The organism is Micromonospora sp. WMMA1998 (assembly GCF_027497375.1).
GTDB lineage: Bacteria > Actinomycetota > Actinomycetes > Mycobacteriales > Micromonosporaceae > Micromonospora > Micromonospora sediminicola.
This window is the reverse complement of sequence record NZ_CP114911.1, coordinates 5,534,370-5,591,315: the sequence shown is the minus strand read 5'-3', so window position 1 is coordinate 5,591,315 and position 56,946 is coordinate 5,534,370. Positions and strand designations below refer to the sequence as shown.

General features: G+C 73.7%; 56 protein-coding genes (1 of these 56 cut by a window edge). 13 read left to right on the top strand and 43 right to left on the bottom strand.

The features are described 5' to 3' along the window. The 10 genes from O7600_RS26030 to proS all read right to left on the bottom strand — a co-directional run. A protein-coding gene (locus O7600_RS26030) for an NUDIX hydrolase (protein ID WP_281591067.1) crosses the window boundary here: on the bottom strand, positions 1-418 show its 5' portion. It extends 50 nt beyond the left edge of the window; only the first 418 of its 468 coding nucleotides appear in the window; it begins with the start codon at positions 416-418; the stop codon falls past the left edge of the window. A 53-nt stretch (positions 419-471) separates the two neighbouring features. Beyond that, positions 472-1,104, bottom strand: a complete 633-nt coding sequence (gene lepB / locus O7600_RS26025) for a signal peptidase I (RefSeq protein WP_281591066.1) — start codon at positions 1,102-1,104, stop codon at positions 472-474. After that, the gene (gene lepB, locus O7600_RS26020; protein ID WP_281591065.1) at positions 1,101-1,982 is read right to left on the bottom strand and encodes a signal peptidase I; all 882 of its coding nucleotides are present in this window, start codon (positions 1,980-1,982) and stop codon (positions 1,101-1,103) included. The genes lepB (O7600_RS26025) and lepB (O7600_RS26020) overlap by 4 nt, the downstream gene beginning before the upstream one ends. 169 nt (positions 1,983-2,151) lie before the next feature. Further along, positions 2,152-2,511, bottom strand: a complete 360-nt coding sequence (gene rplS, locus O7600_RS26015; protein WP_018786333.1) for a 50S ribosomal protein L19 — start codon at positions 2,509-2,511, stop codon at positions 2,152-2,154. 144 nt (positions 2,512-2,655) lie between these two features. After that, positions 2,656-3,444, bottom strand: a complete 789-nt coding sequence (gene trmD / locus O7600_RS26010) for a tRNA (guanosine(37)-N1)-methyltransferase TrmD (protein WP_099162137.1) — start codon at positions 3,442-3,444, stop codon at positions 2,656-2,658. Positions 3,445-3,457: 13 nt separating this feature from the next. Beyond that, positions 3,458-3,997: a ribosome maturation factor RimM gene (gene rimM / locus O7600_RS26005; protein ID WP_281591064.1), complete on the bottom strand. Its 540-nt coding sequence runs from the start codon at positions 3,995-3,997 to the stop codon at positions 3,458-3,460. Continuing rightward, complete coding sequence (locus tag O7600_RS26000; RefSeq protein ID WP_172967834.1) at positions 3,997-4,257, bottom strand: RNA-binding protein; 261 nt, start codon at positions 4,255-4,257, stop codon at positions 3,997-3,999. The genes rimM and O7600_RS26000 overlap by 1 nt, the downstream gene beginning before the upstream one ends. Further along, positions 4,232-4,687 carry a 30S ribosomal protein S16 gene (gene rpsP / locus O7600_RS25995; RefSeq protein WP_091580292.1) on the bottom strand — a complete coding sequence of 152 codons (456 nt, stop codon included), beginning with the start codon at positions 4,685-4,687 and terminating at the stop codon, positions 4,232-4,234. The genes O7600_RS26000 and rpsP overlap by 26 nt, the downstream gene beginning before the upstream one ends. 241 nt (positions 4,688-4,928) lie before the next feature. Then, positions 4,929-5,576 (bottom strand): DUF402 domain-containing protein, encoded by a 648-nt coding sequence (locus O7600_RS25990; protein WP_281591063.1) that lies wholly within the window; start codon positions 5,574-5,576, stop codon positions 4,929-4,931. Between the two features lie 75 nt (positions 5,577-5,651). Next, on the bottom strand, positions 5,652-7,058 hold the full coding sequence (proS, locus tag O7600_RS25985) for a proline--tRNA ligase (protein ID WP_281591062.1): 1,407 nt from the start codon (positions 7,056-7,058) through the stop codon (positions 5,652-5,654). A 92-nt stretch (positions 7,059-7,150) separates the two neighbouring features. Here proS and O7600_RS25980 point away from each other — a divergent pair, with 92 nt between their 5' ends. Continuing rightward, positions 7,151-7,726 (top strand): TetR family transcriptional regulator, encoded by a 576-nt coding sequence (locus tag O7600_RS25980; protein WP_281591061.1) that lies wholly within the window; start codon positions 7,151-7,153, stop codon positions 7,724-7,726. Between the two features lie 10 nt (positions 7,727-7,736). Here O7600_RS25980 and O7600_RS25975 read toward each other — a convergent pair whose 3' ends face one another. The 12 genes from O7600_RS25975 to ftsY form a co-directional block, all read right to left on the bottom strand. Next, positions 7,737-8,816, bottom strand: a complete 1,080-nt coding sequence (locus O7600_RS25975; RefSeq protein ID WP_281591060.1) for an amidohydrolase family protein — start codon at positions 8,814-8,816, stop codon at positions 7,737-7,739. An 18-nt stretch (positions 8,817-8,834) separates the two neighbouring features. Then, complete coding sequence (locus tag O7600_RS25970) at positions 8,835-9,416, bottom strand: Uma2 family endonuclease (RefSeq protein WP_281591059.1); 582 nt, start codon at positions 9,414-9,416, stop codon at positions 8,835-8,837. Positions 9,417-9,484: 68 nt separating this feature from the next. Continuing rightward, complete coding sequence (gene ffh / locus O7600_RS25965; RefSeq protein WP_099162141.1) at positions 9,485-11,038, bottom strand: signal recognition particle protein; 1,554 nt, start codon at positions 11,036-11,038, stop codon at positions 9,485-9,487. A 767-nt stretch (positions 11,039-11,805) separates the two neighbouring features. Beyond that, the gene (locus O7600_RS25960; RefSeq protein WP_281591058.1) at positions 11,806-12,462 is read right to left on the bottom strand and encodes a response regulator transcription factor; all 657 of its coding nucleotides are present in this window, start codon (positions 12,460-12,462) and stop codon (positions 11,806-11,808) included. Beyond that, positions 12,459-13,586, bottom strand: a complete 1,128-nt coding sequence (locus O7600_RS25955; RefSeq protein WP_281591057.1) for a sensor histidine kinase — start codon at positions 13,584-13,586, stop codon at positions 12,459-12,461. Before O7600_RS25955 ends, O7600_RS25960 begins: the two co-directional genes overlap by 4 nt. Positions 13,587-13,606: 20 nt before the next feature. Continuing rightward, positions 13,607-14,428, bottom strand: coding sequence for an ABC transporter permease (locus O7600_RS25950; RefSeq protein ID WP_099162143.1), 822 nt, complete (start codon positions 14,426-14,428; stop codon positions 13,607-13,609). Beyond that, the gene (locus O7600_RS25945) at positions 14,418-15,320 is read right to left on the bottom strand and encodes an ABC transporter ATP-binding protein (RefSeq protein WP_281591056.1); all 903 of its coding nucleotides are present in this window, start codon (positions 15,318-15,320) and stop codon (positions 14,418-14,420) included. Before O7600_RS25945 ends, O7600_RS25950 begins: the two co-directional genes overlap by 11 nt. 131 nt (positions 15,321-15,451) lie before the next feature. Next, entirely contained in the window at positions 15,452-17,716 is a 2,265-nt protein-coding gene (locus O7600_RS25940) for a [protein-PII] uridylyltransferase (protein ID WP_281591055.1), read from the bottom strand. Positions 17,717-17,733: 17 nt separating this feature from the next. Continuing rightward, a complete protein-coding gene (locus O7600_RS25935; RefSeq protein ID WP_013284578.1) occupies positions 17,734-18,072 on the bottom strand; it encodes a P-II family nitrogen regulator in 339 nt (112 codons plus the stop codon). A gap of 25 nt (positions 18,073-18,097) precedes the next feature. Next, positions 18,098-19,507, bottom strand: coding sequence for an ammonium transporter (locus tag O7600_RS25930; protein ID WP_281591054.1), 1,410 nt, complete (start codon positions 19,505-19,507; stop codon positions 18,098-18,100). Positions 19,508-19,672: 165 nt separating this feature from the next. Beyond that, complete coding sequence (locus O7600_RS25925; RefSeq protein WP_281591053.1) at positions 19,673-20,536, bottom strand: aminoglycoside phosphotransferase family protein; 864 nt, start codon at positions 20,534-20,536, stop codon at positions 19,673-19,675. 8 nt (positions 20,537-20,544) lie between these two features. Then, complete coding sequence (gene ftsY, locus O7600_RS25920; RefSeq protein WP_281591052.1) at positions 20,545-21,726, bottom strand: signal recognition particle-docking protein FtsY; 1,182 nt, start codon at positions 21,724-21,726, stop codon at positions 20,545-20,547. Positions 21,727-21,872: 146 nt separating this feature from the next. On the opposite strand from ftsY, the gene O7600_RS25915 reads away from it, so the two are divergent. The 5 genes from O7600_RS25915 (at position 21,873) to O7600_RS25895 (ending at position 26,850) form a co-directional block, all read left to right on the top strand. Then, the gene (locus O7600_RS25915) at positions 21,873-23,585 is read left to right on the top strand and encodes an alkaline phosphatase D family protein (RefSeq protein WP_281591051.1); all 1,713 of its coding nucleotides are present in this window, start codon (positions 21,873-21,875) and stop codon (positions 23,583-23,585) included. 13 nt (positions 23,586-23,598) lie between these two features. Then, on the top strand, positions 23,599-24,024 hold the full coding sequence (locus O7600_RS25910) for a MarR family transcriptional regulator (protein ID WP_091580338.1): 426 nt from the start codon (positions 23,599-23,601) through the stop codon (positions 24,022-24,024). Positions 24,025-24,140: 116 nt separating this feature from the next. Next, on the top strand, positions 24,141-25,760 hold the full coding sequence (locus tag O7600_RS25905; RefSeq protein WP_281591050.1) for an MDR family MFS transporter: 1,620 nt from the start codon (positions 24,141-24,143) through the stop codon (positions 25,758-25,760). A 2-nt stretch (positions 25,761-25,762) separates the two neighbouring features. Then, complete coding sequence (locus O7600_RS25900) at positions 25,763-26,251, top strand: universal stress protein (RefSeq protein WP_099162150.1); 489 nt, start codon at positions 25,763-25,765, stop codon at positions 26,249-26,251. A 65-nt stretch (positions 26,252-26,316) separates the two neighbouring features. Next, a complete protein-coding gene (locus O7600_RS25895; protein WP_281591049.1) occupies positions 26,317-26,850 on the top strand; it encodes a DinB family protein in 534 nt (177 codons plus the stop codon). On the opposite strand, the gene O7600_RS25890 is transcribed toward O7600_RS25895, so the two are convergent. Then, positions 26,837-27,826: a helix-turn-helix domain-containing protein gene (locus O7600_RS25890; protein WP_281591048.1), complete on the bottom strand. Its 990-nt coding sequence runs from the start codon at positions 27,824-27,826 to the stop codon at positions 26,837-26,839. The two genes, O7600_RS25895 and O7600_RS25890, sit on opposite strands and share 14 nt — an antisense overlap. 77 nt (positions 27,827-27,903) lie before the next feature. On the opposite strand from O7600_RS25890, the gene O7600_RS25885 reads away from it, so the two are divergent. Next, a complete protein-coding gene (locus O7600_RS25885; RefSeq protein WP_281591047.1) occupies positions 27,904-28,839 on the top strand; it encodes a superoxide dismutase in 936 nt (311 codons plus the stop codon). 39 nt (positions 28,840-28,878) lie between these two features. Here the strand turns inward: O7600_RS25885 and O7600_RS25880 are convergent, their stop codons facing one another. From O7600_RS25880 to O7600_RS25870, 3 genes are all read right to left on the bottom strand, one after another. After that, on the bottom strand, positions 28,879-29,499 hold the full coding sequence (locus tag O7600_RS25880) for an HAD-IA family hydrolase (RefSeq protein ID WP_098743340.1): 621 nt from the start codon (positions 29,497-29,499) through the stop codon (positions 28,879-28,881). Continuing rightward, positions 29,496-33,095 carry a chromosome segregation protein SMC gene (smc, locus tag O7600_RS25875; protein ID WP_281591046.1) on the bottom strand — a complete coding sequence of 1,200 codons (3,600 nt, stop codon included), beginning with the start codon at positions 33,093-33,095 and terminating at the stop codon, positions 29,496-29,498. The genes O7600_RS25880 and smc overlap by 4 nt, the downstream gene beginning before the upstream one ends. A gap of 312 nt (positions 33,096-33,407) precedes the next feature. Continuing rightward, positions 33,408-33,602: a hypothetical protein gene (locus tag O7600_RS25870; RefSeq protein WP_036374707.1), complete on the bottom strand. Its 195-nt coding sequence runs from the start codon at positions 33,600-33,602 to the stop codon at positions 33,408-33,410. A 374-nt stretch (positions 33,603-33,976) separates the two neighbouring features. Here O7600_RS25870 and O7600_RS25865 point away from each other — a divergent pair, with 374 nt between their 5' ends. Next, positions 33,977-35,281 carry a CAP domain-containing protein gene (locus O7600_RS25865; RefSeq protein WP_281591044.1) on the top strand — a complete coding sequence of 435 codons (1,305 nt, stop codon included), beginning with the start codon at positions 33,977-33,979 and terminating at the stop codon, positions 35,279-35,281. A gap of 79 nt (positions 35,282-35,360) precedes the next feature. Next, a complete protein-coding gene (locus O7600_RS25860) occupies positions 35,361-36,233 on the top strand; it encodes an endo alpha-1,4 polygalactosaminidase (RefSeq protein ID WP_281591043.1) in 873 nt (290 codons plus the stop codon). Between the two features lie 52 nt (positions 36,234-36,285). Here the strand turns inward: O7600_RS25860 and O7600_RS25855 are convergent, their stop codons facing one another. From O7600_RS25855 to rsmD, 10 genes are all read right to left on the bottom strand, one after another. Beyond that, entirely contained in the window at positions 36,286-37,791 is a 1,506-nt protein-coding gene (locus O7600_RS25855; protein WP_281591042.1) for an MFS transporter, read from the bottom strand. 725 nt (positions 37,792-38,516) lie between these two features. Beyond that, complete coding sequence (locus O7600_RS25850; protein WP_281591041.1) at positions 38,517-40,739, bottom strand: MMPL family transporter; 2,223 nt, start codon at positions 40,737-40,739, stop codon at positions 38,517-38,519. Between the two features lie 235 nt (positions 40,740-40,974). Continuing rightward, positions 40,975-41,832 (bottom strand): bifunctional DNA-formamidopyrimidine glycosylase/DNA-(apurinic or apyrimidinic site) lyase, encoded by an 858-nt coding sequence (gene mutM, locus O7600_RS25845; protein WP_281591040.1) that lies wholly within the window; start codon positions 41,830-41,832, stop codon positions 40,975-40,977. Continuing rightward, positions 41,825-42,622 carry a ribonuclease III gene (gene rnc / locus O7600_RS25840; RefSeq protein WP_281591039.1) on the bottom strand — a complete coding sequence of 266 codons (798 nt, stop codon included), beginning with the start codon at positions 42,620-42,622 and terminating at the stop codon, positions 41,825-41,827. Before rnc ends, mutM begins: the two co-directional genes overlap by 8 nt. Continuing rightward, a complete protein-coding gene (locus O7600_RS25835; protein ID WP_281591038.1) occupies positions 42,619-43,605 on the bottom strand; it encodes a phosphate acyltransferase PlsX in 987 nt (328 codons plus the stop codon). The genes rnc and O7600_RS25835 overlap by 4 nt, the downstream gene beginning before the upstream one ends. 105 nt (positions 43,606-43,710) lie before the next feature. Then, a complete protein-coding gene (rpmF, locus tag O7600_RS25830; RefSeq protein ID WP_089156974.1) occupies positions 43,711-43,884 on the bottom strand; it encodes a 50S ribosomal protein L32 in 174 nt (57 codons plus the stop codon). A gap of 5 nt (positions 43,885-43,889) precedes the next feature. Next, positions 43,890-44,453, bottom strand: a complete 564-nt coding sequence (locus O7600_RS25825; protein ID WP_091580392.1) for a YceD family protein — start codon at positions 44,451-44,453, stop codon at positions 43,890-43,892. 118 nt (positions 44,454-44,571) lie between these two features. Beyond that, a complete protein-coding gene (locus tag O7600_RS25820; RefSeq protein ID WP_091580397.1) occupies positions 44,572-45,069 on the bottom strand; it encodes a hypothetical protein in 498 nt (165 codons plus the stop codon). A 234-nt stretch (positions 45,070-45,303) separates the two neighbouring features. Continuing rightward, on the bottom strand, positions 45,304-45,780 hold the full coding sequence (coaD, locus tag O7600_RS25815) for a pantetheine-phosphate adenylyltransferase (protein ID WP_091580402.1): 477 nt from the start codon (positions 45,778-45,780) through the stop codon (positions 45,304-45,306). Beyond that, a complete protein-coding gene (rsmD, locus tag O7600_RS25810; protein ID WP_281591037.1) occupies positions 45,777-46,340 on the bottom strand; it encodes a 16S rRNA (guanine(966)-N(2))-methyltransferase RsmD in 564 nt (187 codons plus the stop codon). The genes coaD and rsmD overlap by 4 nt, the downstream gene beginning before the upstream one ends. Positions 46,341-46,588: 248 nt before the next feature. Here rsmD and O7600_RS25805 point away from each other — a divergent pair, with 248 nt between their 5' ends. After that, positions 46,589-47,725: an LPXTG cell wall anchor domain-containing protein gene (locus O7600_RS25805; RefSeq protein ID WP_281591036.1), complete on the top strand. Its 1,137-nt coding sequence runs from the start codon at positions 46,589-46,591 to the stop codon at positions 47,723-47,725. Between the two features lie 83 nt (positions 47,726-47,808). On the opposite strand, the gene O7600_RS25800 is transcribed toward O7600_RS25805, so the two are convergent. The 3 genes from O7600_RS25800 to O7600_RS25790 form a co-directional block, all read right to left on the bottom strand. Beyond that, entirely contained in the window at positions 47,809-48,483 is a 675-nt protein-coding gene (locus tag O7600_RS25800; RefSeq protein WP_281594269.1) for a serine hydrolase domain-containing protein, read from the bottom strand. Between the two features lie 71 nt (positions 48,484-48,554). Next, positions 48,555-50,756: an ATP-dependent DNA helicase RecG gene (gene recG / locus O7600_RS25795; protein WP_281591035.1), complete on the bottom strand. Its 2,202-nt coding sequence runs from the start codon at positions 50,754-50,756 to the stop codon at positions 48,555-48,557. Further along, positions 50,753-52,366 carry a DAK2 domain-containing protein gene (locus O7600_RS25790; RefSeq protein ID WP_281591034.1) on the bottom strand — a complete coding sequence of 538 codons (1,614 nt, stop codon included), beginning with the start codon at positions 52,364-52,366 and terminating at the stop codon, positions 50,753-50,755. Before O7600_RS25790 ends, recG begins: the two co-directional genes overlap by 4 nt. Positions 52,367-52,571: 205 nt before the next feature. Between O7600_RS25790 and rpmB the strand changes: the two genes are divergently transcribed. Further along, entirely contained in the window at positions 52,572-52,763 is a 192-nt protein-coding gene (gene rpmB / locus O7600_RS25785; protein WP_013284551.1) for a 50S ribosomal protein L28, read from the top strand. Positions 52,764-52,868: 105 nt separating this feature from the next. Here the strand turns inward: rpmB and O7600_RS25780 are convergent, their stop codons facing one another. Next, positions 52,869-53,336, bottom strand: a complete 468-nt coding sequence (locus tag O7600_RS25780; RefSeq protein WP_281591033.1) for a GNAT family N-acetyltransferase — start codon at positions 53,334-53,336, stop codon at positions 52,869-52,871. Positions 53,337-53,420: 84 nt separating this feature from the next. Beyond that, positions 53,421-54,359 (bottom strand): thiamine-phosphate kinase, encoded by a 939-nt coding sequence (locus tag O7600_RS25775; RefSeq protein ID WP_281591032.1) that lies wholly within the window; start codon positions 54,357-54,359, stop codon positions 53,421-53,423. A gap of 166 nt (positions 54,360-54,525) precedes the next feature. Between O7600_RS25775 and O7600_RS25770 the strand changes: the two genes are divergently transcribed. Together O7600_RS25770 and O7600_RS25765 are read left to right on the top strand one after the other, a co-directional pair. Next, positions 54,526-54,759 carry an Lrp/AsnC ligand binding domain-containing protein gene (locus O7600_RS25770; protein WP_013284547.1) on the top strand — a complete coding sequence of 78 codons (234 nt, stop codon included), beginning with the start codon at positions 54,526-54,528 and terminating at the stop codon, positions 54,757-54,759. Next, positions 54,760-55,347, top strand: a complete 588-nt coding sequence (locus O7600_RS25765) for a DUF3515 family protein (protein WP_281591031.1) — start codon at positions 54,760-54,762, stop codon at positions 55,345-55,347. Between the two features lie 16 nt (positions 55,348-55,363). On the opposite strand, the gene O7600_RS25760 is transcribed toward O7600_RS25765, so the two are convergent. Then, the gene (locus O7600_RS25760; RefSeq protein ID WP_281591030.1) at positions 55,364-56,467 is read right to left on the bottom strand and encodes a D-alanine--D-alanine ligase family protein; all 1,104 of its coding nucleotides are present in this window, start codon (positions 56,465-56,467) and stop codon (positions 55,364-55,366) included. 250 nt (positions 56,468-56,717) lie between these two features. After that, a complete protein-coding gene (locus O7600_RS25755; protein WP_281591029.1) occupies positions 56,718-56,942 on the bottom strand; it encodes a hypothetical protein in 225 nt (74 codons plus the stop codon). Between the last annotated feature and the right edge of the window lie 4 nt (positions 56,943-56,946).

Genomic DNA, 56,946 nt, shown 5'->3' with positions numbered 1-56,946 from the left:
CCGGCGGGTAGTAGCGGTCGGCGGTCGCGGTCAGCTCGCCGACGGTCCACCAACGGTGCCCGTGCACACTGGCGCGCTCGACCGCGTCGAAACCGGCGGTGTCGACCTCCCAGCCGGACACCCGGGCGAGAAAGAACTCCTGCTCCTGGCGGTACCAGACCCCGTCGAACGGGAACTCGACGATGTCGGCCCAGACCGGCGCGCCCAGCTCGGCCGGGGCGAGCCGCAGGCCGGTCTCCTCGGCCAGCTCCCGCGCCGCGCCCTCGGCCGGGGTCTCGCCGGGATCGAGCCCGCCGCCCGGGGTGAACCAGTAGCGGTGGTCCGGCCGGGCCGGATCACTGCCCTGGAAGAGCAGCACCCGGTCGGACGCGTCGACCAGGAGGACCCGGGCGGCGCGACGAGGGGTGTAGACGGTCACCGCACCAGCCTGCCAGACGCCTGTGACGAACGACCACGCCCTCCCGTGGCGGGTCAGGGGTTGGGGATGCCGTCGAACTGCTCGGGCACGGTGAGCCAGGTCGCGCGCCCGACCGGCCAGAAGATGGTGAAGGCCCGCCCGACGACCTCGCCCTCCGGGATGGTGGCCTCGGTGATGTCCTCGCCGGACTGCTGCCAGTGCTCCAGCGAGTCGCCGGAGGCCTCCCGATGGTCGCCCATCACCCAGAGCCGGCCCTTCGGCACGGTGATGTCGAAGTCCTGGTCGGCCGGCTTGTTGCCGGGGAAGACGAACGGCTCGTCGATCGGCTTGCCGTTGATGACCAGCCGCTCCTGCGGACCGGTGCGGTCACAGCAGACCACGTGGTCGCCGCCGACCCCGATCACGCGCTTGATGAAGTCCTCACCGTTGGGGTTGCCACTCCACTCGGTGGGTGCCTTGAACACGATCACCTCGCCCCGGTGCGGCGAGCGGAAATCGTAGACCAGCTTGTTGACCAGCACCCGATCGTCGATCTTGAGGGTGTTCTCCATGGACGGGGACGGGATGAAGAAGGTCTGCAGCACGAAGGCACGAACCAGCACTGCGACCAGGATCGCCACGCCCAGGAGGATGGGCAGTTCCTTCCAGAAGGAGCTGCGCGGCTTCTCGGTCTGCTCGTCAATCACGGGAGGAGCCTACGTCCCCCGGTACGGCGCGGTCGCCCCGAACCCGCGAGAACAGTCAGCGCCGCCGCCACCGGGAGAATCAGGACGACCCCACCCACCGGGTCCGGGTCGACGGGGGCCGGGCGCGCCGGCGCGGCATCCGGACGGGGCAGCTCGGAGAACGTCTTCGGCACGGGCAACGAGGTCCAGCGCTGGGACGGCCAGACGATCATGAAAGCGCGGCCGACGACGTTGTCGATCGGCACCGGGCCCTGACAGCGGGCGTCCTGCGACACCAGCCGGTGGTCGCCCATCACGAAGATCTGCCCCGGTGGCACCACCACCTCGGTGAACTGCCGGGAACGGCACTCCTTGGGGTTGGGCGGAAGCTCGACCGGGGAGTCCTCGGAGACGTACGCCTGCTCGTCCAGCGGCACGCCGTTGACCACCACGCGGCCGTCGTCGCAGCACCAGACCTTGTCGCCGGGCACGCCGATGACGCGCTTGATGAAGTCCTTCTCGCCGGGCCTGCTGACGCCGACGAGGTCACCGAGCGTCCGGCCGACCCTGCCGGCGAGGTTGGTCGGCGGCGCCGGCGCCTCCTGGGCGACCCAGCGGTCGGTGCCCCGGAACACCACGACCTCGCCCCGGACCGGGTCACGGACGTCGTAGACGACCTTGTTGACCAGCACCCGGTCACCGATGAGCAGCGTGTTCTCCATCGACCCGGAGGGGATGAAGAAGGCCTGGAGCAGGAACGTGCGGATCAGCACCGCCAGGCAGAACGCCACGATGAGCAGCAGCGGCAGTTCCTGCCAGAGCGGCATCTGCCGGCGGCCGCGCCGGGCTCGCCGGCGCCAGGGATCGACGGTGCCGTCCTCGTCCAGCATCTGCACCATGCCACTCTCCGGTCCGCCGAAACGACACTACCGCCCGGGAGTCTCCTCGGAGACCCCACGGGCGGCAGTGGACTGCTTCCCGCCGTCCGGCTGCGCCCGTACCGACCAGGGTAATGCGATCCGGTCGATACGACATCCGCGCAGTTCGGGCGGCGTGGCGAGCGGGAATTCAGCTCGCCGGCTGCTTCTCCCGCAGCTCCTTGATCTTGGCCTTCTTGCCGCGCAGCTCGCGCAGGTAGTAGAGCTTGGCGCGCCGCACGTCACCGCGGGTCACGACCTCGATCCGGTCGATGCCCGGGCCGTTGAGCGGGTAGGTGCGCTCCACGCCGACACCGAAGCTGACCTTGCGGACCGAGAAGGTCTCGCGCAGACCGTCACCCTGGCGGCGGATGACGACGCCCTGGAAGATCTGGACCCGGGACCGGTTGCCCTCGACGACTCGCGCGTGCACCTTGACGGTGTCACCGGCGCGGAAGTCGGGCAGGTCGGTGCGCTTCGACTGGGCGTCAAGGGCGTCCAGGATGTTCATCGCTGCGTCCTCGTGAGGCTCACGGCGCATCGTCAGTCGATGCGCGAACGGGTGATTCTGACCCCCGGGTGGCGGCCGGCGTGAACCGGTCCCGGTCGGAGGTCCTCGCAGCCGCCCACGGCGTGGACGGATGCGGCAACCCCTCTACTTTGCCACATCCCCCGACGACGAGGAAAATCCGCCCCGGTCCAGCGCCGCCCGGTCGCGCTCGTCGAGCGTCTCCGGGGGCAGCGCGTCGATCATGTCGGGGCGGCGGGTCGCGGTCCGCCGCAGCGCCTCGTCGCGCCGCCAGCGGGCGATCCGGGCGTGGTCGCCGGAGCGGAGCACCTCGGGCACGTCGAGCCCGCGCCAGTTCGCCGGCTTGGTGTAGAGCGGGGCCTCCAGCAGGCCGTGGGCGTGCGACTCCTCGTCCAGCGAGCCGGCGTTGCCGAGCACCCCGGGCAGCAGCCGGGTGACCGCCTCCAGGATCACCAGCACGGCCACCTCGCCGCCGAAGAGCACGTAGTCACCGAGGGAGACCTCGGTGACCCGCATTCGGGTCGCGGCGTGCTCCAGCACCCGCTGGTCGATGCCCTCGTACCGGCCGCAGGCGAAGAGCAGGTGCGACTCGGCGGCCAGCTCGTGCGCCACGGCCTGGGTGAACGGGACGCCGGCCGGCGACGGGACGAGCAGCCGGGGCAGGGTGTGCCCGTCCGGGCTCAGCTCGTCGGGGGCCAGCGAGTCCAGCGCCTCACCCCACGGCTCCGGCCGCATGACCATGCCCGGGCCGCCGCCGTACGGCGTGTCGTCGACCGTGCGGTGCACGTCGTGGGTCCAGGTCCGCAGATCGTGTACGGCCAGCCGCAGCAGCCCGTTCGCGCGGGCCTTGCCGATCAACGACAGGTCCAGCGGGGCGAAGTACTCCGGGAAGATCGACACGATGTCGACGCGCATGCGGTGGCTCCAGCTACAGGTCGAGCAGGCCACTGGGCAGGTCGACGACGACGCGACCGCCGGCGAGGTCCACCTCGGGCACGATCGCCTTGACGAACGGAATGAGCGCGGGCGGCCCCTCGGGCCGCCGCAGCACCAGCAGGTCGGAGGCGGGGGCGTGGTCGATCCGGGCCACCTCGCCGAGCCGCTCGCCGTCCCGGGTGACCACGGCGAGCCCGACCAGCTGGTGGTCGTGGAACTCCTCCGGGTCCTCCGGCGGCGCCACGTCGGCGCTGTCGACACCGACCAACGTGTTACGCAGCGCCTCGGCCACGTCGCGGCCGAGCACGCCCTCGAAGGCGACCAGCAGCCGACCCTGGTGCCAACGGGCCGACTCGACGGTCAGCTCCGGCGGCACCCGCCAGGCGCCGGGCTCGGCCGGAACCGCGCCCGGTTCAGTGCGCAGCACTGAACCGGGCGCGAACCGTGCTTCGGGCTCATCGGTCCGCACCTCCACGGTGACCTCTCCGCGGATGCCGTGCGGTTTGCCGATCCGGCCGACGACGAGAAGCATCAGTACGAGTCGACGATGTCGACGCGTACCCCACGCCCGCCGATGGAGCCGATCACCTGGCGCAGCGCCTTGGCGGTCCGGCCGGACCGCCCGATCACCGTGCCGAGATCCTCCGGGTGCACGCGGACCTCGAGCCGCTTGCCCCGACGGGAATCGACCATCCGCACCCGGACATCGTCCGGGTGGTCGACGATCCCCTTGACCAGGTGCTCCAGGGCGGGACGCAGCGCCATGTCAGGCCTGCTCGCCGGACTCTGCACCGGTCTGCTCCTCGGCCTTGGGCTCGGCGGCCTTCGGCTCCTCGGCCTTGGCGGCCTTCTTGGCCGGCTTGGCCGGGGTCTCCGCCACGCCGGCGGCGGCCTTCGCCTCGGCCTCGTACGCCGCCTTGCGGTCGGCCCGCTCCGGGGCGACCTTCAGCGGCGGCGGGGCCGGCAGGCCCTTGAACTTCTGCCAGTCACCGGTCAGCTCCAGCAGGCGCTGCACGGCCTCGCTCGGCTGAGCGCCGACCGACAGCCAGTACTGGACCCGCTCCGACTTGACCTCGATCACCGAAGGGTCCTCCTTCGGCTGGTACACACCGACGAACTCGATCGCGCGACCGTCACGCTTGGTGCGCGAGTCGGCGATGACGATGCGGTACTGCGGGTTGCGGATCTTACCCATCCGCAGGAGCCGGATCTTTACGGCCACAGTTGTTTCGCTCCTGTTGCGATCTCACCGGCCCGTACGGGCGGTGTGGCGGGTGAGCGCCGACCGGCACAGTGGGGTTTGGGCCGGAGACTGCTCGGTGAACTGACGACGCGCCCGGGTTAGAGGGCGCCGGACGCGCGCCGGATACCAGCGGACCATTCTGCCAGATCCGTACCGGATCTCTCGCACCGGACCCGGACCGTACGCCCGGGAGCGGTCGTCCGTGACGAACGACACACGCTCAGCGGACCGGTGGCCGGTCCCATCCGGGCGGCAGTTCGTCCGGTACGTCCCACTCGGCGGGTGGGGTGAAGTCGCACCACGTGCCGTCGAACGGGAACGCCCCCGCCTCGGCGAGGCGGATCACCCGCTCCCCCTCCGCACGGACCGCCTTCTCGTCGGCCACCCAGTAGTGCTCCGGAAAGGCGAGCCGCTCGGCGAACTCGTCCTCGTCCTTCCACTCCCAGGTCAGGTCCGGACGGACGACCACGTCGAGGTCCTGGTCCACCACGTCGACCCCGGCCACCGCCCCGTCGTCCCAGCGGACCCCGGGCTCCTCCAGGTTGACGTACCAGCTCTGGAACCGGTCCCCGGCGTCGCGAAACCACCAGACCGAGTGGGCGGCGCCGGTGGGCAGGAACTTCAGCACCGGCGGGCCGTTCCACGTACCGCGCGCCAGGGCGTACCCGGAGGTGATCCACTCGGTGAACGGCACCGCGCGCATCCCGAGCCCGGCGGCGGTCACCTCGTGCGCGACGGGCGCCTTCCGCGCCACCCAGAGCAGCAGCCCCCGCTCGTCGTCGGAGACCACGCGGGCCGCGCGGACCCATCCGATCCGCCCGCGCCGCACGTTGCGGTGCAGAACCAGACGGCCGGGTTCGAACCGCACGCTCACCATCCCTGACGTGTTAAAAGGGGCCCCTTCCTCTACCGGAGGCGTTAAGAAGGGGCCCTTCCTTGCATCTCAGTAAGCGCGGGCCAGGATGGCGACCAGGTCGGGCTCGTCCTCGGAGTCGGGCACCGAGCCGTCGGCCCGCAGCAGGCAGCGGACCGTCACACCCTGCGCGTTCGCCTCGGCCTCACCGGGCACGCCGACCGCCGACCACGGCACCATGGCCCAACCGGTGGCGGACGCCTCGATCGCCTCGGCCAGCGTCGACACCTCGACGGTGCGGGACCGGCGGAACTCCAGCGCCTGGTCGTGCAGCGCCCGCTGGTCGGCCTCCAGCGCGGCCAGGACCGCGCCGACCACGTCGGCCACCGGCGTCGGGGCCTTCGAGCCGTCCGTACGCCGGACCACCACCGCGTTGCCGACGGCCAGGTCACGGGGGCCGACCTCGACGCGGACCGGGTAGCCGCGCAGCTCGGCGTCGACGGCGCGGCGGCCGAACGCGGTGTCGGTCCGGTCGTCCAGCGCGACCCGGACCCCGGCGTCGCGCAGCGCGTCGCGCAGCTTGGCCGCCGCCTCGCTCACGCCCTCGCCGTCCTTGACGATCATCACGTACGCCTGGACCGGCGCCAGCTTCGGCGGCACCCGCAGCCCGTTGTCGTCGCCGTGGCACATGATCAGACCGCCGAGCATCCGGGTGGAGGTGCCCCAGGAGGTGGTCCAGGCGTGCTCCCGGCCGCCCTCGGCCGAGGAGTAGCTGATGTCGAACGCCTTGGCGAAGTTCTGGCCCAGCTCGTGACTGGTGCCCATCTGCAGCGCCTTGCCGTCGCCCATCATGCCCTCGCACGTGTACGTGGCGGTGGCGCCGGCGAAGCGCTCCCGGGCGGTCTTCAGGCCGACCACCACCGGGATGCCGAGCACGTTGACCATCAGGTCCTCGTACGCCTCGTGCAGGATCCGCCGGGCGTAGGCCCGCGCGTCCTCCCGGGTGGCGTGCGCGGTGTGCCCCTCCTGCCAGAGGAACTCGCTGGTGCGCAGGAAGATCCGCGGGCGCAGCTCCCAGCGGACCACGTTGGCCCACTGGTTGAGCAGCAGCGGCAGGTCCCGGTAGGAGTCGATCCACTTGGCCATGAACTCGCCGATGACCGTCTCGCTGGTGGGACGCACCACCACCGGCTCGGCGAGCTGCTTGCCGCCGCCGTGGGTGACCACGGCCAGCTCCGGCGAGAAGCCCTCGACGTGCTCGGCCTCCCGCTTGAGGTAGCTCTCCGGGATGAAGAGCGGGAAGTAGGCGTTCTCCGCGCCGGCCGCCTTGATCCGGGCGTCCATCTCGGCCTGCATCCGCTCCCAGATGGCGTAGCCGGCCGGTCGGATGACCATGGTGCCCCGCACCGGTCCGTTGTCGGCCAGCTTCGCCTTGGCGATCAGGTCCTGGTACCAGCGGGGAAAGTCCTCCGCACGGGGAGTGAGCACGCGTGCCATGACCGCACATCCTATGCGCCGGGCGAGCCGCCGCTGCGTCGGGGAGCCGGCGGGCGCCGTGTCGGGCCCGCCGGCCGTAGACTTCGACGACGATGGGTGAGGCACGGGACGCGATCGTCGACGCCGCCCGGGCCCAGACCGTGGCCTGCGGCTGGGACGGCGTGCGGATGGGCGCGGTGGCCGAGGCCGCCGGGGTCAGCCGGCAGACGGTCTACAACGAGTTCGGCACCAAGGCGGGTCTGGCCGAGGCACTGGCCCGGCGCGAGGTGGACCGGTTCGTCGGTGAGGTGCGGGCCGCGCTCGCCGAGCACGGCGCCGACGTCCACGCCGCCGCCTACGCCGCGATCCGCCGCACGCTCGCCTCCGCCGCCGACAATCCCCTGGTCAAGGCGATCCTGACCAGCGCTCGGGGCGGTTCGGACGAGCTGCTGCCCTACCTGACCACCCGCTCCGAGCTGGTCCTCGCCGAGTCGACCACCGCGCTGCTGGAGTGGGCGGGGTGCCACCTGCCCGACGCCGATCCGGCGGTCCTGACCTTCGCGGCCGACAGCATCGTCCGCCTGGTGGTGAGCCACATCGTGCTGCCCCGGGCGCCGGTGGACGAGACCGCCGGGAAGTTGGCCGACCTGGCCGTGCTCCTCTTCCTCGCCTCCGCCTCGCCGCGCTGAGCCGTCGCGGTCAGCGGACCACCCGACCGCGCAGCACGATGCGGCTGGGCGACCGGACCACGCGCAGGTCGCGGCGCGGGTCCTCGGGGTAGACCACCAGGTCGGCGAGGCCGCCCTCGACCAGGCCGGGGAAGCCGAGCCACTCCCGGGCCCGCCACGAGGCGGCGGCGAGCACGTCCTCGGCCGCCATGCCGGCCTGTTCGTGCAGCAGCAGCATCTCCTCGGCCGCCAGCCCGTGGTCGATGCCGCCGCCCGCGTCGGTGCCGACGTAGATCGGCACGCCCGCCTCGTGCGCGGCCCGGACCACGTCGGGGAAGCGGTCGCGCAGGGCGAGCATGTGCTCGGCGTACCCGGGGAACTTCGACCGGGCCTGCTCCGCGATGTGGCCGAACGTCCGAATGTTGATCATAGTGGGGACCAGCGCGGTGCCCTGCCGGGCCATCAGGTCGATCAGGTCGAGGCTCAGCCCGGTGCCGTGCTCCACCGAGTCCACCCCGGCCCGCACCATGATCTCCACGGCCGACTCGGAGAACGTGTGCACCGCGGCGCGTACCCCGGCGGCGTGCGCGGCGGCGACCGCCGCGGTCATCGTGTCGGCGTCCCAGGCCGGGGCGAGGTCGCCCACCCCCCGGTCGATCCAGTCGCCGACCAGCTTGACCCAGCCGTTGCCGGCGGCGGCCTGCGCGGCCACCGTCGCGGCCACCTCGGCGGCGCCGACCTCCACGCCGATGTCGCGCAGGTAGCGCTTCGGCGGCGCGACGTGCCGGCCGGCGCGGGCCAGTCGCGGCAGTCCCGGCTCGTCCTCCAACTCGGGATACGGGTACGGCGAGCCGGCGTCGCGGATCGCCAGCACGCCGGCGTCCCGGTCGATCCGGGCCAGCTCCCGCGCCTGGTCGAGGGAGGTGATCGGGGCGCCGCCCCGGGCGATGCCGACGTGGCAGTGCGCGTCGGTCAGGCCGGGCAGCACGTAGCCGCCGTCGGCCACCGTCTCGGCGCCGGGCACCGGTTCGAAGGTGACCCGGTCGTCGACCAGCCAGACGTCCCGGACCTCGTCGTCGGGAAGGAACACACCGCGCACGTGCAGAGCCATGTGCACAGTCCTACCCGATCAGCCCTCCTCGCCGGCGAGCAGGTCGTTGCGCCGCGCGGTCAGCGCCGGCAGGTCGACCGAAACCTTCCACGGTCGCTCGGTGACGAACAGGTCCTCGGTGTGGGTCACCTGCTCGTACTCGCGGGTGCCGCCGCCGAGCGTGTACTCGGTGAGCGCGATCCGCTCGTGCTGCGGGTCCACCACCCAGTAGGACTGGACCCCGGCGCGGGCGTAGACCCTCGCCTTGTCGTAGAGGTCGCGGAAGTGCGACGTCGGAGAGACGACCTCCACGGCCAGCAGCGTGTCCTCGATCGGGACCGGCGAGCGGCCGGCGTGCTTGCGCCGGATCACCACCACGTCCGGACGCGGCTCGTTGCGGCGGTCGACCCGCATGGACAGGTCGATGGTCGCCAGGAACTCCGGCGGACAGTTGGTACGCAGCGCGAGCAGCAGCTCGACGCAGATCTCCTGGTGCAGGGCAGTGGGGGACGGCACGATCAACCTTCCGTTGATCAGTTCGTACGGAAGGTCCTTGGGCAGGTCGCCCAGGTCGTCGACCGTCCACTCGTGCCGCTCCGGCAGGATCGGGGCCGCGGTCATTGACATCTCCTTCCAGGGGGGCGACATCTCCCTAGGAGAGGATGGCGTCGCCCACCGTCACCGACACGCTAGCGGGGGCCCTTGTCGCCGCCCTTGCCGAGCTTGTTGAAGTCAATCTTCGGCAGCTTGAAGCCCGGCGGCAGGCCCTGGCCGCCGGCCAGGTCGCCCGGGTCCAGGCCCGGCGGGAGCTGCGGCATGCCGCCCGGGAAACCACCCGGCACGCCGGCGCCGGTACGCGGCCGCCCGCCGCCCTTGGTGCCCTTGCGCTTGTTCTTCGGCGACTTGGTCGCCTTGCGCCGGCCGCCGCCGGGCAGGCCCATCATGCCGCCCATCTGCTTCATCATCTTCTGCGCGTCGGCGAAGCGGTTGAGCAGCTGGTTGACGTCCATCACGGTGACGCCGGAGCCGCTGGCGATGCGGGCACGCCGGGACCCGTTGATGATCTTCGGGTTGGTGCGCTCGGTCGGGGTCATCGACCGGATGATCGCGGTGACCCGGTCGAAGTGCTTGTCGTCCAGCTCGGCGATCTGGTCCTTCATCTGCCCCATGCCGGGCATCATGGCCAGCACGTTGGCGATCGGACCCATCCGCCGGACCGCGATGAGCTGATCGAGGAAGTCCTCCAGCGTGAAGGTCTCCCCACCCATCAGCTTGGCGGTCATCTTCTCCTTCTGATCGGAGTCGAAGGCCGCCTCGGCCTGCTCGATCAGGGTGAGGACGTCGCCCATGCCGAGGATCCGGCTGGCCATCCGGTCGGGGTGGAAGACGTCGAAGTCCTCCAGCTTCTCGCCGGTGGAGGCGAAGAGGATCGGCTGGCCGGTGACCTCCCGAACGGAGAGCGCCGCGCCACCGCGGGCGTCACCGTCGAGCTTGGAGAGCACCACGCCGGTGATGCCGACGCCGTCGCGGAACGCCTCGGCGGTGCGGACCGCGTCCTGACCGACCATGGCGTCGATGACGAAGACGACCTCGTCGGGCTGGACCGCGTCCCGGATGTCCGCGGCCTGCTGCATCATCTCGGCGTCGATGCCGAGCCGGCCGGCGGTGTCCACGATGACGATGTCGCGGGCGGCCCGGCGGGCGTGCTCGATCGAGTCGCGGGCCACCTGCACCGGGTCGCCGACGCCGTTGCCGGGCGCCGGGGCGTACACCTCGACGCCGGCCCGGCCACCGAGCACCTGGAGCTGCCCGACGGCGTTCGGGCGCTGGAGGTCGGCGGCGACCAGCAGCGGCTGGTGCCCCTGGGCCTTGAGCCAGCGGGCCAGCTTGCCGGCGAGAGTGGTCTTACCGGAGCCCTGGAGGCCGGCCAGCATGATCACGGTCGGCGGGTTCTTGGCGAACTGCAGCCGCCGGCCCTCGCCACCGAGGATGTTGATCAGCTCTTCGTTGACGATCTTGACGATCTGCTGGGCCGGGTTGAGCGCCTGGGAGACCTCGGCCCCGCGGGCCCGCTCCTTGACGTTCGCGATGAAGCCCTTGACCACCGGCAGGGCGACGTCGGCCTCCAGCAGCGCCATCCGGATCTCGCGCGCGGTGGCGTCGATGTCGGCGTCGGTGAGCCGACCCTTGCCGCGGAGCTTGGTGAAGATCCCGGACAGGCGGTCACTCAAGGTGTCAAACACGCGAACATCCCGTTTGTCGTTTTCGGCGGGCACAGCGGCCGGGCCGGCTGTCCAGCCCACCGTTAGGGTAGCCCGCCGCCCGCACCCCCGCTCCGACCCGGCCGCCCCGCGCCCCGCGCCCCGCGCCCCGCGCCCCGCGCCCCGCGCCCCGCGCCCCGCGCCCCGCGCCCCGCGCCCCGCGCCCCGCGCCCCGCGCCCCGCGCCCCGCGCCCCGCGCCCCGCGCCCCGCGCCCCGCGCCCCGCGCCGACGGACGATAACCCCCAAACGCCCTGTCGAGCTGATAACACCAACAACTCACTTCCACTCGCCGTCACCCCCGCCACTGAGTCGTTTCTGCTATCAGCTCCAAAGGCACCGAGAACCCCACGCCCAACACGGTGACGACGAGGTCCGCCCACCGCCGAAGCGGGCGGACAAGAAGGGACCTGCCAACCGGCCGACCCCGCCCGGATCCCGCCGACGGCTTTCGACCACAGCGCCCGAGGAGCACCCGCCCGGGTCACCACAACCCCAACACCCTGTCGAGCTGCTAGCAGGAACGACTCACGCCCACTCGCGGTCACCCCGCCACTGAGTCGTTTCTGCTATCAGCTCCAAAGGCACCGAGAACCCCACGCCCAGCAGGGTGACGACGAGATCCGCCCACCGCCCACCGCCGACGGGCCTTCGGCCGCAGGGACACAGGGCCGCAGGGACACAGGGCCGCAGGGCCGCGGGCCTCGGGGCCTCGGGGCCGCAGACAGGAACGCAGGAGCGCCGGCCCGGGTCAGGAGACGACCAGGCCCGACTGGTACGCGAAGACCACCAACTGGGCCCGGTCGCGGGCACCGAGCTTGACCATGGCCCGGCTGACGTGGGTCCGCGCCGTCGCCGGGCTGACCACCAGCCGGTCGGCGATCTCGGCGTTGCTCAGCCCCTCGCCGACCAGGGCCACCACCTCCCGCTCCCGGTCGGTGAGCGATCCGAGCCGGGGGTGCGGGCGCGGCACCCGGGCCGGGCGGGTGGCGAACTCCCGGACCACCCGGCGGGTCACCGACGGGGACAGCAGCGCCTCCCCCTCGGCGACCAGGCGGATCGCCCGCAGCAGGTCGACCGGGCGGGTGTCCTTGGTCAGGAAGCCGCTGGCGCCGTGCCGGAGCGCGTCGAAGACGTACTCGTCCAGCTCGAACGTGGTCAGCACGATCACCCGGGTGCCGGCCAGCGCCGGGTCGCCGACGATCCGGCGGGTGGCCTCGATGCCGTCGACGCCGGGCATCCGCACGTCCATCAGCACCACGTCGGGGCGTTCCCGGCGGGCCGCCGCCACGGCGGCGAGCCCGTCGGCGGCCTCGCCGACCACGGACAGGTCGTCCTCGCTCTCCACCAGGGCCCGCAGGCCGATCCGGACCAGGTCCTGGTCGTCGGCGAGCAGTACGCGGATCATGCGACCTCCCGGAGCGGCAGCCTGGCGTGCACCCGGAAGCCACCGGGCGGGGCCGGCCCGGCGCTGAACGTACCGCCCAGCGCGGTGACCCGCTCGCGCATCCCGGCGAGGCCGAAGCCGCCGGACCGCTCGGGCGGGGTGGTTCCGCCCCGGCCGGTGTCGGTGACCTCCACGGTGACCTCGTCCGAGGCGTACCCGACGTGGACCGCGGCGGTGGCCGGGCCGGCGTGCCGCAGGACGTTCGTCAGCGCCTCCTGCACCACCCGGTACGCGGCCAGGTCCACCGCCACCGGCAGCGGGCGCGGCGTCCCGGTCACCTCGACGGTGACCGGCACCCCGGCGCCGGTCAGCCGATCGCGCAGCTGCGGGAGCTGACCCAGCCCCGGCGCGGGCGCCCGTGGGTCGGCGGTCTCCTCGCGTCGCACCACGGTGAGCGTGACCCGCAGCTCGTCCAGCGCCTCCTTGCTGGTCCGGCTGATCGCGGTGAGCGCCGCCTCGGCCTGTTCCGGCTTCCGGGCCAGCAGGTGCAGCGCGACCTCGGCCTGGAGGTGGATCGCGGCGAGCCCGTGGCCCACCACGTCGTGCACCTCGCGGGCCACCCGCAGCCGCTCCGCGTCGGCCAGCCGGCGGGCCTCGTCGCCCCGGGCGCGCGCGGTGGCCTCCCGGCTCGACCGCACGGTGACCCCGACCGCGAACGGCACCACCACCCAGGCGGCGGCCGGCATCAGACCCACCGGGCCGGGCGGGCGTACGCCGACGAAGACGTACCCCACCAACGCCGCCAGCGCGACCGCGCCGGCCACCGCCGCGGTCCGCACCGGCCGGTGCGCGGCCACCGTGTAGACCGCGACGAAGAACGACAGCAGGATCGGACCGTACGGCTGGCCGAGCATCAGGTACGCGGTGGCCGCCACGACGACCACCGCCAGGGTGGGCAGCGGCCAACGGCGGCGTACCGCCAGCACGAGCGCCGCCACCACCACCGGCGGGTAGGCGACGGGGTCGGCGTGCACGCCCTGGTTCAGACCGGCCGGCGCGGTGCCGGCGAGCCCGATCGCCAGCAGCGCGGCGCAGAGCAGGCCGTCGAGCAGCCACCGCCGCCGGTCACCGCGCCCACGATCCACGTCCCCTCCCCCGTCCCGCCTCAGCCGATGTCCCGCCGGCGCAGCAGCGCACCGCCGATCACCGCGAAACCGACCAGGTACGCGCCCACCACCACGGCGGCCTGCCCGCCGCCGACGGTGGCCGCCACGCCCGGAGTGTCCAAGGGGGCGCCCAGCGCCGCCGCCAGCGCCCCGGCGTTCGGGCCCGGCAACCCCTGCTGGGCGGTGGCGACCCAGTCGACCAGCGGAGCGGCGATCGCGGCGAGCAGGTTCTGCACCGCGAGCATCCACACCAGGCCCAGACCGACCGGCAACGCCACCGCGCGCAACGCGACCGCGAGCACGGCACCGAGCATGGCCCACATCGTGGCGATGAGCCACCCCGCGCCCACGCCGACCACCAGGTCACCGGCCGACGGCCAGCGCACCGGCTGGGCCTCGACGGACGCGATGAGCGCGGCGGCCACGGCACCGACCGCGAACACGGCGAGCACCACGGCCAGTGCGGCGAGCGCGAGGGCGAGCAGCTTGCCGGCGTACACCTCGGTGCGGGTCGGTCCCTGGGTGAGCACCGTCTTCCAGGTGTTCCAGCCGTACTCGCCGCCCACCGTGAGCACACCGAGGATCAGCAGGATCGCGCCGAGGAAGATCGGCAGGCCGCCGATCGAGTTGCCGACCAGGTGGTCGGGGAGCATGGCGGGCAGCGCCCGGTCCGTGTTCGGGCCGTCCGCGTCACCGGCCACCCCGGCGTACGGGAAGAGATATGTGAAGATCAGCGACAGCGCCAGCGTGATGGCCAGCAGCAGCCAGACGGCGGGGCGTCGGACCAGTTTGACCAGCTCGGCGCGGAAACTACGCGACATCGGCCGTACCTCTTTCCACCAGGTCGAAGAAGATCTGCTCCAGGTCCCGCTCCCGGGGCCGCAGCTCGCGCACGGCGAGCCCGGCGCCGACCAGTTCGGCGTTCAGCCACGCCGCCCGCTCCGGCTCGACCGCCAGTTCCAGCCCACCGTCGACGACGCGGACCCGGTCCGCGCCGACGAGTTCCCGGGCGCGGCTCGCCGCCTCGTCCAGCGGGTCGGCGAGCAGCCGCAACCCGGCCGCGCCGCGCAGCTCGTCGACGCTGCCCTCGGCCACCAGCACGCCCCGGGCGATCACGCCGACCCGGTCGCAGACCTGCTCGACCTCGCCGAGCAGGTGGCTGGAGACCAGCACCGTCGACCCGGCCGAACCGAGCCGCCGGATCAGGGTCCGCATGTCCGCCATGCCGGCCGGGTCGAGTCCGTTGGTGGGCTCGTCCAGGATCAGCAGGCGCGGGTCCTTGAGCAGCGCGGCGGCCACCCCGAGGCGTTGCTTCATGCCCAACGAGTAGCCGGCGTACCGGTCGCCCGCCCGGTCGGCGAGGTCGACCAGGTCCAGCACCGCGTCGACCCGGTCCGCGCCGACGCCGGCGTAACGGGCCAACACGCGCAGGTTGTCCCGGCCGGACAGGTACGGGTAGAACGCCGGCCCTTCGATCAGCGCGCCGACGCCGGTGAGCCGCCCGGCTCCGGGGGTGCGGCCGAGCAGCCGCACCGCCCCGGCGCTGGGCCGGATCAGGCCGAGCAGCATGCGCAGCGTGGTGGTCTTGCCGGCGCCGTTGGGGCCGAGGAAGCCGTACACCTCGCCGGCCCGCACGGTCAGGTCGAGATTCCGAACAGCGGTGAGGCCGCCGTACCGTTTGGTGAGCCCGTGGGTCCGCACTGGCAGGTTCATGCCGTCGAGCGTCCCGCCGCCGGCCGGCCGACGCGTCGGCCCGGCGGCGGCTCCCGGCGTACGTCGACGGGCGTAGCGGGTGTCGAGCGGGGCGCGTTCCTCTACCGGAGACGTTAAGAAGGGGCCCTTCCTTACACGGCGGCCAGCACGGCGGCCTCGACGCGGGCCCGTTCCTCGTCCGGCGGCCAGCCGCCGACCAGATAGAACACGTCCACCACGTCGCCGCCCAGGGTGGAGATCCGGGCGGCCCGCACCTGGGCCCCGGCCTCGTCCAGCGCGCAGGCGACCCGGTAGAGCAGCCCGGCCGCGTCGGCGGCGCGCAGCTCCAGCAGCACCGCGTCGGTGGCCGCCTCCCGGTGCCAGACCACCCGGGGCGCGGCGCCCTGGCTTCGGGCCGCGAGCGCGCGGCCACGTAGCCGTTGGGTGACCGAGACGTCGCCGGTGACCGCGCGGCGCAGGTCGGCGCTGAGCGCGATCGGGTCGGGCGCCAGTCCGTAGCGCGGCTGCACCCGGCACTCGACCAGCGCGCGGTCCTCGACCGTGGCGGCGTCCGCCGAGATCACCTCCAGCCGGTGCAGGGCCAGGCATCCGGCCACCGTGGCGAGCAGCCCCCGCCGGTCGGCCGCGGCCACCGACACCCGGTCCTCCCCCAGGTGTACGACCGGCAGCGGCCCCGCCACCAGCGCCGGGTCGGGGGCCGGCGGGGCCGGCACCACCCCGGTGTCCAGGGTGGTCCGCACCCGGGCGACCAGCTCCGCGATCAGCCGGCCCTTCCACCCGGACCAGGCGGCCGGGCCGGTGGCGGCGGCGTCCGCCCGCACCAGCGCGTGCAACAGCTCCAGGGTGGTGGTGTCGCCGACCCGCTCGGCGACACCGGCGACGGTCTTCGGGTCGGACAGGTCCCGTCGGGTGGCCACGTCGGGCAGCAGCAGGTGCAGCCGGACCAGCGCGCCGATCAGCGCCGCCTCGGGCGCGGGCAGCCCGATCCGGGTGGCCACCGCCTCCGCGAGCGGCGCCCCGACGGTCGAGTGGTCGCCCGCGAGTCCCTTGCCGATGTCGTGCAGGAACGCGCCGAGCAGCAGCAGGTCGGGGCGCTCCACGTCGCGGGTGTGCCGGCTCGCCTCGTACGCGGCCTGCACCAGGTGCCGGTCCAGGGTGAACCGGTGCACCGGGTTGTGCTGGGGCAGGCTGCGCAGCCGGGTCCACTCGGGCAGCCAGCCGTCGACCAGCCCGTACCGGTCGCAGGTCTCCCAGGTGGGCACCAGGCCGGGGCCGGCGCCGAGCAGGGTGATCAGCGCGGCCCGGGCGGCCGGCGGCCAGGGCGCGGGCAGCGGCGGGCAGTAGGCGGCAAGCCACTCGCAGGTGGCCCGGGCGATGGGCAGCCGGGTGGTGGCCGCCGCGGCGGCGACCCGCAGCGACAGGCTCGGGTCGGGGCGGGCGCCGATCGCGGTGCGGGCCAGCACCAGTTCGCCGTCCTGTTCCACCACGTCGCGGGCGACCGGGCGGCGCAGCGGTCGGCCGGGCGCCGCCCGGTGCCGGCCGGACCGGAGCCGGTCGGCGGCCCGCCAGGCGTCGTCGAGCGCGTGGCTGACCGTCCGCGCGTCCCCGGCGACCAGCCGCAGCAGCGCGTCGCCCTCGTCGACGCCGAGGAGCTTCGCCACGCCGTCCCGTTCCTGGGCGACCAGGCGGTCGACCCGGCGGCCGACCTGCTGGTGCAGGGCGTCGCGGGTGTCCAGCAGCCGCCGGTGCGCGGCGTGCACGGCCGGGCGGAGCGCGTCGGTGACGCCGGCGGTGGCGATGGCCCGCAGGATGCCGACGTCGCGCAGCCCGCCGGCGGCCTCCTTGAGGTCGCCCTCCAGCAGGAACGCCAGCTCGCCGTGGGCCTCCCAGCGGGCCGTGGTGATCTCCCGCAGGCCGGGCAGGTGTCGGATCGCGGTGCGCCGCCAGTGGTCGGTGGCGGTACGGGCGAGCTGGTCGGTCAGCGCCGGGTCGCCGGCCACGTGCCGCGCGTCGAGCAGGCCGAGGGCGACCTTGACGTCGTCCTGGGCCACCGACAGCGCCTCGGCGACCGTACGCACCGAGTGGTCCAGCCGCAGCCCGGCGTCCCAGACCGGATACCAGAGCGAGGCGGCCAGTTCGTCGATGCCGGGCACCCCGGCGTGCAGCAGCACCAGGTCGAGGTCACCGTAGGGGGCGCACTGGCGGCGGCCCAGCCCGCCCACCGCGACCAGCGCGACGCCGGGCCGCTCCGGGAAGATCCGACGCAGCCAGGTGTCGAGCGCGTCGGCGCGGGCGGACCGGGCCGACGCGCCGATGCCCCCGGGTACCCCGGCGACCTCGTTGACCACGGGCGGGCCGCCCCCGGTGGGGCCGGTCTCCGTGGTCAACGAGGTCACGTCGGCGGGTCCCGTCGTCAGAGGGCGTCGAGCCCGCGCTCGCCGGTACGCACCCGGACGACCTCCTCGACTCCGGTCACCCAGACCTTGCCGTCGCCGATCTTGCCGGTCCGGGCGGCGCCGACGATCGCGTCCACGATCTTGTCGACGTCCATCTCGTCGGTGAGCACCTCGACCCGGATCTTGGGCAGGAACTCGACCGTGTACTCGGCACCCCGGTAGACCTCGGTGTGCCCCTTCTGCCGGCCGTAGCCCTGGACCTCGCTGACGGTCAGCCCGGCCACGCCGAGGGCGTGCAGGGCTTCCTTCACCGCGTCCAGCTGGTACGGCTTGATGACCGCGGTCACCAGCTTCATGTCCAACCCCTCCATCCCAGGAACGTTAACCGGCGACCTTCTCGCTGACCGGCGCGGCGGAGGAGTCCGCCTCGTCGGCGGGCTCCGGGCTCGGCTTGGTGCCGCCGATCCCGGCCATGGCGAACGCGCTCGTGCTGCTGCCCGTGGTGGGCGACAGGTCGTACGCGCTCTCCGCGTGCTCGGCGACGTCGATGCCGTCGACCTCGGCCTCGGCCGACACCCGGAAGCCGATCGTCTTCTCGATGGCGAAGGCGAGCAGCCAGGCGACCCCGGCCGACCAGACGGTGACGATCAGACCGGCCAGCGCCTGCCGGCCGAGCTGGGTCAGGCCACCGCCGTAGAACAGGCCGTCGGAGGCGCCGACCACGTCGCTGATCGCGCCGTTGACCGAGTTGGTGGCGAAGAAGCCGAGCCAGAGCGACCCGATCCAGCCGCCGACGAAGTGCACGCCGACCACGTCGAGGGAGTCGTCGTAGCCGAGCTTGTACTTCAGGCTGATGGCGAGCGCGCAGACCGCGCCGGCGACGATGCCGAGCAGGACCGCCGCCCAGGGGGCGATGAAGCCGCAGGCCGGGGTGATGGCGACCAGGCCGGCGACCGCGCCGGACGAGGCGCCGACCATGGTCGGGCGGCCGTCCTTGATCCGCTCGACCAGCAGCCAGCCGAGCACCGCCGCGGCGGTGGCGAGCTGGGTGTTGAGGAACGCCAGGCCGGCCACCGAGTCGACGGTCAGCTCGGAGCCGGCGTTGAAGCCGAACCAGCCGAACCAGAGCAGACCGGCGCCGAGCGCGACCAGCGGGATGTTGTGCGGCTTCATGCCCTCGCGGGGCCAGCCGATCCGCTTGCCGAGCACCAGGGCCACGCCGAGCGCCGCCGCACCGGCGTTGATGTGCACCGCGGTGCCGCCGGCGAAGTCCAGCGCGTGCAGTTTGGCGCCGATGATGCCGCCGCCCCACACCCAGTGCGCGACCGGGAAGTAGACCAGGGTGGCCCAGCCGAACGCGAAGAGCAGCCAGCCGGCGAACTTGGCCCGGTCGGAGATCGCGCCGCTGATCAGCGCGACGGTGATCACCGCGAAGACCATCTGGAACGCCATGAACACGTAGAGCGGGACGCCGATGCCGCTGGGGTTCTCCGCCGTGGCGCCCCAGAGGTCGGTCTCGGCGAGGAACGTCTTGGTGCCGAGGTAGGCGCCGGGGTCACCCCAGAGCCCGTTGACGTCGCTGCCGAACGCGACGCTGAAACCGTAGAACCACCACAGAACAGAGATGAGCCCGATGGCAGAGAAGCTCATCATCATCATGTTGAGCACGCCCTTGGACCGGTTCAGACCGCCATAGAACAGCGCCAGCCCGGGGGTCATGAGCAGCACGAGAGCGGTCGAAACCAGCAGCCAAACGGTGTTGCCGCCGTCGATCGTCGGTGCTTCAGGCACGCTGGCCTCCTAAAGGTGAAGTTCCCTCCTTCGCGGCTTCCGGGGCAGCGTCGCCCGTACGCCGGTTGCGCGGAAGCTTTGTCGGCCGCTGTTTCCTTCACCGACACCGCTCGATTTCCGACACGTGACGGGTTGTTTCCGGCGTGTGACGAACGCCGATCTTGCTCAGCGCAGCGCGTACTCCAGGTGGTGCCGCTCGTAGTCGAGCAGGCGCAGGTCCCGCAAAGGCCGACGCAGGTGGCCCTTGTGCACGATCCGGACGAACGCCGGCTCACCGGCGGCGGCCATCCGCCGGATGCCCTCGACGTGGTCGACGATGCGCTTGCGGATGGTGCGGATGAGCCGGTGCCGGTCCCGGGGGATCAGCCCGTAGGCGTCGGCGAAGAGACGCAGCCGGCGTGGCCGGTCGGGGCGCTTCCAGCCGAGCGTGATCGAGTCGCGGTCGGAGAAGATCGGCACCCAGGTCCAGGCCGCGTACGCCACGTCGTAGATGCGGGCGCCGGGCGAGGCCAGGTCGAAGTCGATCAGCCCGAGCGTGCCGTCGGGTCGCCAGATCACGTTGTGCGGCGCGGCGTCGTGGTGGCAGATGACCTCGGTGTCCGGCGGGGGCGGCCCGAACGAGCGCCAGACCGCGCCGGGCGGCGGGGTGAAACCGTACTGGGCGTCGTGGAACATCCGCAGCATGGTGGCCACCGTGACCAGGGCCTCGTCGGTGACCCAGTGCGGGGCGAGCGGGTATTCCCCGCACTCCCCCTCCAGGTACGACAGGACCTCCCGGTTGCGCTCGTCCATGCCGAGCGCGCGGGGCGCGCCGGTGAAGCCGACGTATTCCAGGTGGCGCAGCAACGCGTGCACCGAGGGGGTCCACGGGCCCGCGTTGCGCCGGACCGTGTCGCCCACGCGGACCACGGTGCTCACGTTCCCGCCGTGCAGCGGGATCTCCTGCGAAGTCACGTACGGTCTCCCGAGGCGTGGCGACGGGTGGCTGGGGTCGCGCCACCCCGCGTAGGCGCGATCGTCAGTCGTCACGGGAGAGGCTACGCGTCCCGGGCGAGCGGCTCGGTCCCGAGCAGCGCGTCGACGAACTGCGCCGGGTCGAACGGGGCCAGGTCGTCCTTGCCCTCGCCGAGGCCGACGAGCTTGACCGGGATGCCGAGCTTGCGCTGTACGGCGATCACGATGCCGCCCTTGGCGGTGCCGTCGAGCTTGGTCAGCACCACACCGGTGACGTTCACCGCCTCGGTGAAGACCCGCGCCTGCTCCAGCCCGTTCTGGCCGGTGGTGGCGTCGAGGATCAGCAGCGTCTCGTCGATCGGGCCGTGCTTCTCCACCACCCGCTTGACCTTGCCCAGCTCGTCCATCAGGCCGATCTTGTTCTGGAGCCGGCCGGCGGTGTCGATGAGCACCGTGTCGACGCCGGTGTCGATGCCGCGCCGGACCGCGTCGAACGCGACGCTGGCCGGGTCGGCGGCCTCCGGGCCGCGGACCGTCTCGGCGCCCACCCGGCCGCCCCAGGTCTCCAGCTGGTCGGCGGCGGCGGCCCGGAACGTGTCGGCGGCGCCGAGCAGCACGCTGCGGCCGTCCGCCACCAGCACCCGGGCGATCTTGCCGCAGGTGGTGGTCTTGCCGGCGCCGTTCACGCCGACCACCAGCACGACCGCCGGGACACCCTCCTTCGGCGCGGTGCGCAACGACCGGTCCAGGCTCGGGTCGAGCGCGTTGACCAGCTCGGCGGCGAGCAGCGTCCGCAGCTCGTCGGTGGTCCGCGTGCCGAGCACCCGGGTCCGCTCCCGCAGCCGGTCGACGATCTCGCGGGTCGAGTCGACGCCGACGTCGGCGGTGATCAGGCTGTCCTCGATCTCCTCCCAGGTGTCCTCGTCTAGCCGGTCCCGGCTGAGCAGGCCGAGCAGGCCCTTGCCGAAGGCGTTCTGCGAGCGGGACAGCCGGGAGCGCAGCCGGACCAGCCGGCCGGCGGTGGGCTCGGGCACCTCGACCGGGGGCGCCTCCACCGGCGGGGCCTCGACCACCACGCCGGTGGTGAGTTCGGCCTCCGGGGCCTCGACCGGCGGGCCGGCCAGGTCCTCCTCGGCGCGGGTGTCGACCTCCGTCTCGGGCAGCGGCGGCTGCGGGCGCCGGCGCAGCCGGGGCACCACGAGGCTCAGGCCGCCGATGATCAGCACGCCGAGCAGGGCGAGAGCGACGAGGAGGTATTCCTTCATGCCCGAAATCCTGTCAGATGCCGGCGACGGCGTCCCACTCACCGCCTCGGCACGCGAACAACCTGCGGGTACGCTCGCGGCTGGAAGGCGTACCGCAACCGCCGGCCGGGTAGGAAGAGCGAAACGATCTTGTCGGAGGTAACGTCGTGCCCGGTTCCCGCCTGCTCATCGGCCCACTGCTGCGTCGGGTCGTGGACACGCGGGCGACGATCTGGGTGGAGACGAGCGCGCCCGCGGTGGTCACCGTCCGCACGGCCGACGGCGGGACCGGCAGCGCGCCGACCTTCTCCGCGTACGACCACCACTACGCGATCGTGGTGGTGACCGGGCTCACCCCGGACAGCACCACGGAATACGAGGTGCTGATCGACGACGAGGTGGCCTGGCCGCTGCCCGACTCGTCGTTCCCGCCCAGCCTGATCCGCACCCGCGCGCTCGACGACGCGGACCAGCCGGTGCGCCTGGTCTTCGGCTCCTGCCGGGAGACCACCCAGCACTCCACCGCGCGCAAGCTGCCGCCGGACGCGCTGGACGCGTACGCCCGGCGGGTGATGGCCGCGCCCGACGAGGTCACGCTGCCCGACCTGCTGGTGCTGCTCGGCGACCAGGTCTACGCGGACGAGACGTCACCGACCGTGCGCAAGCTGCTCAAGCGGCGCCGGCGGCGGCCGAAGGACGCCCCGGCGACCCAGGTGGTCAGCTTCGACGAGTACACGAAGCTCTACCTGGAGTCGTGGCGCGACCCGGAGATCCGCTGGCTGCTCTCCACCGTGCCGAGCGTGATGATCTTCGACGACCACGAGGTGATCGACGACTGGAACACCTCGCAGTCCTGGCGCGCGGACATGCGCGAGGAGCCGTGGTGGGCCGAGCGGATCCGCAGCGGCCTCGCCTCCTACTGGGTCTACCAGCACCTGGGCAACCTGAGCCCGGACGAGATCGCCGCCGACCCGGTGTACGCGAAGGTGGTCGCCGCCGAGGACGCCACCGGCGTGCTGCACGAGTTCGGCGAGCGGGTCGACAAGGAGGCGGACCTGGCGCACGACACCGAGCGCTGGCGGGCCGTGCAGTACCAGTGGAGCTACGCGCTGGACCTGGGGCGGACCCGGCTGGTCATGCTGGACAACCGCTCCAGTCGGGTGCTTCTGCCGGGCAACCGGGCGATGCTGCCGCCGGGCGAGTGGTCGTGGTTCCTCGACCAGGCGCACGGCGTCTACGACCACCTGGTGGTGGGCAGCTCCCTGCCCTGGCTCCTGCCGCCGGGCATCCACCACGTGGAGTCGTGGAACGAGCGTCTCGCCGACTCCGGGCGACCCTGGGTGGCCCGGCTGGCCGAGCAGGTGCGCCGGGCCTGGGACCTGGAGCACTGGGCCGCGTTCCGGCGCTCCTTCGAGGCGCTCGGCGAGCTGTTCGCCCGGCTGGGCAGCGGCGCCGCGCCGCGCACCGGGGCGCGGGTGGGCGCCGGGCCGGCGTACTCCCGGCCGGCCTCGATCAGCGTGCTCTCCGGCGACGTGCACCACTCGTACGTGGCCCGGGCCCGGTTCGCCGACCGGTCGGTGAAGACCCCGGTGCACCAGCTCACCTGCTCGCCGATCCACAACCAGGTGCCGGCCGCGATGCGCCCGCTGATGACGCTCGGCTGGAACCCGGGGCCGTCCGGGGCGGCCCGGGCGCTGGCCCGCTCGGCCGGGGTACGCCGGCCGCTGGTGCGGTGGCGGAAGCTGGCCGGCCCCTACTTCGGCAACGCGGTGGCCACGCTCACCCACTCGGGCCGGTCGGCCGCCGTGGTGATCGAGGGCACCACCAGCGAGGGCGAGTTGCGCCCGGTGGCACGCCAACAGCTCAGCGACGGCGAGTGAGTACCCTCTGAGCGTGGACGAGACGCTGCGCGCAGTGGAGCACGAGTTGACCGCGTTGCTGCGTCGGGGCCGGGCGCTGTCCTGGGAGATCGCCCGCGAGGTCCACCCGAACCTGGAGCCGAACGCCTACGGGCTGCTGCTCTGGCTGCGCCGCTCGGGTTCGATCCGGCTCACCGATCTGGCGGTGAAGCTGGGCATCGGCAAGGGCACGTTGAGCCGGCAGATCGGCGGCCTGGAGGCGTTGGGCCTGGTCCGCCGCGACCCGGACCCGACCGACCGGCGGGCCGCCCAGCTCAGCCTCACCGAGGAGGGCACCCGGCGGTTCGACGCGGCCCGGGCGGCCCGACTCGGGCAGATCCGGCGTTCGCTGGAGAACTGGCCAAAAGAGGACGTAGCCGACTTCGCCCGGTTGATGCACCGGTTCAACGAAACGTTCTGACCCGGCCGTCCGGGGAATAGGAGTCCCGCCACTCGCGGTTGTTGCTTGAGGCAACCAAGCCATACGGTTGCCCGAGGCAACCCCCGTTCCCTCTCCTTCTCCGGAGGCACTCCACGATGACCCAGGCGACAGCGCCCAGCCGGGCGACCGCCGTCGACATGTCCCACCGGCAGATCCTGGAGGCCCTCTCCGGCCTGCTGCTGGGCATGTTCGTCGCGATTCTCTCCTCCACGGTCGTCTCGAACGCGCTGCCGCGGATCATCACCGACCTGCACGGCAGTCAGTCCGCGTACACCTGGGTGGTCACCTCCACCCTGCTGGCCACCACCGCCACCACCCCGATCTGGGGCAAGCTCGCGGACCTGACCAGCAAGAAGGTCCTGGTCCAGCTCGCCCTGACGGTCTTCGTGCTGGGCTCGGTGCTCGCCGGGCAGGCCCAGACCACCGGCGAGCTGATCGCCTGCCGCGTGGTGCAGGGCGTCGGCGCCGGCGGCCTCACCGCGCTGGCCCAGGTGATCATGGCGACGATGATCGCCCCCCGGGAGCGCGGCCGGTACAGCGGCTACCTCGGCGCGGTCATGGCCGTCGGCACCATCGGCGGCCCGCTGATCGGCGGCGTGATCGTCGACACCGACTGGCTCGGCTGGCGCTGGTGCTTCTACGTCGGCGTGCCCTTCGCCGTGCTCGCGCTGGTCGTGCTCCAGAAGACGCTGCACCTGCCCGTGGTCAAGCGCGAGGTCACCATCGACTGGTGGGGCGCCACCCTGATCACCGCCGCCGTCTCGCTGCTGCTCGTCTGGATCACCCTGGCCGGCGACCGGTACGACTGGATCTCCTGGCAGAGCGCGGTCCTGGTGGCCGGCGCGGTGCTGCTCGGGGCGCTCGCCGTGCGGGTCGAACAGCGCGCCGCCGAGCCGATGATCCCGCCCCGGCTGTTCCGCAACCGCACCATCACCCTCGCCGTGGTCGCCAGCGTCGCGGTCGGCGTCGGCATGTTCGGCGCCTCGGTCTTCCTCGGCCAGTACTTCCAGATCGCCCGCGGCGAGAGCCCCACCATGTCCGGCCTGATGACGCTGCCGATGATCGGCGGCCTGCTGGTCGCCTCGACCGTGGTCGGCCGGATCATCACCAGCACCGGCCGCTGGAAGCGCTGGCTGGTCACCGGCTCGGTGCTGCTCACCGCCGGCTTCGCGCTGATGGGCAGCATGCGCGCGGACACGCCGTACTGGCGGCTCGCGATCTTCATGGCGCTGATCGGGCTGGGGCTCGGCATGACCATGCAGAACCTGGTGCTGGCCGTACAGAACACGGTCGGCGCGCACGAACTCGGCGCGGCCAGCTCGGTGGTGGCCTTCTTCCGCAGCCTCGGCGGCGCGGTCGGCGTGAGCGCGCTCGGCGCGGTGCTCGGCCACAAGGTCAAGGACTACCTGGCCGACGGCCTGAGCCGGCTGGGCGTGCCGGCCTCCGGCTCGGGCAGCGGCGGCGCGCTGCCGGACGTGCACACCCTGCCCGCCCCGATCCGCGCCGTGGTCGAGTCCGCCTACGGGCACGGCGCCGGCGACATCTTCCTGGCCGCCGCCCCGTTCGGGCTGCTCGCCCTGATCGCCGTGGTACTGATCAGGGAGGTGCCGCTGCGCCGCAGCAACGGCGACCCGATCGCGACCGAGGTCGACCGGGAGTCGACGGTCGCCGCCGGCGGCGCCGCGGCGGTGGTCCGCACCGGAGGACGGGACTGACGATGGACGCACCGGAGCGTGAACGGTACGGGCCGCAGGCTCGTCCGCTGCCCTTCGAGCGGGGCACCGACGGGCCCCGGGTGGTGCTCGTCGGCGTGGACGGCAGCCGCACCTCGCTGCGGGCCGCCTCCTACGCCGCCGGGCTGGCCCGCCGGCAGGGCGCCGGACTGGTGGTGGTGTTCGTCAGCTCGCCGGCCCCGTACAGCGGGATCATGTCCGGGGTGGTGGCCGGCGCGGTCCAGCAGACCCACGACGAACTGGCCGACGAGCTGCGGGCCGAGTGCCGGCGCGGGGCCGAGGAGCTGGACCTGCCGGTGACGTTCCTGAGCCGGCGCGGCGACGCGTACACCGAGCTGTGCCGGGCGGCCGACGAACACCGCGCCGACCTGGTCGTGGTCGGCTCCTCCGAGCAGGCCGGCCACAGGCTGGTCGGCTCGGTCGCCACCCGGCTGGTGCGCGCGGGACGGTGGCCGGTCGTCGTCGTGCCCTAGGTGCAAGGAAGGGCCCCTTCTTAACGCCTCGCGTTGTACCCGGGCCCCCTCTTAACATCGCCGGGATGACTACCTGGACCGCACCCGAGATCGACCGCCGCCACGAGCCCTACGTCGCCGACGAGCGCGCCATGCTCCAGGGGTGGCTCGACCTGCACCGTGACACCCTGCGGCACAAGTGTGCCGGGCTCACCGCCGAGCAGCTGCGCACCCGCAGCGTCGAGCCGTCCGGGCTGACCCTGCTCGGCCTGGTCCGCCACCTGGCCGACGTGGAGCGCTGGTGGTTCCGCATCCGCGCCGCCGGCGAGAACGTGCCCGCCCTCTACGACTACCGAACCGACCCGGACGCGGACCTCAACGATATCGCCGACGCCGACCCGGCCGAGGCGCTCGCCGCCCTGGTCGCCGAGGTCGAGGCGGCCGACCGGGCGGTGGCCGACCTGCCGCTGGAGCACACGTTCCGGCGCGCCCGGCGCGACGGCGGCAGCGACGAGATCAACCTCCGCTGGGTCTATGTGCACATGATCGAGGAGTACGCCCGGCACAACGGCCACGCCGACCTGATCCGCGAGCGCATCGACGGCGTCACCGGGGCCTGACCCCGGCCGGGGCGCCCGCCCGCAGCACCTGCTCGCCCAGCGGGGTGAGGCAGTGCCGCACCGCCGCGCCGTCCCGCCGCGTGGTGATCAGCCCGGCGGCCCGCAGGGTCGCCGCGTGCTCGCTGGCCGTGGCGGCGGACACGCCGACCCGACGGGCGAGCTGGGAGGTGCCCGGGGCGTCGGCGGTCGCCGCCAGCACGGCCGCCCGGGTGCGCCCGAGCAGGTCCGCCAACGGCGCCCAAGGCCCCAGCTCACGCCGCCCCGGCCGGATCGGATACACCAGCACCAGCGGGCCACCCGGGTCCGCCAGCAGGTAGGGCTGCGGGGCGAGGAGGCAGGGCAACAGGGTCAGGCCCCGTCCGCCCGCGGCCACCTCGACGTCGTCGGCGACCGCACACCGGTAGGACAGCGTGTAGTGCTCGCCCGTCTCGGCCCAGGCCAGGTACGGGCTGAGGTCGCGCAACACCCGGTCGAGGCCGCCGGCCGCCAGCGTGTGGCCGCGTACCGCCCGGTCGGCGCGTACCGCCGCCTCGATCTCCGACCAGTAGGGCGCGAGCGCCACGCCGTGGAAGGCGCGCATCGCGGCCCGCAGCCCGGCCCGGGCGGCGGGCTCCCCGGCGGCCAGCGACGCCACCCGGGCGGGCAGCGCGCCGGACGCCACCAGCGGGCCCAGCTCGGCGGCGAGCACCTCGTCCGGGGCACCGGCGACCCGGTCCAGGAGGGCGTCGAGGTCGCCGTCGAACACCGGTGGGGTCACCAGGTCCGGCACCAGATGGGGCGTCCGGCACAGGTCCAGGTAGGGCCGCATCTCGGGGCGCAACGCCGCCCGGGTCCGGGACCGCCAACCGGCGAGGTGCTCCGGCACGTCCGCCAGGACCAGCCGCTGGGCGGCCATCGCCAGCTCGACCAGCACCGCCGGATCGGACCGCAGGACCGTGCGGCTCAGGTCCGTGGCGTTGAGCCGCACTGTGGTCACCGGCGCACGGTAGCCACCTTTCGGCCCGTACCGAAAGGGGCTACCGGGCGGGCCGCCGCCGCCGGACGCTGCGTCGCGTGAAGACACTCCTCGCGGCGGCCACCGCGGTCCTGACGGCAGTGACCGTCGGCGCACCCCGGCCCGCCCCCACCAGCGTCCGTCCCGACACCTACGTCGTCTCCCGCGCGCCGGGCGTGCTGCCCGAAGGGCTCGCGGTCACCCCCTCCGGCACGATGTACGTCACGAGTTCGGCCACCGGCGCGGTCTACCGGGGCGACACCCGACGGGCCGGTCTGCGCCCGTTCCTCGCCCCCGGCGCCGACGGCCGGACCAGCGCCGCCGGGGTCAAGGTGGACCACCGGGGGCGCGTCCTCGTCGCCGGCTGGGCCACCGGCACCCTTTTCGTGTACGCGCCGGACGGCGCCCTGCTGGCCCGCCGCGCCGCCGCACCCGGCGCGGCCCTCAACGACCTGGCGGTCACCGGCGACGCCGTCTACGTCACCGACTCCGCCACCGGCACCCTGTGGCGCGCCGCACTCGACGGCGGGCGCGTCGGCGCCCTGGTCCCCTGGGTGGGCCCCGACGACTTCCCGGCCGCACCGGTCTTCCTCAACGGCGTCGTGGTCGACCCGTCGGGCCGGGTCGCTCTCGTCGCGGAGCAGGGCGGCGAACGCCTGTTCCGGGTCGACCTCGCCGCCCGGGCGGTGACCGAGGTGGAGGTGAGCGGCGGCCGGATGGGCGCGGACGGCCTGCTGCTGGAGGGAAACCGGCTCTACGGGGTGGTCAACGAACCGGACGGCGTCGGCGGCACCCGGTTCCTGGTGAACCTGGCCCGGCTAGACGCCGGGCTGCGCACCGCCCGGGTGGTCGACCGGTCCCGTCCGGTCGGCACGGAACGGTCGCCGACCTCGGTGGCGCGCGACGCCGGGCGGCTGCTCTGGGTGCACAGCCAGCTCTTCGCGACCGAGCCCACCCCGCCGTTCACGGTCACCGAGGTGCCGGGCCTGCGGTGAGCGGAGCACGAGCCGGGCGGGACACGGGGCCCGTCCGGCTCAGTACGCCAGCGCCGCGCGCAGGTAACGCAGGTCGGCCGGCCCGCTCCACCGGTGCGCGGACAGGCCGGCCACCCGGGCGCCCGCCACCGCGCGGTCCTGGTCGTCGACGAAGAGCACCCGGGCCGGCGGAGTGTCCAACGCCGCGCAGGCGGCCTGGAAGTATTCCTTGGCCGGCTTGTGCACGCCGACGACCGACGAGTTGACCACCACGTCCAGCTCGTCGGTCAGGTCCAGCGCGGCCAGGTCGGCGTCGAGCAGGTCGGTGGCGTTGGTGCCCAGCCCGACCCGGATGCCGGCCGCCCGCACCTCGCGGACGAACGCCAGCACCTCCGGGTCGACCTCGCCGCGGTAGCTCTGCCACTGCTCCACGGCCGCCCGGGCCCGCTCCGGGTCACCGATCGTCGGGATCAGCGCGTCGGCGACGCTCGCCATCCACCGGGCGTGGCTGACCTGGCCGGTGAGCACCGGCTGGAGCAGCCCCCACGACATCGCGATCTCACCGAGGACGCCCTCGGGCAGCCCGTACTCCCGCTCGACCCCGGCGGCCACCGCCGGGTCCCAGCGGCGCAGCACGCCGTCGAAGTCCACCAGGAGCGCCGTGGCGCGTTCCCGACTCACTCGTCTGTCACCTGTTCCTCGTCGTCGGCCCGGTTGAGCCGCTGGCTGATCACCTGGGTCACGCCGGCGCGCATGGTCACGCCGTAGAGCGCGTCGGCGATCTCCATCGTCCGCTTCTGGTGGGTGATCACGATCAGCTGGCTCTTCTCCCGCAACTGTGCCAGCAACGTGATCAGGCGGCCCAGGTTCACGTCGTCGAGCGCCGCCTCGACCTCGTCCATGATGTAGAACGGGCTGGGTCGGGCGCGGAAGATCGCCACCAGCATGGCCACCGCGGTCAGCGAGCGCTCGCCGCCGGAGAGCAGCGAGAGCCGCTTGATCTTCTTGCCCGGCGGCCGGGCCTCCACCTCGACACCGGTGGTGAGCAGGTCCTCCGGGTCGGTCAGCACCAGCCGACCCTCGCCGCCGGGGAAGAGCACGGTGAAGACCTGCTCGAACTCCCGCGCGGTGTCGGCGAACGCGCTGGCGAAGACCTCCAGGATCCGTTCGTCCACGTCCTTGACCACGGTGAGCAGGTCCCGCCGGGTGGCCTTGAGGTCCTCCAACTGCTCGGAGAGGAACTTGAAGCGCTCCTCCAGCGCGGCGAACTCCTCCAGTGCGAGCGGGTTCACCTTGCCCAGCAGGGCCAGCTCCCGCTCGGCCTTGGCGGCCCGCTTCTCCTGCACCGGCCGCTCGTAGCGGACCGGTTCCGGCACCGGCCGGCCGTCCTTCTCGGCCAGCGCGACGTCCGCGTCGGTGGGCGGGACGAGCTGGTCCGGGCCGTACTCGGCGACCAGGGTGGACACGTCCAGGCCGAAGTCCTCGGCGGCCTTCGCCTCCAGCTGCTCGATCCGCATCCGCTGCTCGGCGCGGGCCACCTCGTCCCGGTGCACCTGGCTGGTGAGCCGCTCCAGTTCGGCGGCGAGGCGCTTGGCCGCGCCGCGTACCTCGGACAGCTCGGCCTCGCGCGCGGCGCGCTCGCGGGCGACGGCGTCGCGGTGCTCCTCGGCCCGCGCGATGGAGACGGCGAGCCGGGTGAGCGCCTCCCGGGCGCCACCGACCACGGCCCGGGCGATCTCCGCACCCCGGGTGCGGGCCGCGCGCCGGGCCGCCGCGCGCTCCCGCGCGGCCCGCTCGGCGGTGGCCTGCCGGGCCAGTGAGTCGGCCCGGCCGGCGATCGACGCCACCCGTTCCTCGGCGGTACGGACGGCGAGCCGCACCTCCATCTCGTTCTGCCGGGCCGGCGGCACCATGGCGGCGAGCTGGTCGCGTTCCTCGGTGGACGGTTCGGCGTCGATCGGGGTGGCCTCGGCCAGCCGCAACCGTTCCGCCAACTCGGCCAGCGCCGTCAGGTCCCGCTCCCGGGCCGCCTCGGCGCGCGCCCGGGACTCGCCGAGCCGGTCGGTCTCGGCCTTCGCCGAACGGGCGGCCGCGCCCAGCTCGGCGAGGCGGCGCGCGGCGGCGTTGCGGTGACTCTCGGCCTCCCGCTTGGCGGCGGCGGCGTGCTGCACGGCCTCCTTGGCGGCGGCCACCTCGGCCCGCGCCTCGGCCAGCTGCTCGCGCAACTCGGCGGCGGCGCGTTCGGCGGCGGCCCGGTTGGTCCGGGCCTCCTCGACCGCGGCCTGCACCTCGATGAAGCTGGGCGCCTTGGCCGACCCGCCGGCCGCCGCGTACGCCCCGACGACGTCGCCGTCCGGGGTGACCGCGCGCAGCTCCGGGTTCACCGCGACCAGCTCGGCCGCGGCGGCGAGGTCGTCGACCAGCGCCACGTCGCGCAGCGCCCGGTGCACGGCGGGCCGGATCCCGGCGGCGCACTCCACCAGGTCCGGCGCCCACCGGGCGCCCTCGGGCAGCTTCGGGCGCAGCGCGTCGGCGGAGCCGTCCATGCCCGGGCCGGCCGGGCTGCCGACCAGCAGTCCGGCCCGTCCGGCGTCGGAGATCTTGAGCAGTCGCATCGCCTCGACGGCCTCGTCCACGCCGCTGACCGCCACCGCGTCGGCCAGCCCGCCCAGCGCGGCGGCGAGGGCCGCCTCGTCGCCGGGGGCGACGGTGAGCAGCCCGGCGAGGCTGCCGAGCAGGCCGGGCACCTGGTCGGCGCGGGCCAGCAGCGCGCCGGCGCCGTCCTTGCGGCGCAGGCCGAGCGAGAGCGCCTCCTCGCGGGCCTTCCAGGTGGCCGCGTCCTTCTCCGCCGCGCGCTCGCCGTCGGCGAGGCTGCGCACGGCAGCCTGGGCCTGCTCGTGCACCGCCACCGCCTCGGCGTGCCGGGCGTCCAGGTCGGCGTTGTCCCGGTCGGCCTCGGTGGACTGCTCGGCGACCGCGTCCAGGTCGGCCTGCGCCTTCTCGGCGCGGCCCAGCGCGTCGGTGTGTGCGGCGGCGAGCCGCTCGATCTCCTCGCCGGCGCTGGTGGTCCGCGCCCGGGCGGAGTTGACCTGGCCGGTCAGCCGGGCCAGCCCTTCGCGCCGGTCGGCGATGGCCTTGGCGGCGGTGACCAGCTCCCGCTCGGCGGCGGCGAGCTGCCGTTCCAGCTCCTGCCGGTGCTCGACCGCCTCGGCCAGGCGGACCTGGTCGTCGGTGAGCGCGGCGCGCAGCTCCTCCTCCTGCTCGCGGACCCGCCGCGACTCCGCCTCCAACTGGTCGGGGTCGCGGCCGGGGCGCTCGTCGTCACCGCTGGCGCTGAGGTGGCGCAGCCGCTCCCGGGCGAGCTGCTCGATGGAGCGGAACCGCTCCTGCAGGGCGGAGAGGCGGTACCAGGTGTCCTGGGCCGCCGCGAGCAGCGGGGCGTCCTCGGCCAGGGCCGCCTCCAGCTCGCCGAGCCGGCCCTGCACCTCGCCGTGCTCGGCCTCGATCTGCTCCCGCCGCTCCCGCAGCGCGGTCTCGTCGGCGATCTCCCGGTCCAGGGTGGTCCGCAGCGTGTGCAGGTCGTCGGCGAGCAGCCGGAGCCGGGCGTCGCGCAGGTTGGCCTGGATGGCGGCGGCGCGCCGGGCCACCTCGGCCTGCCGACCCAGCGGCTTGAGCTGGCGGCGCAGCTCGGCGGTGAGGTCGGTGAGGCGGTTGAGATTGGTCTGCATCGCGTCGAGCTTCCGCAGCGCCTTCTCCTTGCGCTTGCGGTGCTTGAGGACGCCCGCCGCCTCCTCGATGAAGGACCGCCGGTCCTCCGGCTTGGCGTGCAGCATGCCGTCGAGCCGGCCCTGCCCGACGATGATGTGCATCTCCCGGCCGATGCCGGAGTCGGAGAGCAGCTCCTGGATGTCGAGCAGGCGGCAGGAGTCGCCGTTGATCTCGTACTCGCTCTCGCCGGAACGGAACATCCGGCGGGTGATGGAGACCTCGGTGTACTCGATCGGCAGCGCGCCGTCGGTGTTGTCGATGGTGAGGGTGACCTCGGCCCGGCCGAGCGGCGCCCGCCCGGCGGTGCCGGCGAAGATGACGTCCTCCATCTTGCCGCCGCGCAGCGCCTTCGCGCCCTGCTCGCCGAGCACCCAGGCGATCGCGTCGACGACGTTGGACTTGCCGGAGCCGTTCGGGCCCACCACGCAGGTGATCCCGGGCTCCAGCTTCAACGTCGTGGCGGAGGCGAAGGACTTGAAGCCCTTCACCGTCAGGCTCTTGAGATGCACCTTCTCGATCCTCGTCCGGTGGCCGCCGTACCGTCGCCGGCTGCGCGGACCTGGTGAACCCGCAGACTAACCCGCGACCGGGACGCGACCGGCACGCGACCCACCCGACGGCCGGGGTGTCCGCTTTCCGGCCCGCGCACGCGATGCGGCGGAAACGGCAAGATCATATGCCCAGACGCAATTCCGGGCCGGATCCGCAAGATCGATAATTGCGGGAAACGGCAAAAGGGGTACGCACATGGCTGCGCGCCGGCACAGGTGTGTCGGCGCGCTTTTCGGTGTGGTGCGATTCAGTTTTCCGACAAGTGGAGGTCAGGTCAGTGCGGGCTCGGCCAGACGGAGGAGGTCGTCCGCCTCCGCCGCTGCCGCCGCAAGCCGATCGTTCTCGGCGCGCAGACGCGTGATCTCGAACTCCAGTGCCTGAACCCTGGACCGCAGTCGGGTGACCTCGTCGAGCAGACGCCGGTCGGGCGCTGCACCTACGTGGCCGTAGAGGGCCTTCGCCATGCTGACTCCTTGATATGCGCTGCCGGAAAGGCCGGCCAACGCGCGCCCATGATGTTCGCGGCTGCCATTCCCGGTGTATCGGGGCATGGCTGGGCGCGACTGGCGACACCTATATATTGAGCCGAACCCCCCTCCTTCGTCAAGTTGACGCAGGCCGTAGATCATCTCCACGTCGGCCGGGCCACTCGCCGGGGGGCTGCCAGAAGGCGCGGACACGCTCTGTCCGGACGCCTTTACTGTACGCCCGGGAATGTGTGAACGGCTCATCCTTGCCGCCGGGTTCGCCTTAACTCTTTCTTAGCCACGTTGCCGCAGCTCGCACCGCCACCGTAGCGTCACCCCGGCCCGCAACCCGACCCGTGGAGGGGACAGGCGTGTATCGCTGGACCGACCCGACCGAACCGGAGGACGCCTTCCGGCGCCCCGAGCCGCCGACCGACGAGGGTCCGGCGTGGCTCTCCGACCGGCCCGAGCCGCGGTCGTCGTACCTCTTCGGGGACGAGCCGGGGCAGCCGCCCGCCAGCCACCTGCCACCCACCCTCGACGCCGGCCGCTACGGCGACACCGACCGTCCCGGCCACGGCCCGACCGGCTTCCCCGGCGACGCCGACCCCACCGCCGTGCGACCCGGTTACGGCGCCGCCGCCCAGCCGGGGTACGCCGCCGAGGTCCAGCCCGGTTACGGCGCCGCCCAGGCCGGTTACGGCCCCGCCGCGCAGCTCGGTTACCGCCCCGCCGCGCAGCCCGCGTACGGCGCCGCGCAGGCCGGCTACGACGCCGAGGCCCACCCGGGCGCGCCGTTCGAGCCGGCCGGCCCGTACGCCGCGCCCCGCGACCGGTGGAACGGCGAGGAGCGGCCGGCCGGCGCCTGGGAGCAGCCCACCGCCGCCTGGCAGCCCGTCACCGACACCCCCGCCGACGACGACAGCCGGCACCGGCCGAAGCGGCGACTGAGCCGCCCGTTCGTGATCGGCGGGGCCGCCGCGGCGGCGACCCTGGTGGTGAGCCTGGGCGTGGGCGCGTTCCTGCTGCCCGGCGACGACGGACCGACCGAGCGGACCTCCGCGGACGCGCCGGTGGCCGCGGCTCCGTCGCTGACCGACGAGACCGAGGGCGTGCCCTCGGCCGACGCGCTCGCGCCCTCGGCCAGCCCTTCGGCCTCGCCGAGCACGGTCAAGCCGAGTCCGACGAAGAAGGTCACGCCGAAGCCGAACCGGACCACCGCCCCGTCGCGGCAGTTGGAGCGCAGCAGCACGCCGAGCGGCACCACCGCCCGGACCACTTCCTCGGGCGGCCTGAGTGCCGAGCTGCAGCAGGTCGTCACCCTGGTCAACCAGGAGCGGGCCAAGGCCGGCTGCAAGGCGCTGAGCGTCGACTCCAAGCTGACGCTCGCCGCCCAGCGGCACAGCCAGGACCAGGCCGACCACAAGAAGATGTCGCACGACGGCAGCGACGGCAGCGACGTGGGCGACCGGCTCGACCGGGCCGGCTACGCCTGGCGGGCGTACGGCGAGAACGTGGCCTGGAACCAGCAGAGCCCGGCCGCGGTGATGGACGCCTGGATGAACTCCCCGGGCCACCGGGCGAACATCCTGAACTGCTCCTTCACCGAGATCGGGGTGGGCGTGGCGCGCAGCAACGGACCGTACTGGACGCAGGACTTCGGCACCCCGCGCTGAGCGGTCGCGTCGTGACCGGGTCGGCGCTCGTTGACCGGTCGGGGGCGGCGTCGGGCCGCCCGCGTCCGGGGAGCTGTCGATGCGGATCCGGCCGGTGTGTGCCGTGCCGCGCTCCCGGCCGGCCCGCGTCCGCCGACGTGGACCGCGCCGGGGCGTGGCGCTGGCGCTGACCGCGCTGCTCCTCGCCCCGGTCCCGGCGTGCCGCGAGCCGATCACCGTCCCGCCCGGCGCCCCCACCCCGTGGCCGGCCGCGCTGGCCGACCGGTGGCGCTGGCAGTGGCAGCTGACCGCGCCGGTGGACGTGACCGTCGACGCCGACGTCTTCCTCCTCGACCCGGTCGCCGCCACCTCGACCGAGACCGCCGCGCTGCGGGCCAAGGGTCGCCGGTTGGTCTGCCAGGTCCGCGTCGGCACGTACGCGACCGGCGACCCGGACGCCACCCGCTTCCCCGCCGCCGTGCGCGGCGCGGCGGTGCCGGGGCGGGCCGGGAGCCGATTCCTGGACGTCCGGCGGTGGGACTCGCTCGCGCCCGTGCTGGCCGACCGGTTCCGGCTCTGCCGGGGCAAGGGCTTCGGCGCGGTGGCGCTGGCGGACGCGGACGGCTACCGGCACCGCAGCGGCTTCCCGCTCGGCTTCGACGACCAGTTGCTGTTCAACCGCCGCCTGGCCGGGCTGGCCCGGCAGCTCGACCTCTCCCCCGGCCTGGTCGACGATCTGGCGCAGGTGGCCGCGCTGGCTCCCGACTTCGACTTCGCGGTAAACCAGGAGTGCGTACGCCGGCGCGAGTGCGCGAAGCTGCTGCCGTTCGCCGACGCGCACAAGCCGGTGTTCCACGTCGAGTACACCGGCGATCCGGTCGACTTCTGCGTCACCACGGTCGGCTACGGCTTCGCGTCGATCCGCAAGGACCGGCGGCTGGACGTCTGGCGGGAACCCTGCCCGCTGCCGTGACACGACGCCGCCCCCGCCGGGGTGGGCGGGGGCGGCGTCTGCCGTGAGGGGGTCAGCCGGCGGTCGCGCCGGTGGCCGGAGTGGGCGTACCGGCACCACGCTGCGACGGCAGATCGGGGTGTTCGGCGCTGAGCGGGGTGGCCAGGTCCTCCAGGGACCTGCCCTCGGCCTTGACGCCGAGACCCAGCTCCACCAGACCACCGATGATCATGATGGAGGCGCCGATGACGAAGGCCAGCACGGTGTCGCCGACCTGGCCGCTGCCGACCAGCTTGGCGAAGAGCAGCGGGCCGGTGATGCCGCCGGCGGCGGTGCCGATCGCGTAGAAGAAGGCGATCGCCATGGCCCGGGTCTCCATCGGGAAGATCTCGCTGACCGTCAGGTAGGCGGCGCTGGCGCCGGCCGAGGCGAAGAAGAGCACCACGCACCAGCACGCGGTCATGGTCACCGCGGTGAGCACGCCGGAGTGGAACAGCCAGGCGGTGCCGAGCAGCAGCACGCCCGAGCCGATGTACGAGCCGGCGATCATCGGCACCCGGCCGACGGTGTCGAAGAGCCGGCCCAGCAGCAGCGGCCCGAGCAGGTTGCCGACCGCGATCACCGCGAAGTAGTAGCCGCTGTTGCCCGGCGGGACGTCGAAGAAGGTCTGCAGGATCTGGGCGAAGCCGAACGTGATCGCGTTGTAGAGGAACGCCTGGCCGATGAAGAGCGAGAAGCCCAGCGTGGCCCGTTTCGGGTAGCGACGGAACAGCGTCTTGGCGATCTCCAGGAAGTTCGTGCTCTTCCGCTGCCGGATCTCGATGTAGTTGTCGGCCTCGGCGAGGTCCTTGCCGGTCTCCCGCCTCACCTCGGCCTCGACCGAGTCGACGAGGTGATTCGCCTCGTCCGCCCGGCCGTGGATGAACAACCAGCGCGGACTCTCCGGCACGTGCCGGCGGACCAGCAGGATCACCACGCCGAGCACCGCGCCCAGGCCGAACGCCACCCGCCAGCCGAGGTTGGTCGGCAGGCCGTTGAGCAGCGGTACGGTCAGCAGCGCGCCGAGCGCGGCGCCGAGCCAGAACGTGCCGTTGATGATGATGTCGATCCGGCCGCGGTGGCGGGCCGGGATCAGCTCGTCGATCGCCGAGTTGATGGCGGCGTACTCACCGCCGATGCCCATGCCGGTGAGGAACCGGAACAGGAAGAACCACCAGGTGTCGAACGAGAGCGCGGTCAGCGCGGTGGCGACCAGGTAGAGCCCGAGGGTCAGCAGGAACAGCTTCTTGCGGCCGAACCGGTCGGTGAGCCACCCGAAGAACAGCGCGCCGGTGCAGGCACCGGCCACGTAGAGCGCGGCGGCGAGGCCGGTGACCTGGCTCTGCGTGATGCTCAGGCCGCTGCCGGGCTCGGCCAGCTTGCCGGAGAGGTTGCCGACGATGGTCACCTCGAGGCCGTCGAGGATCCACACCGTGCCCAGGCCGATCACGATCATCCAGTGCCAGCGCGACCACGGCAGCCGGTCGAGGCGGGCCGGGACGTTGGTCCGTACGGTGCCGGTCGACACGTCGGTGCTCATGACGCGCTCCGCGGGGAGGAGGACGCCGGGGCGCGACGACGAGCCGCCGGCGTGAGCTGTTCATCCATGGCGGCCCACATGCCCCGCTGCCCGCGGCGTTAATCCTGTCCGCTTCCGCCCTCGGTCGCGACTCCCGCAGCCGACGTCCCGGCCGTCCGACGGCCGGCGGGATCACGAGGCGGCCGACCCTTCCCGCAACCTCCCGGCGGTCGTCCCGGCTCACGGACGCCTGGCAAGATCACGAGGCGGTCGACACTCTCCCCAGCTTCCCCGCCGTTGTCCCGGCCGACCGCCGCCGAAGTCATGAGGCGACCGGCACTCGCCGTGACCTCCCGACAAGAGGGAAGAAGGAAAAGCGATATACCTCAGAGTCATAATTATGACTCTGAGGTATACCACCCAAAGTCGATGTCCCTCGTGGCTGGCACCGGAGAAGCGGAGATCGAGTCGGCGAACGACCGGAGCCGACCAGGACCAAGGCCGGATCAAGGCCCAGGACCGCGAGCCCGCGAGCCAAGGGCCCGGGCCGAGGACGGAGGGCTGGGCTGCGGACTTAGGGCTGGGTTCGGGGAGCCAAGGGCCGGGGAGCCAAGGGCCGGGGGCAGAGGACGGGGAGGCAGGACGAAGGCTGGAGGCAGGACGGGGGCCGGAGCCACGACGGGGGCAGGGGCAGGCCCACGAACAGCGCCCCGGCCGAGACCGGCCGGGGCGCTGGGTTGGTCGGCTCAGCGGGCGCCGACCAGCTCCGGGGCCGGCGCGGGCGGCGGCTCGGCCGGCGGGAGGGTCGGCTTGCGGCGCAGGAAGCGCGGCGCCCACCAGTTCGCGTCGCCCAGCAGCGTCATCAGCGACGGCAGCACGACCGCGCGGATGATCGTGGCGTCCAGCAGGATCGCCGCCGCCAGCCCGATGCCGAGCTGCTTGAAGTCGATCATGCTGAGCGTCGCGAAGATCGAGAAGACCCCGACCATCACGACCGCCGCGCTGGTCACCACCCCGGCCGAGGAGGTGATCCCGTGCGCGACCGCCTCCCGGTTGGGCATCCCGCGGTCGACCGCCTCACGGATCCGGCTGACCACGAAGACGTGGTAGTCCATCGACAACCCGAACAGCACCACGAACAGGAACAGCGGCAGCCAGGTGACGATCGCGTCCATCGAGGTGAAGCCGAGCAGCCCCTCCGCCCACTCCCCCTGGAAGACCAGCACCAGCAGCCCGTACGCGGCGCCGGCGGAGAGCAGGTTCAGCAGGATCGAGGTGAGCGCCACCACGACCGACCGGAACGTCCACGCCATCACCAGGAACGTCAGCGCCAGCACGAACGCCGCGACCACCGGCAGCTTCGCCCAGATGTGGTCGGCGTAGTCCTCGCTGGCGGCCACCCCGCCGCCGACCGCGTACTCCACGCCGGGGATGCCGTCCAGCGCGGCCGGGACCAGGTCCTCGCGCAGCTCGTGCAGGGACCGGGACGCCTCGGCGGACCGGCTGGCGTACGGGGTGGCCACGTCCAGCACCGACACCCGCCGGTCCGCCGACACCCTGATCTCCGGGCCGTCCCCCTCGGCCGGCGCGAAGAGCGGGTCGGCGGCGGTCCGGCCGGCGAGGCCGGTCAGCGCGGCGCGCACCCGGTCGGCCTGGTCGGCGGGCGCCCGCACGGCCACCGTGTGGTTGGTGCCGTTGCTCGGGTACGCGGCGGTGAGCCGGTCGTACGCCTGCATCGCGGCGGTGGTGCGGGGAACGTCCTCCGCGCCGGGGAACTTCAGCTTCATGCCGAGCGCCGGCGCGGCCAGGGCGAGCAGCAGGGCGACCGAGACCAGCAGCGTCGCCACCGGCGCGCGCAGCGCGGGCCGCAGCACGGCCGGCCAGAACCGGGGCGCGGCCGGCTGCCCGTGCCGCCCGGTACGCGGGGCGGTGAGCCGCCACAGCAGCGGCACCCGGGGACGATCCACCCAGCGGCCGAGCTTGGCCAGCAGCGCCGGCAGCACGGTCAGCGAGCCGATCACCGCGACCGCCACCACCAGGATCGAGCCGACGGCCAGCGACGAGAAGATCGCGTCCTGGGCCAGCAGCAGGCCACCCATCGAGATGATCACGGCGGTGCCGGAGACCACCACGGCGTGCCCGGAGGTCTCCGCGGCGATCTCCACCGCGTCCAGGCCGGACCGGCCCTTGGCCCGTTCCTCCCGTTCCCGCCGCACGTAGAACAGCGAGTAGTCCACGCCGACCGCCATGCCGATGAGCAGGATGACGCTGGCCGTGGTGTCGGTGGCGGGGACCAGGTGCGAGGCGAGCGTGGAGAGCCCCATCGCGGCGGCCACCGAGGAGAGCGCGAGCAGCACCGGCACGCCGGCGGCGATCAGCGCGCCGAACGCGATGATCAGGATCGCCAGGGTCACCGGCAGGCTGAGCAGCTCCGCCCGCTTGAAGTCCTTGCCGAGCGTGTCGTCGAGCGCCTTGTCGATGGACGGGCCGCCGACCTGCTCCACTCGTAGCTGCGGGTGTGCCTCCTGCACCCGCGCGGTGGTGTCCCGCAGCGGCTGGACCCGGTCCCCCGCGGTCTCCGGGTCGCCCGCCATGGTGATCGGCACCAGCAGCGCGCCGCCGTCGCGCGACGGCAGCGGCGTACCGACCGAGGCGACGCCGTCGACCTGCCGCAGCCGGTCCGCCGCGTCCTGCGCGGCGGCCTTGGCGGCGGCCGGGTCGAGCGCGCCCGAGCGGGCGGTGATCAGCACGTTGTCGGTGGCCGGCTGGTGGAACCCGCCGCTGTCCACGATCAGCTCGGCCTGCCCGAACTCACCGATCGCCTGGTCGGCGTCGGTGGCCTCGTTCAGCCCGGCGGCGTTGCCGCCGACGAAGCACACCGCCACGAAGACCACCCACAGCGCGATGGCCCGCCACGGATGCTCCGCACTCCACCGTGCCAACCGCACGGTCACCGGTCGCCTACCCATATCCGGGTCCCCCTCCAGACGTCGGCCCCGTGCCGACCTCTGGTGACGCTAGGCAGCGGGCGCGGCCCGGACATCGGGGAACGGCCCCGGCTCCTCCCCGATCGCCGAAGGTGGGGCCGGACGGCCGGAAACGGCCGCGCCGATCGGGCGGAAAGGGCATTTCAGGGTACGGTCCGGCGCGCCCCCGGGCACCCGCCGGCGATGCACACCGGCGCAACCCCGAGCCGACTCGGGGTCATCCCCGGAGGCTGCCCCGGGGCCGCGGCTGGCATCGCGGGCAACTGTAGGAGGAGCGGTTCATGAATCCCTCGCGCCGGATCGGCGCGCCGCAGCGCGGGCAGGGCTCCCCCTCCCGGCCGTACGCGTTCAGCGACCGGTCGAAGTAGCCGCTCTCGCCGTTGACGTTGACGTACAGCTCGTCGAAGCTGGTGCCGCCCTGCTTGATCGCCTCGCCGAGCACGTCCCGCACGTGGCCGAGCAGCCGCAGCGCCGCCGGACGGGTCAGCGCGTCCGCGGGGCGGGTGCCGTGCAGCTTCGCCCGCCAGAGCGCCTCGTCGGCGTAGATGTTGCCCACCCCGGAGATCAGCATCTGGTCCAGCAGCGCCCGTTTGACCTCCGTGCGCTTGCGGCGCAGCGCCGCCACGAACGCCTCGTCGGAGAACTCCGGGTCCATCGGGTCGCGGGCTATGTGCGCGATCTCGGCCGGCAGCTCCGCGCCACCCTCGGACACCGACAGCCCGCCGAACGTGCGCTGGTCGACGAAGCGCAGCTCCGGCCCGTCGTCGGCGAACCGGAACCGCACCCGCAGGTGCAGCTCGTCGGCCGCGCCGGGCGGTTGCAGCAGCAGCTGCCCGGACATGCCGAGGTGGCCGATCACCGCGTCGCCGCTGTCCAGTGGCAGCCAGAGGTATTTGCCCCGGCGGCGGACATCGGTGATCGTGCGGCCGGCCAGCACGTCGGCGAAGTGCACGCCGCCGGGCGCGTGCCGGCGTACCGCGCGGGGGTGCCGCACCTCGACGGCGGCGATCCGGCGGCCGACGACCCACTGGGCCAGCCCCTGCCGGACGGTCTCCACCTCGGGCAGCTCAGGCACGGCCGGCGCCCGCCTCGGCGTCCGCCGGGTCGACGGCCTCCGCCTCGGCGACCTCCGCCTCGGCCGCGGCCCGCGCCTCGGCCTGCTCGGTCAGCGTCCGCCAGGCCGACTCGGCGGCCCGCTGCTCGGCCTCCTTCTTGCTGCGCCCCTCCGCGCCGCCGTAGCGGTTGCCGGCCACCACGACCCAGGCGGTGAACGTCTTGAGGTGGTCCGGCCCGGTGCCCTCGATCCGGTACTCCGGCACGCCCAGCCCCAGCGCGGCGGTCAACTCCTGGAGGCTGGTCTTCCAGTCCAGCGCCGCGCCCCGCCCGGCCGACTCGGCCATCAGCGGGTCGAAGAGCCGGTGGATCACGATGGCGGCGGTGTCCAGGCCGTACTGCAGGTAGATGGCGCCGAGCAGCGCCTCCAGCGTGTCGGCGAGGATGCTCGCCTTGTCCCGCCCGCCGGTGGCCTCCTCGCCCTTGCCGAGCAGCAGGTAGGCGCCCAGCCCGTCCGGGCCCAGGCCGCGCGCCACGTCGGCCAGGGCGCGCATGTTGACCACGCTGGCCCGCAGCTTGGCCAACTGCCCCTCGGGCAGGTCCGGGTGGTTGTGGAACAGCGCCGTGGTGATCACCACGCCGAGGACCGAGTCGCCCAGGAACTCCAGCCGCTCGTTGGTGGGCAGCCCGCCGTTCTCGTACGCGTACGAGCGGTGGGTCAGCGCGCGCTCCAGCAGTTCCCGGTCGAGCGACACCCCGAAGGCCGTCTCGAGGTGGCCGACGGGAGCACGCCGCCGCTTGTCGTTGGTCATGGTGCTACCTCGGTGTCGTTGCGGTCAGGTGCGGGATCGTGCGGGATCTCGGCGAGCAGGGCCCGGACCGTACCGGCGGCGTCGCGACGCCAGAGGTGGGCGGCCAGGGCGATGCCCGAGGCGACGTCGTCCGGCCCGGCCGCGCCGTGGCACACCACCACGGTGCCGGCCACCCCGAGCAGCGCGGCCGCGCGCGGCGCGCCGCCGTTCGTCGGGGGCCCACCGGCCATGGCGTACGCGCCCTCGATGGCCTTGAGCAGGACGTTGCCGGTGAAACCGTCGGTGACCACCACGTCGGCGCGGGCGCCGAGAGAGATGTCGTAGCCCTCGACCAGGCCGACGTAGCGGGCGCCGCAGGGCAGCGGCACGGCGGCGAGCGCGGGGTCGGCGGAGCGGCGCAGCCGGTCGCCCTTGCCCGCCTCGTGGCCGACGGAGAGCAGCCCCACCCGGGGCGCGGTGACGGCGTGGGCCACGGCCGCGTAGGCGGCGCCGAGGACGGCGTGCCGGGCCAGCGTGGCGGGGCCGGGTTCGAGGGAGCCGCCGACGTCCAGCAGCACCACCGGGCCCTCGACGGCGGGGATCGTGGCGACCAGCGCGGGTCGGCGTACCCCGGTCCAGCGACCGAGGCCGAGCGCGGCGGCGGTGACGGTGGCGCCGGTGGAACCGGCGGAGACGACCGCGTCGGCCAGGCCGTCCCGGACGGCCTGCACCGCGGCGCGTACCGTGCTGTCGCCGCGGCCGGCGGTGGGATGGTCGGCCATGCCGATGGCGGTCCGCACCGGGCGGACCGTGACCCGGGCGCGCTGCGCCGGGTCGAGGGCACCGCTCAGCGCGTCGGCGACCTCGGTCGGGCCGACGAGCAGCAGGTGCAGGTCGGGGTCGGCGCGCAGCGCCCGCAGAGCGCCGTCAACCACGACGGCGGGAGCATCGTCCCCGCCGAGGAGGTCGACGGCGATCCGCGCGGTGCCCGGCTCCGACGGCACGCCGGCCGATGATCGGCCGGCGTGGGAGGGAGCCGGGGCACCGGGCGAGAGCCTTGGTGCGCGCGCCGCCCGACCGGTGGTCGGGGGCGTCACTCGGCTGCCGGGTCAGACCTCAAGGACCTGACGGCCGTTGTAGGTGCCACACACGGAGCAGGCGGCGTGCGGCAGCTTCGGCGACTTGCACTGCGGGCAGGCCACGGTCGCGACCACCGAGGCCTTCCAGTTCGCCCGGCGGGCGCGGGTGTTGCTGCGCGACATCTTGCGCTTGGGGACGGCCACGGTTCTTACTCCTCTGTACGGGTCAGTTGCGACAGGCCCGCCCAACGCGGGTCGATCTGCTGGTGACTGTGGTCGGCCGGCAGATCGTCCCAGTGCACCCCACACTCGGGGCACAGGCCTGGGCAGTCCTCCCGGCAGAGCGGGTTCGTCGGCAGCATGAGCACCACCGCGTCCCGCAGCGCCGGCTCCAGGTCGATCAGATCGTCCTGCATCCGGCCCACCTCGTCCTCGTCGGTCGTGGTGTCCGTGGCGCTGTTCTCGTACGCGTACAGCTCCTGGACGTTCACGACCACCGAGTCGTCGATCTCGCGCAGGCAGCGGCCGCACTCGCCCTTGACGGGACCGGAGATGGTCCCGGAGACGAGCACGCCCTCGGACACCGACTCCAACCTCAGGTCGAGGTCGAGGTCCGCGCCCTCCGGCACGCCGATCAACTCCACGCCGAGGTCCGCCGGTGCCGGCACGACCCGCTTGTGCGTACGCAACGCGCCAGGCCGACGCGGCAGGTCCCTCGTGTCGAGGACCAGCGGCGACCTGGGGTCGAGTGAGCGTGGCGAGTGTTTGGGCATAGTCAGACTCCGGCCGGTGAGAGGCCGACAAAAAAGGTTACCTGGGAGACGGGCGGACCGTCGAACCGGGGGCGCACCCGACGGCGGGCGGCTGTCGGCGACCGGCCCGCGCGTGGTCCTAGAAGGGTAGCGGGCGCTCCGCCTCGTCCCCCGCGAAGGTGCCGATCTCCCGCAGCGCGTGCATCTTGTCCCGGCCACGCTCTATCGAGGCCAGCGCCCGGGTGAGGAACTGCTCGAAGTTGGCCAGCGCGGTGTCGACGTAGTCGTCCACCTCCTCGCGGAGGCGCTGCGCCTCGGCCCGCGCCTCGGCGATGATCCGGGCGCCCTCGTGCTCCGCCGAGACGGTGATCTCGTTCACGGAGACCAGCCGGGCGTGTTCCGCCTCACCCTCGCTGATGATCCGGTCGGCCTCCCGCTTGCCGGCCTCCATGATCTTGTCCCGCTCCTCCAGGAGCGCGGCGGCCCGGCGCAGGTCTGCGGGAAGCTCGACGCGCAACTCGTCCAGCGCGGCGATCATCTCGCCGCGGTCGACCATGCAGTTGTTGCGCGACATCGGGACGGAGCGGGCCTGCTCCACCATGGCGATCAGTTCGTCGATGCGATCGAGCGGGTCCACCGGTACCTCACTCCTGTCTTCGTCGGCCGCCCTCCATGATGCGGCCTGCGCCCGGGTTCGGCGTTGCACACATCATGTCGCGCGCCGGCCACCGCCGCCCCACCCGCCCCCACCCGGCGCGTCGCCCCACCCCTCGACTCCCGTCGATCTTGCACTTCCCGCCCGGACATTCCTCCCGCATGGGGCGAACGTCGGGCCGCAACCGCAAGATCGGCGGGGTGGGTGGGGTGGGGGTCAGGGGCGGAGGCGGGTCTGAAGTTGGTCGCGGACCAGGTCGGGGACGTGGGCGGAGATGTCGCCACCCCACTTCGCCACGTCCTTGACCAGGCTGGAGGAGAGGAACGAGTAGAGCGGGTTGGTCGGCATGAAGAGCGTCTCCACCCCGGCCAGGCCGATGTTCATCTGGGCCATCTGCAGCTCGTAGTCGAAGTCGCTGACCGCGCGCAGGCCCTTGATCAGCACGCTCGCCTGCTGGTCCCGGCAGAAGTCGACGAGCAGGCCGCGGAACGACTCCACCCGCACGTTGTCGTACGAGGAGGTCACCTCGCGGAGCATCGTGATCCGCTCCTCGACCGTGAACAACCCCTGTTTCGACTGGTTGACCAGCACGCCGACGATCACCTCGTCGAAGAGCCGGCTGGCCCGGCCGATGATGTCGAGGTGTCCGTTGGTGACCGGGTCGAACGAGCCCGGGCAGACCGCACGTCTCATGATCGGCGACCGTACCAAAGCGTGGTCTCGCCGTAGCGGCGACTGCGCTCCGGCGTGACGCCCTCCACCCACTCGACCGGGCCGGAACGGCTGGACCGCTCGACGATCACCAGCGCGTCCGGGGCCAGCCAGCCGTCGTCGACCATCGCGGCCAGCATCGCGGTGATCTCCGCGCCCGGTACCGCGTACGGGGGATCGGCGAAGACCACGTCGTACGGCCCGCCGTCCGGCCCGGCGGCGAGCACGGCGGCCACCTTGCCGGTGACCAGCCGGGCGGCCGGGGCGGCCCGCAGGGCGGCGATGTTCTCCCGGACGACCCGGGCGGCCCGGGCGTCGGACTCCACCAGCAACACGTGCGCCGCCCCCCGGGACAGCGCCTCCAGACCGACCGCGCCGGAGCCGGCGTAGAGGTCCGCGAAGCGCGCCCCGTCCAGGTCGAGATCGGCCTGCACCGCGCTGAACAGCGCCTCCCGCACCCGGTCCGAGGTCGGCCGGGTGCCGGCGCCGGGCGGCGCGGCGATCCGCCGCCCGCCGAGCGTGCCCGCCACGATCCGGGTCACCGTCGCTCCCTGCCCATGCCCCGACGCTACGCGACGCCCGGACCGGCGCGGTGGAGCACCCGGTGCACCGCCCCGTGACCCGACGTACATCAATGATCTCGAATTCATAACGGACCCTTTACGACCCGTCGATCGCGGTAACGCCCGTCGTGTCGATCTCGCTAGGGTCTGCCCGATTGTCGTGCGGACGCGTGGCTCCGGTCCGTCCGCCGCATCCCTCTCCCATCCTCCCCTCACCAGGAGAAGACGTGAACCGTCTCCACCTCCGGCGCGCCCTCGCGGTCGCCGCCGGTGCGCTGGTCGGCCTCGCGGGCGTCGCGGTAGCGGCAGCCCCGGCCAGCGCCCACCACAGCGAAGTCAAGGTCACCGCCGAGTGCGACACCGCCAAGGGCGAGTGGGTCACGACGTGGACCGTCCGCACCTACGCGCCGGGCGGCGTGACCAACTACCGGCTCACCAAGGCCGATGCCACCAGCAACACCGGTGAGGTCGCCGCGCCGTTCACCGTCGAGGGCATCCGGACCACCGCCGGGGACTCCTACCCGCACCAGGTGTCCGAGCCGCTGGTCGGCACCGCCCGCCTCGCGGGCGACGTGACCCGGGCGTCGCTGACCGTCCGCGCCCAGTGGGACAACGCCTGGAAGGAGAACGACGACAAGAGCGCGACCATCCGGTTCAGCGAGAGCTGCGACAAGGTGGTCACGCCCCCGCCGGCCAAGGCCAACCCGACCGCCACGGTCACCTCCGACTGCACCGGCGACGTCGCGGTGAAGCTGGAGAACGGCGCGGAAGCCACCAGGGACGCCTCCTTCACCGTCGCCGGCAGCGGCGACTTCACCAAGACCGCCGAGGTCGCGCCGGGCAAGAGCCTGTCGATCCGCGTCCCGGCGAAGAACGCGACCCGCATCACGGTCACCGAGGCCGCTCAGAAGCAGCCCCTCTTCGACGACAAGCCGAGCGAGGCCAAGGACTGCGTCGAGCCGGGCGAGCCGTCGGGCAGCTACCAGTCCACCTGCGACGAGCTGATCTTCCAGGTGGAGAACCCGAAGGACGGCAAGACCGTCGAGATCACCTTCACCCCCAACAAGGGCGACGCCAAGAAGCTCGTCGTGCAGCCGGGTGAGACCAAGACCGTGGCGTTCAAGGCGTTCGAGGGCCTGAAGGTGACGCCGGCGGCCGAGGGCCTCGACGACACCGAGCCGATCGCCTGGGAGAAGCCGAAGACCTGCACGCCCGGTGCCGGCGGCGGCCAGCCGGAGGGCCCGACCCTGCCGCTGACCGGCGCGGCGACCGGCGGCATCGTGGCCGGCGCCATCGCGCTGCTGGCCGCGGGCGCGGTCCTGTTCGTGGTGGCGCGTCGACGCAAGGTGCGCTTCACCGCCTGATCCGTCCGGTCCCGAGGGCGCGTCGACCAGTAGGTCGGCGCGCCCTCGGCGTACTCGACGCCGCCGACGCGCGGGCGGTGGGATCACCCGGCCCCGAGCAGCGACGCGACGGCGGCCGGGTCGACCTCGGCCTGGTTGGCCAGCAGCACGAGCCGCTGGTCGGAGTCGGGCAGCCAGGCCGCGAACGCCTTGTAGCCCTCGTTGTCCCCGGAGTGGTGGAGCGCCCGCCGGCCGGCCAGCGGGCCGACGAACCACCCGTACCCGTACGCCTCACCGGGCCGGCCGGTGGGCGCGTGCCGCGCGGTCATGGCCGCCACCGAGGCCGGGGTGAGCAACCGGTTGCGGCGCGGCACGTCCAGCCAGGTGAGCAGGTCCGCCGCGGTGCACCAGACGTCACCCGCGCCCATGCTCACCGTCGCCAGGTCCCACGACGGCACGGTCCGGCTGCCCTCGTGTCCGACCGCCAGGTCCGGCCGCCCGTCGCCCGCGCCGGCGAAGCTGCCGGTCATCCCCAACGGCGCGAAGACCTCCTCGGCGAGGAACCCGGCGTACGGCCGGTCGGCGGCCCGCTCGACCGCGCGGGCCAGCAACACGTAGCCCGGGCTGCTGTAGTGCCACCCGGCCCCGGGCGGGAACAGCGGCGGCACCGCGGCGAACAGGCCGAGCAGATCGTCCGGCTCGGCCGGCCCGCAGATGTCGACCGCCGGGTACTCCTCCCAGTGACCCAGGCCCGAGGTGTGGGTGAGCAGGTGGTGCAGCGTGATGCCGGACCACTAGGCACGCGACCCGCGTGCCGCAGCCCGGTGACCCGCGCCGCCGCGCTCGGGCGTCAGCCCTTCTCCAGGTATTCGGCCCGCTCCTCGTCGACCAGGGCGGCGACCGAGGCGGCCAGCGCCGGGTGCCGGGCCAGCTCCGGATCGTCCCCGACCAGCTCGATCGCCTCGGCCCGCGCGTCCCGGATCAGGTCGGTGTCCCGCAGCAGCGAGAGCAAACGCAGGTGGGAGCGCCGGCCCGACTGGGTGGCGCCGAGCACGTCGCCCTCCCGGCGCTGCTCCAGGTCGAGCTCGGCCAGCTTGAACCCGTCGGTGGTGGAGGCGACCGCGTCCAGCCGCTCCCGCGCCGGCGAGCCCTCGGCCGCCTCGCTGACCAGCAGGCACAGCCCGGCCGCCGAACCCCGGCCCACCCGGCCGCGCAGCTGATGCAGCTGGGAGACACCGAACCGGTCGGCGTCCAGCACGATCATCACGGTCGCGTTGGGCACGTTGACGCCCACCTCCACCACCGTGGTCGCGACCAGCACGTCCAGGTCGCCGTCGGCGAACGCGCGCATCACCGCGTCCTTCTCGTCGGCCGGCAACCGGCCGTGCAGCACCCCGATCCGCAGCCCGTGCAACGGCCCCTCGGCGAGCAGCGGAGCCACCTCGGTCACCGCCAGCGGCGGCCGGCGGCCGTTGTCGTCCTCCCGTGGCGCCTCCTCCTCGGAGACCGGCCCCTCGCCGATGCGCGGGCACACCACGTACGCCTGGTGGCCCTTGGCGACCTCCTCGCGCAGCCGGCGCCAGGCCCGGTCGAGGAAGGCCGGCTTCTCGGCGGCCGGGACCACGTGCGAGGCGATCGGCGAGCGGCCCTGCGGCAACTGGGACAGCGTGGAGGTCTCCAGGTCGCCGTAGACCGTCATGGCGACCGTGCGCGGGATCGGGGTGGCCGTCATCACCAGCACGTGCGGCGGCTGCTCGGCCTTGGCCCGCAGCGCGTCCCGCTGCTCCACCCCGAAGCGGTGCTGCTCGTCGACCACCACCAGGCCCAGGTCGGCGAAGTCGACCCCCTCGTAGAGCAACGCGTGGGTGCCCAGCACGATGCCGGCCCGCCCCTGCGCCACCTCGGCCAGCGCCCGCCGTCGCGCCGCCGCGCCCAGCGAGCCGGTGACCAGCTCCACCCGGGTGGCGTCGTCGGCGGCGTCCAGCTCACCGGCCCGGCCGAGCGGGCCGAGCAGGTCGAGGATGCCCCGGTGGTGCTGCGCGGCGAGCACCTCGGTCGGCGCGAGCAACGCGGCCTGCCCGCCGGCGTCGACCACCTGGAGCATGGCGCGCAGCGCCACCACCGTCTTGCCGGAGCCCACCTCGCCCTGGAGCAGCCGGTGCATCGGGTGCGCGGTGGCCAGGTCGGCGGCGATCTCCCGCCCGACGACCTGCTGACCGGAGGTCAGCTCGTAGGGCAGCCGGGCGTCGAACGCGTCGAGCAGGCCACCGGCCCTGGCCGGCCGGGCCCGGGCCGGCGACGCCGCCGCCCGGTGCTTGCGCTGCACCAGGGTGAGCTGCACGGCGAACGCCTCGTCCCACTTCAGCCGCCGGCGGGCCCGGTAGAGCGCCTCCTTGCTGGACGGACGGTGGATCTCCCGCAGGGCGGCGCCGATGTCGGCCAGGTTGCGGGTGGCCCGCACGGTGGCCGGCAGCGGGTCCTCCGGCGGGGTGAACGTGTCCAGCACCACCCGGACGCAGCGGGCGATCACCCAGGTCGGCACCGCCGCCGCGGCCGGGTAGACCGGGATCAGCGCCCCGGCGAACTCCTCGACCTCCTCGTTGGCCGCCGCCTCGCCCTCACCGCCCTCGCCGAGCAGGACGTATTCCGGGCCGTTGAGTTGCCGCTTGCCGCGGAACTCGGTCACCTTGCCGGCGAACAGCCCCCACCGCCCCGGGCGCAGCTCCCGCTCCCGCCACGCCTGGTTGCCGAAGAACGTGCAGGTGAGCACGCCGCCGGAGCCGTCGCCGACGGTGACCTCCAGCAGGTTGCCCCGGCGCTGCCGCATCGGCCGCACGGCGGTGCGCTGCACCTGGGCGAGCACGGTGACCTGCTCCCCCACGTCCAGCGAGCGGATGTCGGTGTGCTCGCCGCGCTCGTCGTAGCGGCGCGGGAAGTGGTAGATCAGGTCGCCGGCGGTGTGCAGGTCGAGGTGGCCGGCCAGCGCCTTCGCGGTGCGCTCGCCGACCAGCTTCTTCAGCGGCGTGTCCACCGTGGTCGGTTCGCTCGTCATTCGACCCCCACCAGGAGCGGATAGTGCGGCTGCCCGCCCTCGTACGCCTGCACCTCGACGAACGGCCACGACCGCTCGACGTGCGCGCGCACCCGGTCGGCCAGCCCGGCCGGGGCGTCCGCCCCGCAGAGCAGGGTGACCAACTCCCCGCCGCCACCGAGCATCCGGTCGACCACGGCGGTGCAGGTGTCGGTGAGATCCTGCCCGATCAGGTGCACCTCGCCCTCGACCAGGGCCAGCACGTCACCCGGGCGGCACGGGCCGGCGACGGTGAGCGCCTCCCGGCCGGCGTGGCAGACCTCGGCGTAGCGGCACGCGCCGGCCGCCTCGGCCATCGCGATCACGTCGTCCTCGAAGCGCCGCTTCGGGTCGCGGACGGCGAGCGCCGCGAGCGCCTGCACGGGGGAGCGGGTGGGCACCACGCTGACCTTGACGCCGAGACCGTGCGCCTCCTTGGCCGCCGCGCTCGCCACCGACTGGGTGTTGGGGTCGTTCGGCAGCACCACCACCCGGGCCGCGCCGGTGGCCCGGATCGCGTCGAGCAGCTCGCCGGTGGACGGGTTGGCCGGCACGACGACGGCGCCCTCGGCGGCGAACAGCTCGGCGATGCCGGCGCCGGTGGCCACCACCACGGCGGCCCGGCCGTCGGGCAGGGCCACCGCCGGCGCGGGCGCCGGGGCGGTCTGGTCGGCGAAGCGGGTCACGGTGATCCGGTGCGGCCGGCCGGCGACCACGCCCGCCTCGACCGCCGCTCCGACGTCGTTGACGTGCACGTGCACGTTCCAGGTGCCCGAGCCGTCGCCGACGACCGCCAGCGAGTCGCCGAGCGCGGCCAGCTCGGCGCGCAGCCGGGTCACCGCCTCGTCGGTGGCGTCGAGCAGGTACTGCACCTCGTAGGCGTACGCGTCGGAGCCGGTCTCCCGCGCGGCGGTGGCGGCCGGGCGGCGGACGGGCGGCGCGGGCGCCGGCTGGCCGGGGCTCTCCCCGGTGATCACCTCGACCAGCGCGTCGAGCAGCAGGCACAGCCCGCGCCCGCCGGCGTCGACCACGCCGGCGCGGGCCAGCTCCGGCAGTTGCTCCGGGGTGCGGGCCAGCGCGTGGGCGGCGGCCTCGGCGGCGGCCCGGGCCACCGTGCGCAGGTCGTCGCTGTCCGCCCGCTCGGCCGCCCGGGCCGCCGCCGCGACCACGCTGAGCAGGGTGCCCTCGACCGGGCGGGCGACCGCGGCGTAGGCGGCGGTGGTGGCGTCGGCCAGCCCGGCGGCGAGCTGCCGGCCCCGGACCGCCGGCGCGGCGGCGAGCGCGTCGGCGAGGCCGCGCAGGATCTGCGACACGATCACCCCGGAGTTGCCCCGCGCGCCGAGCAGGGCGCCCCGGGCCATCAACCGCAGCGCGTGCCCGTGCGGGGTGTGCCCGTCGTCGGGCAGGGTGCCCAGGTCCATGGCCAGGGCCTGCTGGGCCGAGGTGAGCGTCAGCACCAGGTTGGTGCCGGTGTCGCCGTCGGGCACCGGGTAGACGTTGAGGCCGTCGATCTCGCCCTGGTGCCGCTGGAGCGTGGCGAGGCCGCTCGCGCACCAGCGGCGCACCGCGGCGGCGTCGAGGGTGTCCAGCACGTCGGGAAGCCTACTGGCGCACACCGACACGCGCCGGGGTCGTCCGGGTCCGCCCGGCGTGTCCCCGGCCCGGCGCGGCCGGTACGCTGGCCCGGCCCGCGAAGGGCCGGTTGGGCATGCCCGGCCGTCATCGGGTAACCTGACCAGGTTGCCCGGGCAGCGCCTGGCGGCGACCTCATGAACGTTTCAATCCCAGGAGTATCCCGTGGCTAGCGTGTGCGACGTCTGTGGCAAGGGACCGGGCTTCGGCCACAACGTGTCCCACTCGCACCGGCGGACCAACCGCCGCTGGAACCCGAACATCCAGTCGGTGCGGACCCCGGCCGGTGGCGGCACCACCAAGAAGTTGCAGGTCTGCACCTCGTGCATCAAGGCCGGCAAGGTCACCCGCGCCTGACGCGGCAGCGCCACCGGAACATCGTCGGTCGCCGGCGGACCCATCGGGTCCGCCGGCTTCTGTCGTGCCCGCCGGCCCGAGCGGGCCGGCGCGGGTGACCGGCGCTCAGAGGGTACGGCCGAACGACAGGCAGCCGGGCTCGTCCTGGTAGAAGCCGAAGTTCGGGATCGGCTCGTAGCCGGCCGAGGTGTACATGGCGATCGCCTCGGGCTGTTTGTCGCCGCACTCCAGCACGATCCGCTTGCGCCCGTGGTCGCGGGCGGACCGCTCGACGGCGGCGAGCACCGAGCGGGCCACGCCCCGCCCGCGGGCGGCCGGCGCGGTGTACATCCGCTTCAGCTCCGCCGTGTCGCCGTCCTCGCCGTGACTGCGCCAGCCGCCGCAGCCCACCGGCCGCCCGTCCAGGTAGGCGACCAGGAAGGCGCCGGCCGGCGGGGCGAACTCGGCCGCGTCGACGGGCGTCTCGTCGCCGCTGCCGCCGTACCGCTGCCCGAGGTCGGCCAGCGCCGCCCGGATCAACGCCTGTGACTCGGGCGCGTCGAAGCGCCGTTCCCGGATCTCGATCTCGCTCACGTGCCCAGGCTACGACCGGGCCCGACCCCCGCCCCGCCCCGGCGGCCGGGGTCGGACGCAGATCACTCCGTCGGTCCGGCGAGGTCAGCGGAAGTGGTCCCACCCGCGCGGGCCCTCGTGGTCGGCGCCGTCGACGGTGACCCCGGCGCCGTCGCCCACCCGCCCCACCGGACGCCAGCCGTCGGGCAGCGCGACCCCGTCCGGGAACGTGGCCGCCAGCGCGTGGTCGTCCCCGCCGGCCAGGATCCACGAGTACGGGTCCACGCCGAGCGCCTGCGCCGCGTCGCGCATCTGTCGGGGCACCTCGAACGCGTCCCGGGTCAGGTCGATCGCCACCCCGCTGGCCGCCGCCACGTGTCCGAGGTCGGCGAGCAGCCCGTCCGACACGTCGATCATGGCGGTCGCGCCGGCCTCGGCGGCCGCCGGCCCCGCCGCGTAGGGCACCTCGGGGCGGCGGAACGCCTCGACCAGCAGGCGGGGCGTCCGGAAGCCCCGGGACAGGACCGTGTAGCCGGCCGCCGCCCAGCCGGTGCGCCCGGCGAGCGCCACCACGTCGCCCGGTCGGGCGCCCGACCGGACCACCGGGGCCCGCCCGGCCAGGTCGCCGAGCGCGGTCACCGCGACGGTCAGCGTCGGGCTGGCCGACATGTCCCCACCGACCACGCTCGCGCCGACCAACGCCGCCTCCGCATCCAGCCCGTCGGCCAGTTCCTCGGCCCAGGCCGGGTCCAGCTCGGTCGGCATGCACAGGGCCACCAGCAGGGCGGTCGGGGTGGCGCCCATGGCGGCGATGTCGGCCAGGTTGGCCGCCGCCGCCCGGTGTCCCACGTCCCGCGCCCCGGACCAGTCCCGCCGGAAGTGCCGTCCCTCGACCAGCACGTCGGTGGAGGCGACCACCCGCCGGTCCGGCGCCGCCACCACCGCGGCGTCGTCGCCGGGGCCGAGCAGGCAGCTCTCCCCGTACGACAGCCGGGCGGTCACCCGGTCGATCAGCCCGAACTCCCCGACACCCGCGACCGTCATGCCGTCCCCTCGTCCCGCTCCGTCGTCCCGCACGTCCCGACCCCTCCCCGCGCCCACGTGTGCTCGCTCACCGCGTCCGCCCGGCGACCGATAGGGATCACCGCCGCTCAGTACGGTAGTTTCACCCTTCGGGCCGCCCCAGGCGGCGACGGACGGAGGTCGAGTCGTGGTACAGGCGTACATCCTCATCCAGACCGAGGTCGGCCGGGCGCGTGACGTGGCCGGTCTGATCGCGGACCTGGCCGGCGTGGTGCGGGTCGACGCCGTCACCGGGCCGTACGACGTGGTCGTGCTCACCGAGGCGAACACCGTCGACGAGCTCGGCAAACTCATCGTCAGCAAGGTGCAGATGGTGCCCGGCATCACCCGCACCCTCACGTGTTCGGTGGTGCGGCTGTAAGTGGAAGAGAAGGACAGCTCCCCGCGCGCGGACGGCTCCACCCGGCGCGCCGCGCTCTGGGCGACACTGATCGCGGTGCCGGTGACGCTGGCCGTGGCCGGGTTCACGTTCGCCAAGCTCGCCCCGGACTCCCCCGAGGCCGCGCCGAGCGCGTCGGTGAGCCCCCGGGCGCAGTCGAGCGCGCCGGTCGAGCTGCCGGCCCCGGCCCTGGCCGAGCGCCCGGCGGTGCTCTGCCGTGCCCTGGTGTCGCAGCTGCCGGACAGCGTGCGTGACCTGCGGCAGCGCCCGGTCACCGCGGGCCCGGAGCAGAACGCCGCGTACGGCGACCCGGCCCTGACCGTGTCCTGTGGCGGGAGCGCACCGCTGGTCCAGCCCACCGACGAGGTGTGGACGGTGAACAAGGTCTGCTGGCACCCGGTGCAGGAGGCCGACGCCACGGTGCTGACCACGGTCGACCGGGAGACCCCGGTGCGGGTCCGCGTGCCGAGGACCTACGAGCAGCCGTTGCAGTGGGTGACGCCGATCTCCGACGCGATCGTCAGCGCGGTACCCTCGGCGAAGACGGCGCCCTCGGGCTGCTCCGCGTGACGTCCGCGCCGGCCGGTCAGCGGCCGGCGCCGCGGTGCAGGGCGGTCCGGATCAGGCGGTTCACCAGCTTCGGATACTCCAGCCCGCTGGCCGCCCACATGCGCGGGAACATCGAGGTCGGGGTGAAGCCCGGCATCGTGTTGATCTCGTTGAGGTAGACGTCCATCTGCGGGGTGACGAAGAAGTCGACCCGGGCCAGGCCGGAGCAGTCCAGCGCGGTGAACGCGCGGGTGGCGTAGTCGCGCACCTGCCGGGTCACCGTCTCGGGCAGGTGCGCCGGGACGTCGTACTCGCAGACCTCGTCGGCGAAGATGTACTTGGCCTCGAAGTCGTACCAGTCGCGGTCGCCGATCATCCGCACCTCGGCGAGCACGGAGGCCTCCGGCGCGCCGCCGGCCTCGCCCTCCAGCACGCCGCACTCGATCTCGCGCCCGACCACGGCGCCCTCGACCAGCACCTTGCTGTCGATCTCCCGCGCGGTGGCGAGCGCGGCGTCCAGCTGGGCCCAGTCGTCGACCTTGGTGATGCCGAACGAGGAGCCGGCCCGCGACGGCTTGACGAAGACGGGCAGCCCGAGGCGCTCCTTGTCCTCCTCGCTCAGCGACATGCCGGCGCGCAGCACCGCGTACGGGCCGACCGGGATGCCCTCGGCCGCGCAGAGCTTCTTGGTGAACTCCTTGTCCATGGCCGCCGCGGAGGCGAACACGTTGGCTCCGACGTAGGGGATGTCGGCCATCTCCAGCATCCCCTGGATGGTGCCGTCCTCCCCGTACGCGCCGTGCAGGACCGGGAAGACCACGTCCACGTCGGCCAGCGCCACCGGGCCCTGGGCCGGGTCGAGCACCATCAGGCCGCCGACGGCCGGGTCGGCGCGCAGCACCAGTTCGGCACCGGAGCCGGCGGTGATCTCCGGCAGCTTGCGGTCGGCGATGGCGAGCCCGCTGGGGTCGCCGCTGGCGAGCACCCACTGACCCTGTCGGGTGATGCCGACCGGGACGACCTCGAACTCGTCGGGGTCGAGCGCGCCGAGCACGCTGCCGGCGCTGACGCAGGAGATGCCGTGCTCGGGGCTGCGGCCGCCGAAGACGATCGCCACACGGGTCTTGCCTGGGGTGGTCATGGTCACCTCATCGTTCGCGACTGCGGCTGGCCGTGCTCGCCGGTGGCGCTCACCCGGTTGACCTTACTGTGCGTCGTCGGCGGGGGTGGCCGATACCCGGGGAGACGCGGGGCAGCATGGCAAACGGTCAAGGTGACATATACGGCGAGTAACGAGACGCGAGCCCGGGCGACCGGCGGCGGGACCTGCCGCCGGTCGCCCGGCTCCCCCGCCCTCGCCGCCGCGTCCGCGAGGGCGGGCCCGGTGTGGCTCAGAAGGCCGGGTGCCGGGGCCGGCGACCGACCGCGATGACCTTGACCCGTTGCCGGCCGGCCCGCACCATGCCCAGCGCCATGAAGGCGCCGGCGATCCGGTCGGCCGCCTCCCGGCTGCTCGCGCCGACGACCTGCCGGCGCCGCTCGGGGCTGGTCCGCTCGTCGCGCCCGCTGCCGTCACCCGGGCGTACGTCGGTGAGGACCACGAGGAACCGGGTCATCCCC

Bases quoted from the DNA above. Each gene is read 5' to 3' on its own strand.
- rimM (WP_281591064.1), bottom strand. From the start codon at position 3,997: ATGCTTCTCGTCGTCGGCCGGATCGGCAAACCGCACGGCATCCGCGGA.
- O7600_RS25905 (WP_281591050.1), top strand. From the start codon at position 24,141: ATGACCCAGGCGACAGCGCCCAGCCGGGCGACCGCCGTCGACATGTCC.
- O7600_RS25945 (WP_281591056.1), bottom strand. From the start codon at position 15,320: ATGAACCTGCCAGTGCGGACCCACGGGCTCACCAAACGGTACGGCGGC.
- O7600_RS25755 (WP_281591029.1), bottom strand. From the start codon at position 56,942: ATGACCCGGTTCCTCGTGGTCCTCACCGACGTACGCCCGGGTGACGGC.
- O7600_RS25980 (WP_281591061.1), top strand. From the start codon at position 7,151: ATGGGTGAGGCACGGGACGCGATCGTCGACGCCGCCCGGGCCCAGACC.
- O7600_RS25950 (WP_099162143.1), bottom strand. From the start codon at position 14,428: ATGTCGCGTAGTTTCCGCGCCGAGCTGGTCAAACTGGTCCGACGCCCC.
- O7600_RS25870 (WP_036374707.1), bottom strand. From the start codon at position 33,602: ATGGCGAAGGCCCTCTACGGCCACGTAGGTGCAGCGCCCGACCGGCGT.
- O7600_RS25775 (WP_281591032.1), bottom strand. From the start codon at position 54,359: ATGACGGTCGCGGGTGTCGGGGAGTTCGGGCTGATCGACCGGGTGACC.
- O7600_RS25970 (WP_281591059.1), bottom strand. From the start codon at position 9,416: ATGACCGCGGCCCCGATCCTGCCGGAGCGGCACGAGTGGACGGTCGAC.
- trmD (WP_099162137.1), bottom strand. From the start codon at position 3,444: ATGCGCGTCGACATCGTGTCGATCTTCCCGGAGTACTTCGCCCCGCTG.
- O7600_RS25900 (WP_099162150.1), top strand. From the start codon at position 25,763: ATGGACGCACCGGAGCGTGAACGGTACGGGCCGCAGGCTCGTCCGCTG.
- O7600_RS25935 (WP_013284578.1), bottom strand. From the start codon at position 18,072: ATGAAGCTGGTGACCGCGGTCATCAAGCCGTACCAGCTGGACGCGGTG.
- O7600_RS25855 (WP_281591042.1), bottom strand. From the start codon at position 37,791: ATGAGCACCGACGTGTCGACCGGCACCGTACGGACCAACGTCCCGGCC.
- O7600_RS25975 (WP_281591060.1), bottom strand. From the start codon at position 8,816: ATGGCTCTGCACGTGCGCGGTGTGTTCCTTCCCGACGACGAGGTCCGG.
- O7600_RS25860 (WP_281591043.1), top strand. From the start codon at position 35,361: ATGCGGATCCGGCCGGTGTGTGCCGTGCCGCGCTCCCGGCCGGCCCGC.
- O7600_RS25760 (WP_281591030.1), bottom strand. From the start codon at position 56,467: ATGACCACCCCAGGCAAGACCCGTGTGGCGATCGTCTTCGGCGGCCGC.
- O7600_RS25895 (WP_281591049.1), top strand. From the start codon at position 26,317: ATGACTACCTGGACCGCACCCGAGATCGACCGCCGCCACGAGCCCTAC.
- proS (WP_281591062.1), bottom strand. From the start codon at position 7,058: ATGGCACGCGTGCTCACTCCCCGTGCGGAGGACTTTCCCCGCTGGTAC.
- O7600_RS25825 (WP_091580392.1), bottom strand. From the start codon at position 44,453: ATGCCCAAACACTCGCCACGCTCACTCGACCCCAGGTCGCCGCTGGTC.
- rnc (WP_281591039.1), bottom strand. From the start codon at position 42,622: ATGACCAACGACAAGCGGCGGCGTGCTCCCGTCGGCCACCTCGAGACG.
- coaD (WP_091580402.1), bottom strand. From the start codon at position 45,780: ATGAGACGTGCGGTCTGCCCGGGCTCGTTCGACCCGGTCACCAACGGA.
- lepB (WP_281591065.1), bottom strand. From the start codon at position 1,982: ATGGTGCAGATGCTGGACGAGGACGGCACCGTCGATCCCTGGCGCCGG.
- rplS (WP_018786333.1), bottom strand. From the start codon at position 2,511: ATGAACATCCTGGACGCCCTTGACGCCCAGTCGAAGCGCACCGACCTG.
- O7600_RS25850 (WP_281591041.1), bottom strand. From the start codon at position 40,739: ATGGGTAGGCGACCGGTGACCGTGCGGTTGGCACGGTGGAGTGCGGAG.
- ftsY (WP_281591052.1), bottom strand. From the start codon at position 21,726: ATGAAGGAATACCTCCTCGTCGCTCTCGCCCTGCTCGGCGTGCTGATC.
- O7600_RS25960 (WP_281591058.1), bottom strand. From the start codon at position 12,462: ATGATCCGCGTACTGCTCGCCGACGACCAGGACCTGGTCCGGATCGGC.
- recG (WP_281591035.1), bottom strand. From the start codon at position 50,756: ATGACGAGCGAACCGACCACGGTGGACACGCCGCTGAAGAAGCTGGTC.